General features: G+C 40.0%; 51 protein-coding genes and 1 pseudogene. 6 read left to right on the top strand and 46 right to left on the bottom strand.

Annotation, left to right across the window (positions count from 1 at the left end; all coding sequences use genetic code 11):
- Nucleotides 1-233: 233 nt before the first annotated feature.
- The 19 genes from HMPREF9425_RS01965 to HMPREF9425_RS01875 form a co-directional block, all read right to left on the bottom strand.
- The gene (locus HMPREF9425_RS01965; RefSeq protein ID WP_003094808.1) at nt 234-2339 is read right to left on the bottom strand and encodes an AAA family ATPase; all 2106 of its coding nucleotides are present in this window, start codon (nt 2337-2339) and stop codon (nt 234-236) included.
- Nucleotides 2340-3072: 733 nt separating this feature from the next.
- Nucleotides 3073-4164 (bottom strand): nucleotidyltransferase, encoded by a 1092-nt coding sequence (locus HMPREF9425_RS01960; RefSeq protein WP_003096290.1) that lies wholly within the window; start codon nt 4162-4164, stop codon nt 3073-3075.
- A 6-nt stretch (nt 4165-4170) separates the two neighbouring features.
- Nucleotides 4171-4911, bottom strand: coding sequence for a class I SAM-dependent DNA methyltransferase (locus tag HMPREF9425_RS01955; RefSeq protein ID WP_264472446.1), 741 nt, complete (start codon nt 4909-4911; stop codon nt 4171-4173).
- 323 nt (nt 4912-5234) lie between these two features.
- Nucleotides 5235-5585, bottom strand: coding sequence for a ribosome silencing factor (gene rsfS, locus HMPREF9425_RS01950; protein ID WP_003093907.1), 351 nt, complete (start codon nt 5583-5585; stop codon nt 5235-5237).
- Nucleotides 5586-5644: 59 nt separating this feature from the next.
- Complete coding sequence (locus tag HMPREF9425_RS01945; protein WP_003096285.1) at nt 5645-6100, bottom strand: cysteine hydrolase family protein; 456 nt, start codon at nt 6098-6100, stop codon at nt 5645-5647.
- A 3-nt stretch (nt 6101-6103) separates the two neighbouring features.
- Nucleotides 6104-6697 carry a bis(5'-nucleosyl)-tetraphosphatase (symmetrical) YqeK gene (yqeK, locus tag HMPREF9425_RS01940; RefSeq protein WP_003093370.1) on the bottom strand — a complete coding sequence of 198 codons (594 nt, stop codon included), beginning with the start codon at nt 6695-6697 and terminating at the stop codon, nt 6104-6106.
- Nucleotides 6694-7326 carry a nicotinate-nucleotide adenylyltransferase gene (locus HMPREF9425_RS01935; protein ID WP_003096283.1) on the bottom strand — a complete coding sequence of 211 codons (633 nt, stop codon included), beginning with the start codon at nt 7324-7326 and terminating at the stop codon, nt 6694-6696. The genes yqeK and HMPREF9425_RS01935 overlap by 4 nt, the downstream gene beginning before the upstream one ends.
- 71 nt (nt 7327-7397) lie before the next feature.
- A complete protein-coding gene (yhbY, locus tag HMPREF9425_RS01930) occupies nt 7398-7715 on the bottom strand; it encodes a ribosome assembly RNA-binding protein YhbY (RefSeq protein ID WP_002884193.1) in 318 nt (105 codons plus the stop codon).
- A gap of 29 nt (nt 7716-7744) precedes the next feature.
- On the bottom strand, nt 7745-8863 hold the full coding sequence (gene yqeH, locus HMPREF9425_RS01925; RefSeq protein ID WP_003096281.1) for a ribosome biogenesis GTPase YqeH: 1119 nt from the start codon (nt 8861-8863) through the stop codon (nt 7745-7747).
- Complete coding sequence (locus tag HMPREF9425_RS01920; RefSeq protein ID WP_003096279.1) at nt 8863-9390, bottom strand: YqeG family HAD IIIA-type phosphatase; 528 nt, start codon at nt 9388-9390, stop codon at nt 8863-8865. Before HMPREF9425_RS01920 ends, yqeH begins: the two co-directional genes overlap by 1 nt.
- A 137-nt stretch (nt 9391-9527) precedes the next feature.
- Entirely contained in the window at nt 9528-10445 is a 918-nt protein-coding gene (locus tag HMPREF9425_RS01915) for a DMT family transporter (protein ID WP_003096277.1), read from the bottom strand.
- Between the two features lie 75 nt (nt 10446-10520).
- Nucleotides 10521-10904 (bottom strand): hypothetical protein, encoded by a 384-nt coding sequence (locus tag HMPREF9425_RS01910; RefSeq protein WP_003096275.1) that lies wholly within the window; start codon nt 10902-10904, stop codon nt 10521-10523.
- Between the two features lie 89 nt (nt 10905-10993).
- A complete protein-coding gene (gene celB, locus HMPREF9425_RS01905; RefSeq protein WP_003096274.1) occupies nt 10994-12340 on the bottom strand; it encodes a PTS cellobiose transporter subunit IIC in 1347 nt (448 codons plus the stop codon).
- A gap of 58 nt (nt 12341-12398) precedes the next feature.
- On the bottom strand, nt 12399-12905 hold the full coding sequence (locus HMPREF9425_RS01900) for a hypothetical protein (RefSeq protein ID WP_003096271.1): 507 nt from the start codon (nt 12903-12905) through the stop codon (nt 12399-12401).
- A gap of 29 nt (nt 12906-12934) precedes the next feature.
- Nucleotides 12935-13249 (bottom strand): PTS cellobiose transporter subunit IIA, encoded by a 315-nt coding sequence (locus HMPREF9425_RS01895; protein WP_003096270.1) that lies wholly within the window; start codon nt 13247-13249, stop codon nt 12935-12937.
- Between the two features lie 9 nt (nt 13250-13258).
- Nucleotides 13259-15235, bottom strand: a complete 1977-nt coding sequence (locus HMPREF9425_RS01890; protein WP_003096267.1) for a BglG family transcription antiterminator — start codon at nt 15233-15235, stop codon at nt 13259-13261.
- Nucleotides 15236-15398: 163 nt separating this feature from the next.
- On the bottom strand, nt 15399-15713 hold the full coding sequence (locus HMPREF9425_RS01885; protein WP_003096262.1) for a PTS cellobiose transporter subunit IIB: 315 nt from the start codon (nt 15711-15713) through the stop codon (nt 15399-15401).
- 131 nt (nt 15714-15844) lie between these two features.
- The gene (locus HMPREF9425_RS01880; protein WP_003096261.1) at nt 15845-16084 is read right to left on the bottom strand and encodes a SemiSWEET transporter; all 240 of its coding nucleotides are present in this window, start codon (nt 16082-16084) and stop codon (nt 15845-15847) included.
- A 52-nt stretch (nt 16085-16136) separates the two neighbouring features.
- Nucleotides 16137-17573 (bottom strand): 6-phospho-beta-glucosidase, encoded by a 1437-nt coding sequence (locus HMPREF9425_RS01875; protein WP_037621322.1) that lies wholly within the window; start codon nt 17571-17573, stop codon nt 16137-16139.
- Between the two features lie 157 nt (nt 17574-17730).
- Between HMPREF9425_RS01875 and HMPREF9425_RS01870 the strand changes: the two genes are divergently transcribed.
- A complete protein-coding gene (locus tag HMPREF9425_RS01870; protein WP_003096255.1) occupies nt 17731-18096 on the top strand; it encodes a hypothetical protein in 366 nt (121 codons plus the stop codon).
- Nucleotides 18097-18202: 106 nt separating this feature from the next.
- On the opposite strand, the gene gatB is transcribed toward HMPREF9425_RS01870, so the two are convergent.
- From gatB to HMPREF9425_RS01825, 9 genes and pseudogenes are all read right to left on the bottom strand, one after another.
- Nucleotides 18203-19645 (bottom strand): Asp-tRNA(Asn)/Glu-tRNA(Gln) amidotransferase subunit GatB, encoded by a 1443-nt coding sequence (gatB, locus tag HMPREF9425_RS01865; protein WP_003093972.1) that lies wholly within the window; start codon nt 19643-19645, stop codon nt 18203-18205.
- Nucleotides 19645-21111 (bottom strand): Asp-tRNA(Asn)/Glu-tRNA(Gln) amidotransferase subunit GatA, encoded by a 1467-nt coding sequence (gene gatA, locus HMPREF9425_RS01860; protein WP_003094882.1) that lies wholly within the window; start codon nt 21109-21111, stop codon nt 19645-19647. Before gatA ends, gatB begins: the two co-directional genes overlap by 1 nt.
- Nucleotides 21111-21413 carry an Asp-tRNA(Asn)/Glu-tRNA(Gln) amidotransferase subunit GatC gene (gene gatC / locus HMPREF9425_RS01855; protein ID WP_002884769.1) on the bottom strand — a complete coding sequence of 101 codons (303 nt, stop codon included), beginning with the start codon at nt 21411-21413 and terminating at the stop codon, nt 21111-21113. The genes gatA and gatC overlap by 1 nt, the downstream gene beginning before the upstream one ends.
- 139 nt (nt 21414-21552) lie before the next feature.
- Nucleotides 21553-22050 (bottom strand): annotated as a pseudogene (locus HMPREF9425_RS10565) (glycosyltransferase); the annotation flags it as partial.
- A complete protein-coding gene (locus HMPREF9425_RS10165; RefSeq protein ID WP_003094814.1) occupies nt 22004-22270 on the bottom strand; it encodes a glycosyltransferase in 267 nt (88 codons plus the stop codon). The pseudogene HMPREF9425_RS10565 and the gene HMPREF9425_RS10165, both read right to left, overlap by 47 nt.
- A 359-nt stretch (nt 22271-22629) precedes the next feature.
- Complete coding sequence (locus HMPREF9425_RS01840; RefSeq protein WP_003093820.1) at nt 22630-24069, bottom strand: 6-phospho-beta-glucosidase; 1440 nt, start codon at nt 24067-24069, stop codon at nt 22630-22632.
- A 205-nt stretch (nt 24070-24274) separates the two neighbouring features.
- Nucleotides 24275-24826: a cysteine hydrolase family protein gene (locus tag HMPREF9425_RS01835; protein ID WP_003093202.1), complete on the bottom strand. Its 552-nt coding sequence runs from the start codon at nt 24824-24826 to the stop codon at nt 24275-24277.
- A gap of 61 nt (nt 24827-24887) precedes the next feature.
- Nucleotides 24888-25673 (bottom strand): GTP-sensing pleiotropic transcriptional regulator CodY, encoded by a 786-nt coding sequence (gene codY, locus HMPREF9425_RS01830; protein ID WP_003093975.1) that lies wholly within the window; start codon nt 25671-25673, stop codon nt 24888-24890.
- Nucleotides 25674-25931: 258 nt separating this feature from the next.
- The gene (locus HMPREF9425_RS01825; RefSeq protein WP_003096246.1) at nt 25932-27146 is read right to left on the bottom strand and encodes a pyridoxal phosphate-dependent aminotransferase; all 1215 of its coding nucleotides are present in this window, start codon (nt 27144-27146) and stop codon (nt 25932-25934) included.
- A 363-nt stretch (nt 27147-27509) separates the two neighbouring features.
- Between HMPREF9425_RS01825 and HMPREF9425_RS01820 the strand changes: the two genes are divergently transcribed.
- Nucleotides 27510-27962, top strand: a complete 453-nt coding sequence (locus HMPREF9425_RS01820; RefSeq protein WP_002891687.1) for a universal stress protein — start codon at nt 27510-27512, stop codon at nt 27960-27962.
- 77 nt (nt 27963-28039) lie between these two features.
- Here HMPREF9425_RS01820 and HMPREF9425_RS01815 read toward each other — a convergent pair whose 3' ends face one another.
- From HMPREF9425_RS01815 to HMPREF9425_RS01795, 5 genes are all read right to left on the bottom strand, one after another.
- Nucleotides 28040-28792, bottom strand: a complete 753-nt coding sequence (locus HMPREF9425_RS01815; protein ID WP_003096240.1) for a hypothetical protein — start codon at nt 28790-28792, stop codon at nt 28040-28042.
- 69 nt (nt 28793-28861) lie between these two features.
- Complete coding sequence (gene pflA / locus HMPREF9425_RS01810; protein WP_003094298.1) at nt 28862-29662, bottom strand: pyruvate formate-lyase-activating protein; 801 nt, start codon at nt 29660-29662, stop codon at nt 28862-28864.
- Nucleotides 29663-29849: 187 nt separating this feature from the next.
- Nucleotides 29850-30002 carry an LPXTG cell wall anchor domain-containing protein gene (locus tag HMPREF9425_RS01805; RefSeq protein WP_003096238.1) on the bottom strand — a complete coding sequence of 51 codons (153 nt, stop codon included), beginning with the start codon at nt 30000-30002 and terminating at the stop codon, nt 29850-29852.
- Entirely contained in the window at nt 29999-30313 is a 315-nt protein-coding gene (locus tag HMPREF9425_RS01800; RefSeq protein WP_003096236.1) for a hypothetical protein, read from the bottom strand. The genes HMPREF9425_RS01805 and HMPREF9425_RS01800 overlap by 4 nt, the downstream gene beginning before the upstream one ends.
- Nucleotides 30314-30699: 386 nt before the next feature.
- Nucleotides 30700-32031: a hemolysin family protein gene (locus HMPREF9425_RS01795; protein WP_003096232.1), complete on the bottom strand. Its 1332-nt coding sequence runs from the start codon at nt 32029-32031 to the stop codon at nt 30700-30702.
- A gap of 109 nt (nt 32032-32140) precedes the next feature.
- Between HMPREF9425_RS01795 and HMPREF9425_RS01790 the strand changes: the two genes are divergently transcribed.
- The 3 genes from HMPREF9425_RS01790 to HMPREF9425_RS10635 all read left to right on the top strand — a co-directional run bounded on the left by HMPREF9425_RS01790 (nt 32141) and on the right by HMPREF9425_RS10635 (nt 33649).
- Complete coding sequence (locus HMPREF9425_RS01790; protein ID WP_003096229.1) at nt 32141-32923, top strand: ABC transporter ATP-binding protein; 783 nt, start codon at nt 32141-32143, stop codon at nt 32921-32923.
- A gap of 404 nt (nt 32924-33327) precedes the next feature.
- Nucleotides 33328-33489, top strand: a complete 162-nt coding sequence (locus tag HMPREF9425_RS10640) for a hypothetical protein (protein ID WP_003093718.1) — start codon at nt 33328-33330, stop codon at nt 33487-33489.
- Between the two features lie 31 nt (nt 33490-33520).
- A complete protein-coding gene (locus HMPREF9425_RS10635) occupies nt 33521-33649 on the top strand; it encodes a hypothetical protein (RefSeq protein ID WP_003096225.1) in 129 nt (42 codons plus the stop codon).
- 48 nt (nt 33650-33697) lie between these two features.
- Here HMPREF9425_RS10635 and HMPREF9425_RS01780 read toward each other — a convergent pair whose 3' ends face one another.
- The 9 genes from HMPREF9425_RS01780 to HMPREF9425_RS01740 all read right to left on the bottom strand — a co-directional run bounded on the left by HMPREF9425_RS01780 (nt 33698) and on the right by HMPREF9425_RS01740 (nt 42808).
- Entirely contained in the window at nt 33698-35725 is a 2028-nt protein-coding gene (locus HMPREF9425_RS01780) for a cation:proton antiporter (protein ID WP_003096223.1), read from the bottom strand.
- Nucleotides 35726-35771: 46 nt separating this feature from the next.
- Nucleotides 35772-36014, bottom strand: a complete 243-nt coding sequence (locus tag HMPREF9425_RS01775) for a hypothetical protein (RefSeq protein ID WP_003094091.1) — start codon at nt 36012-36014, stop codon at nt 35772-35774.
- The gene (gene mnmM, locus HMPREF9425_RS01770; RefSeq protein ID WP_003096221.1) at nt 36011-36559 is read right to left on the bottom strand and encodes a tRNA 5-(aminomethyl)-2-thiouridylate-methyltransferase MnmM; all 549 of its coding nucleotides are present in this window, start codon (nt 36557-36559) and stop codon (nt 36011-36013) included. Before mnmM ends, HMPREF9425_RS01775 begins: the two co-directional genes overlap by 4 nt.
- Nucleotides 36556-37500, bottom strand: a complete 945-nt coding sequence (gene mnmL, locus HMPREF9425_RS01765; RefSeq protein WP_037621318.1) for a tRNA modification radical SAM protein MnmL/YtqA — start codon at nt 37498-37500, stop codon at nt 36556-36558. The genes mnmM and mnmL overlap by 4 nt, the downstream gene beginning before the upstream one ends.
- An 85-nt stretch (nt 37501-37585) precedes the next feature.
- Nucleotides 37586-38623, bottom strand: coding sequence for a SepM family pheromone-processing serine protease (locus tag HMPREF9425_RS01760; protein WP_050777741.1), 1038 nt, complete (start codon nt 38621-38623; stop codon nt 37586-37588).
- Nucleotides 38624-38639: 16 nt separating this feature from the next.
- Nucleotides 38640-39137, bottom strand: coding sequence for a pantetheine-phosphate adenylyltransferase (coaD, locus tag HMPREF9425_RS01755; RefSeq protein WP_003096216.1), 498 nt, complete (start codon nt 39135-39137; stop codon nt 38640-38642).
- A 32-nt stretch (nt 39138-39169) separates the two neighbouring features.
- On the bottom strand, nt 39170-39709 hold the full coding sequence (rsmD, locus tag HMPREF9425_RS01750) for a 16S rRNA (guanine(966)-N(2))-methyltransferase RsmD (protein WP_003093460.1): 540 nt from the start codon (nt 39707-39709) through the stop codon (nt 39170-39172).
- Nucleotides 39710-39889: 180 nt separating this feature from the next.
- Nucleotides 39890-41164: a 2-hydroxycarboxylate transporter family protein gene (locus HMPREF9425_RS01745; RefSeq protein ID WP_003096211.1), complete on the bottom strand. Its 1275-nt coding sequence runs from the start codon at nt 41162-41164 to the stop codon at nt 39890-39892.
- A gap of 21 nt (nt 41165-41185) precedes the next feature.
- On the bottom strand, nt 41186-42808 hold the full coding sequence (locus tag HMPREF9425_RS01740) for a malolactic enzyme (protein WP_003096209.1): 1623 nt from the start codon (nt 42806-42808) through the stop codon (nt 41186-41188).
- A 145-nt stretch (nt 42809-42953) separates the two neighbouring features.
- Between HMPREF9425_RS01740 and HMPREF9425_RS01735 the strand changes: the two genes are divergently transcribed.
- The gene (locus HMPREF9425_RS01735) at nt 42954-43835 is read left to right on the top strand and encodes a LysR family transcriptional regulator (protein ID WP_003096207.1); all 882 of its coding nucleotides are present in this window, start codon (nt 42954-42956) and stop codon (nt 43833-43835) included.
- Nucleotides 43836-43864: 29 nt separating this feature from the next.
- Here the strand turns inward: HMPREF9425_RS01735 and trxB are convergent, their stop codons facing one another.
- From trxB to HMPREF9425_RS01715, 4 genes are all read right to left on the bottom strand, one after another.
- Nucleotides 43865-44788: a thioredoxin-disulfide reductase gene (gene trxB / locus HMPREF9425_RS01730; protein WP_282645305.1), complete on the bottom strand. Its 924-nt coding sequence runs from the start codon at nt 44786-44788 to the stop codon at nt 43865-43867.
- 62 nt (nt 44789-44850) lie between these two features.
- Nucleotides 44851-45075 carry a DUF4059 family protein gene (locus tag HMPREF9425_RS01725; RefSeq protein WP_003093939.1) on the bottom strand — a complete coding sequence of 75 codons (225 nt, stop codon included), beginning with the start codon at nt 45073-45075 and terminating at the stop codon, nt 44851-44853.
- A gap of 214 nt (nt 45076-45289) precedes the next feature.
- Nucleotides 45290-46033, bottom strand: a complete 744-nt coding sequence (locus tag HMPREF9425_RS01720; RefSeq protein WP_003094710.1) for an amino acid ABC transporter ATP-binding protein — start codon at nt 46031-46033, stop codon at nt 45290-45292.
- The gene (locus HMPREF9425_RS01715; protein WP_172798560.1) at nt 46033-46779 is read right to left on the bottom strand and encodes an amino acid ABC transporter permease; all 747 of its coding nucleotides are present in this window, start codon (nt 46777-46779) and stop codon (nt 46033-46035) included. Before HMPREF9425_RS01715 ends, HMPREF9425_RS01720 begins: the two co-directional genes overlap by 1 nt.
- Nucleotides 46780-47041: the final 262 nt, after the last annotated feature.

Below are 47041 nucleotides of genomic sequence, written 5' to 3'. Positions count from 1 at the left end.
AAGATTATTATAATTTCATCTCATTTGAAAATTAAGAATAAACATGGAAATCACAGCTATACACAATACAAGACTTTCCGCTGTGCGAAAGGTGAGAGAAGCACTATTGCTTCTCTCACTCGGAAGTCGCTTCCGTCCACAGCACCCAAGGAAAGTCTTAAATAAAAAAGAAAAAAACAGAGATGTCTACTAACATCTCTGCTTCATAATAGGATTAGGAGGTTTTATGCTTCTTATTCAGCATCTTTTTCTTTGATAACCAAGACACCATCTTCCATATCAGCTTCTAGGTGTTTAGCATCAAGGTTATCCAAGTGGAAGTCTGTGACTTTGTCACGGATTTGTTGTTCAACCACACGACGGAGTGGACGAACCCCCATGACTTCATCGTAACCTTCTTCAGTCATGTATTCTTTAGCAGCTTCGCTAACTGCCAAGTCAATGTCTTTCTTAGAAAGCGTCTTGTTAACTTCAACCAACATAAGGTCTACAATCTTAGAAAGATCTTCTTTGCTCAAGTGTGAGAATTCGATGACAGCATTGAAGCGGTTAAGGAATTCTGGACGGAAGTAAGGTTTCAAACGATCCATGAGTTCTGGTTTATCAGCATCTTCTGTCAAGTTAGCTTCGTAACCAAATCCTGCGTTTGAAGTTGCGATAATCACAGTATTCTTGAAGTTTACAGTGTTACCTTGACCATCTGTCAAACGACCATCGTCCAAAACTTGGAGGAGAAGGGTGATGACTTGAGGGTCAGCCTTTTCAATTTCGTCGAGAAGGACGATTGAGTATGGGTTACGGCGAACACGTTCTGTCAAAGTATTGCTATTGTCATCATAACCAACATAACCAGCTGTTGTACCAATCAATTTAGAAACAGCTGTGCGGTCGCTGTATTCTGACATGTCCAAACGGATGATAGCATCTTTAGTTCCGAACATATCAAGAGCCAATTGTTTAGCCAACTCAGTTTTACCAACACCAGTAGGTCCTACAAAGAGGAAGCTACCGATTGGACGGTTACCTTCGTCAAATCCTGCACGGTTACGACGGATGGCACGTGCCACTGCTTCAACGGCTTTATCTTGACCGATAACCTTAGTTTGCAAACGGTGACCCATATCTTTCAAACGTTCGATATCAGTTGCACCCATTTGTGACACTGGAATACCAGTCATACGTTCTACAGATTCAGCCACATCGTTGACAGTTGCAGTGACTTTAAGGTCTTCTGTATGGTTGGCAATTTTCTTTTCAAGTTCTTCAATACGAACCTTAGCATTTAGAGCTGCTTCGTAGTCTTCTTTGGCAGCTGCAGCTTCTTGTTTAGCTTTTTCTTCTTCAATTTCATGTTCAACAGCATTCACATCAGTCACTGGGTGTTGAGCAGCCAAGTGAGCAGCTGTTACATCGACAAGGTCGATAGCCTTATCTGGTAAGCTACGTTGTGGAATATATTGTACAGAGAAATCTACTGCTGCTTTCAAAACATCATCTGGTAAGATAACATTGTGGTGTTTTTCATAAAGGTCACGGATACCTTGGAGAATCTTGAAGGTATCTTCAGCAGATGGAGCATTAACCTTAACTTCGTTGAAACGACGAGCTAGGGCAGCGTTCTTCAAGATAGTGTTACGGTATTCATCTTGAGTTGTTGCACCAATCACTGTCAATTCACCACGTGAAAGAGCAGGTTTCAAAATATCAGCCAGACCTTTAGATCCTTGACCATCGCCAGTGCTTCCAGCACCAAGAATTTGGTGGATTTCATCGAAGAATAGGATAATATTTCCAGCTTCTTTGACTTCATTTACCAAGTTTTGAATGTTTTCTTCAAAACTACCACGGTATTGAGTACCAGCTTCAAGTCCAGAAATATCAATTGAGATGATTTCTTTGTTCTTGATAGCAGCTGGGACATCACCATTGACGATGGCTTGAGCCAAACCTTCAACTACGGCTGTTTTACCAACCCCAGCGTCCCCGACAAGGACTGGGTTATTTTTTGTACGACGAGCCAAGATTTCGCAAGCTTCTTGGATTTCTTTGTTACGTCCAATAACTGGATCCAATTTACCTTCACGAGCTTCTTCAGTCAAGTTACGACCAAGTTTAGCAAGAATACCATCTTGTTTAGGTCCTTTACCTTGTTGTTGAGTTGGGTTGACTGCTTCACCTTCATTACCAGGCAATTGACCTGTTTGGCGGTAAATAGCAAATTCTTCAGGTGTCACTTCACGACCGTTAATCATGTAGCGACGGTTTTCTGAACGGTAACCACCCATGTTACCCATCAATTGATTGAAAAGATCGTCCATATTGTTAAAGTTGTTGTTCATATAATTACCTCGTTTTGTGTTATCTTGTGAAATTTCTTAAACGTTATTTTTATGTTAATGTATTTTCTGACTTTTACTGACCAAAACCCTAAAAATTTTTAGTAGCTTCAACTACTCTTCTAATAATTTCAGGTTTTGCTCTTGGTAGGAGACTGAGAACTTTCACAGTCTTAAATAAATTATCATTTAGCATAAGAGCCACCTTCTTTCTGTGAATCTCTCAATATAGCTAACTTCCAAGCCTCTTTCAAAACTATGAATAGCTTTTTCAGAAAGAAACTTATACATTAAGGAATCCTTTTTCCTTATAGCTTTATCATATACCTTTCATTTAATCAGGTCAAGAATTTAGTTTTGACTTTTACTGACCTTTTAGATGAAAATTTTTGCAGACTAGCTGCAATCCTTTTTATTGGTATATGGGCTATTGACACAGCCTTCATAAGGATTTCATTTCCTTATGCTTATATTCTACAACATTGGTCAGTAATAGTCAATAGTTTTGTTTGACTTTTTTTGACCTTTGTCATATTTTTGTGCAGCCAAACCAAAATAACTTTATAACCAGTATTTAGGCAAGCACTGCAAGATTTATAAGGAAGCTAAATCCTTATGACACTATCATACACTATTAGTCAGCAAAGGTCAAAGGTTTTGTTTGATCTTTTTTGACCTTTTGGAAAATAATTTACGGAAAGTAAAAAAGCCTACCAGAGGTAGACCTTCTATAAAACTATTTTACTCTAATCGGTACGCGTCCGAAGTTTTGTTCGGAAAGCTCGGGGTTACCTAATTGGTAAACATTATCTGCTTGCTGTGTAAGCAGATCCCAAGGCTCCCTTCCAATACGAGCCACTATATCAACAGACTTTTTCACAGATTTGAGATGAGACTGTCCTTTTTGAGAAAATCCAAGCACATGAACAGCCTGGGGCAAAGGATTATCCACAGCTTCGACCAGGATATAGGTCAAAATACGACGTACTCGTGCTTTTGTATAGCGTTTGGTTGCTACCTTATCCACCAGTTCCTCCACAGAAGACACCTCGCGGATAACAGCTTTTAAACGACTAGCAATCTCTTCGTTAACTTGAAAAATAGTGGTCAAATCAGGGTTTGTAAGAATCTGATAACTCAACAATTGGAAATAATTATCCCAAGAGACCTGTGGAGAAGTCTGAAAAAGCTTGCTATTGGGCATGAACTTATCCACAAAATCGCTATCTTGCTTGTGGAGACGTAGACTCGTCGCTGAGGCGAAAGATACTTCCTTGTCTGAGGAATGATAACCGGCTCCTTGTCTCTGGATAGGATTCAACTTAATGCCCTTACCAGCACAAGCTTTGGCATAGGCTAGCCCTAGGATATGGTTGGGTGTATTGCCAGTGAAATCCACACCAGCAAACTTTTCCCACATTTTTTGTGTCTTTTGTGGATAAGATAAGTCACTCGGTAAATTTTCTACAAAAGCTTCCATATCCTCTGACTTTTCAGCATAGACATCTGCTATTGCCTGGTAATCTAGGACTTCTTCCGTTCCAAAAGTAAGGCTATCAATTCCCAGTCGGGACAAGATATCGACGGCTCCAGCAGCAAAATAATCGGCAGACTGGACTGCCGTCAAGAAAGGCAACTCAACCACGAGATCTGCCCCATTTTCCAAAGCCATCTGAGCTCTAGTCCACTTATCCACAATAGCTGGCTCACCTCGCTGAACAAAGTTCCCAGACATGGCAACGATTTTTACGCCTTCAGCCTGATCCAAGAGATACTTGTGACCGTTATGAAAAGGATTGAACTCAGCAATAATACCTGTAACTGTCATAGGCTCTTACTTTTGGGCCACAAAGAACCAACGGGCACTAGTTTCTGTCGGTTCCTTATCCTCAAAATCGGCGTAAAGTTTGAAGGATTTGAAGCCAGCCTGCTCCAACAAGATATCATAAGTCAAAACCTCATAGGTGCGTTCCTCATGCACCTCATCATGACGGCTAAAGCTTCCATCTTCCTCTTGGACAAAGAAAGTTAATTCATGGACAATAGAATGCGGAGCCGCATCCTCATAGGTATCCCAGAGCATAGCAAAGTCTTCTGCATTTTCATGGTAGGAATAGCCAGGGAAAACCTCATCCGTCTGATAGGTTGAGTGTACATCAAAGATAAAGACGCCATCTTCATTCAGTGCATTATAAACCTCCTTGAAGACGTCCCCAACCTCTACTTCATCCTGCATATAGCAGATAGAATCTGAGTAGCAAGTCACAAAATCATATTTGCCCGCTTGCGATAAATCCAACATGTTGCCTTCGATAAAATCGATTTTCTGCTTGGCGGAAGACGCACGCTTCTGAGCAACCTTCAACATGTCAGCACTCAAATCAAGTCCAGTAACATCAAAACCGACTTGGGAAAAACGTACAGATTGAATACCAGTCCCACAAGCTAATTCAAGCAATTTCTTTTTATCCTTAGTCTTTGGCAGATGACGGAGGGAAAAATCCGTCCACAAATCGTAAAGGCTGTCATCCATAACAGCGTCGTAGACCGCCGCAAAAGTTTCATAAGTAGCCATAATGATGATACCAAGTCCGTCCGTAATCAAAATGAAAATTAGGAGCTTGGACTTGGAGGAATCTCCAAGACAAAGCTGTCTATTTTCCGACGATTACAGGACGGGTTCAAATCCTTTCTAAGATACAAAGAGCGTCAAAAGCACAGAGAAAATAGGAAACTTTCTGCCGTATCGTTAGATACAAAGAAAGTTTATCTTTTTCTCACAGCTTTTAGTTCGTGTTCAGCTTCAACATTAACCAAACTCGACGCTCTCACCTTTCTAACAATTTTCTTCTAAAATAAGCAAATAAAACCCAGTTGACTACAACTGAGTTCATTATCTTATGCCAAATAGGCTGACACATCCATCATCGGTGCTTCATGCCAGAGTTTTTCAAGGTTATAGTGAGCACGTTCGTCTTCTGTAAAGATGTGAACAACAACGTCGTTCAGGTCCAAAAGAATCCAACCACCCTTGTTGTCACCTTCCATGTGACTAGCATCAAGGCCAGCTTCTTTAACTTTCTCACGGATGTTGTCGGCAATAGCTTCCAACTGACGGCTATTCATTGCACTCAAAATAACAAAGTAATCTGTTAGGCTAGTAAGACCATACAAATCTAGGGCAACAATGTCTTCAGCTCGCTTTTCATCAGCAGCTTTGACAACCAATTCAAGTAATTCTTCTTTCATTTAATCCTCTTTCATTAAAAAATCGTTTTGTAATCTAAGACATCTGCAAAACGTTCATCTCAAATGTTCTCGTAAAAATCATTAATTGTTTCTGCTGGAATGTCGTCTCCATCAAAGGTTGTAACAGTACCTTCGGGAACGACTAGCTTGTAGCCATGTTCGAAAGCAACTTTAACGGATGTATCAACACAATACTCCGTCTGCATACCGCATAAGACTAGTTTCTCAATTCCTTGTTGATCCAAGTATTCCTTTAATCCAGTCTCTTTAAAAATGCTATTGTATCGCTTCTGAAAAACCTTTTCATCAGACTGTCTCTTTAATAGTGGCGATAATTTCCAATCTTCCGAGGTTAGAGCTTCTTCCGTTTCAATATGCTGAATATAGATAATTTCAATCTGCTGTTTTCTAGCCTGATCTTGTAAATAAGAGATTTTCTCTAACAGCTTTTGTGTTTCAAAACCTGTTTCTACTAAGATATTTTGTACATCAATAATAATAAAAGCTGTTTTCACTTACTAATCCTCTTTCAAGCAATGCACAAAAGCATTATAGGTTTCAAGAGTTTGGGGATAAATCGGCAAGGCCTGGTGGGCCAAGTGTTCTACCGTATGGACTGTTTCAAAAGCAACTGCCTTATCCAAGGATTGCTCTGCTACTTGTCTAGCTTCCTCTACCAAAGGGAAATTACGGTTATGCTCAATATAATCAGCCACATAGACAATCTTATCTAGGGTTGACATTTCATGGCTTCCGACAGTATGAATCTCAATACTGCGTAGAATATCAGAATCAGTCAATCCCAAATCTTCTTGGATTTTGTAAATCCCAACCATGCCATGCCAGACATTGTTCCCCCATTTTTTCAATTCAGGATCAAGCTTATATTTATCAATAAGCTCCAAGAATTCCTGATCTGGAAGTTCCTTGGCATAATCATGAAGGAGGCCAGCCAAGCCAGCTTTCTCAGTATCATATTCGTACTTTTCAGCAAGAGTAATAGCAGCTCTCTCAACACCCAGAACATGATTGAAGCGTTTAGGACTCATGACCGCTCGAACTTTTTCAAGGAGTTCTTCACGAGAATAGTCTAAATATTTTTCATAGGTCATTTATAGAGCCCCGCTTTCTTGATGTAGGCAAGTACAGACTGTGGCACCATAAAGTTAGGTGTGCGATCCTTCTTAATGTAGGCTCTGACTGCACTCGAACTAATATCCATAAGGGGCACATCAACCCAAATAACTGGATAAGAGGTTCCAGCCTTATACTTAGGACGCTGAACACCCACAAATTGGACCATCTCGATAAGTTCGTCAATGCGATGCCATGTAGGCAGATAGTCGACCATATCAGCACCAATAATGAAGTAATAATCCGTATCAGGATTGGCCTCTGTCAAGAGTTTCATGGTGTCATAGGTATAGCTGATTCCCTTGCGCTCAAACTCGATGGTTTCAATATCCAAACCTTCGATGCCGTTAATAGCCAACATGAGCATATTTAGGCGATGCTGTTCATCAATAGTCTCTTTTTTATCGACATGAGGCGGCTCAAACTCAGGCATAAGAAGAACTTCATCAAGGCCTAACTGCTGACGTACCTGGTCCGCAACAACCAAGTGAGCATTGTGAACAGGGTTGAAATTTCCACCCAAAATTCCCACCTGCTTACGGCCAGTATCTTTGATTTCTTCTTCTAGTTGAACCTTTGTAAATGGGGTTACGAGATCCAGTGCCATTTACGCCTCCTCTTACTCAAACATCATCTAAATAACTGTTCTTTTGCCTTTAAGGTTTCAAAAGTCATCAACTATTTTTGGATGGCTTTAACCTTTGGTGATAACTTACGATTTTCTTTTTTAGCTGATTCTTTGTAAAGAATCAAGATACGTCCAATCTTTAGAACTGTATCACAGCCGATTTCTTCTTCCAAAATTTCAGCAACTTCATGGATATCTTCCATGGTATTTTGGAGTAGGGTTACTTTGATCAATTCACGGGCATCGAGAGCATTACGAACGCTCGTTTTGATGTGGTCGTTCAGACCGTTTTTTCCGATTTGTACAATAGGTTTGAGAGTGTGTGCTTCCGATTTGAGGAAAGCACGTTGTTTTGATGTTAGTGACATGTTTATTCCTTATAATTACTTTATTAAGTTTAAATAATCGCTTTTCGTACGACGACGCCAACACCTTCTGGTGCCCAGGCGGCAACGATGGTTGGTTGGTCAGCTTTTCCTTGAACACGAATCCAGCCTAATCCTGAGAAGACAATGTCTGTCTTATCTTTGATAGTAAATTCGTGACGAACAAGTTTTGGAAAATCAGCTAGATCCTTTGGTCCAGGAGGCATGAGAAGACTTCCAACATGCTTATCATAGAAGGCATCTGCTCCTTCAAGTTTAGTACGATGAAGCTTCAAGTTATTATCAAAGAAGGCTGTAAAACCTTGTTTATCACCATCAATAAAGTCAAAGCGTCCTAGTCCACCTAGGAATAGGGTTTGGCTTGCATTTAACTGATAAGTCTTCGGCTTAATTTCCTTCTTAGGACTAACGTACTTGAGGTCCTTGGCTGACAGATAGTGTGCCATCTGGTGGCGATGAATAATTCCTGGAGTATCAAAAATATAAGTACCATCATCCAGCGGAATCTCAATCTTATCAAGGGTCGTTCCTGGGAAACGAGAGGTAGTGATAATATCTTTATCACCTGTAATTTCCTTGATAATCGCATTGATTAAGGTTGATTTACCAACATTCGTCACACCGACAACATAAACATCACGACCCTTACGGAGTTTTTCAATACGCTGAATCAACTCTTTAATGGCGTGGTGATTTTGGGCAGACGTCAACATGACATCCACGGGACGCATGCCTTCTTCGTGGGCACGTTCTGTCAACCATTGGGTTACCTTACCATCTTTAACGGATTTAGGTAGGATATCCTTTTTATTTCCGACCAAGAGCACATCATTCCCAGAAACAAAGCGTGATAAGCCTGGTATGATTGATCCATTAAAATCAAAAATATCAACGACATTAACAACGAGGGCATCACTGTCTCCAACTTCATGAAGCAATTTTAAAAATTCATCATCTGTGATGTGGACATCCACAATCTCATTGTAATGACGAAGACGAAAACAGCGTTGGCAATATAACTCACCTGTTTCTTCGGCCTTTTTAATAGAGCTAGCAGGTGTGAAACCTGCTTTTTCTTTATCTTCTGTTTGAATTTGGGCTCCACACCCAATACAAAATAATTCTTCCATTAAATTCCTTTGTTAAAGGTCATTGGACCATATGCTTTTTCAATTTTTTTCCACATGCGACGTTCACGCCAACGGTTTAATTTGGTTACCCAAGCATCTGATTTCACCAAAGGCTTAACCAAAATCGAGCGAATGCCAGCTCGGTGGCTAGCTCTGATATCAGTCATGAGCTGATCTCCCACCATAACAACCTCGTCTCGATTAAAGTGGTAACGCTCAATCGCTTCATTAATGCCTTTAGTGAAAGGCTTCATGGCACGACTCACGAAATCCACATGGAAATTGGCAACCGCACGTTCAACACGTTCATGTTTGTTGTTAGAGACCACAACCACCGGAATGTCAGCCTCTGTCATTTCATCTAACCAAGCACGTAGCTCAGGAGTCCCATCAGGGTTGTTCCAAGCAATCAAGGTATTATCCAAATCGACCAAGACAGCACGAATACCGTGTTCACGTAGCTGGTCAGGTTTCAAATCATAAACAGCCTCCACCATAAAATGGGGCCTGTAATCGTCTATACTCATTTTCTCTCCAAAATGTTAGTTTACCTCTTATTCTACCATATTTTTAAGGTTTATGTGTGGGACTTAAGTCCTATTTTTTAAGAACATCAATGACACGACGGTATAGAAAAAGAGCCACAATCACTCAGGCTCCATTCTTATCTTTGAATTTTTTCTTGTTTTTTAAGGGTAACTAAATTCTTAAGCGATATGATGATAACAGCAAGAACAATTAAAAACATTCCAACCACATCAATGGCAAAGAAGCGGTCCCCCATAATTAATACGGTCAAAATGACCGACGCTATAGGTTCTACCGAAGCCAAGAGACTTCCTTTGACAGCTCCAACCATGGTTGTCCCCTTAAGGAAAACGGTGTAAGCAAAGACTGTCCCAATGAAGATCAAACCAAAAAGCGCTAAGAGATTTCCCCCAGTCAAAGAAAGCTTATACTTCCAAGCTTGGATAACAATCGGAAAGATTAAACCACCAATCAACAGACCTAAACCAATGACAATCAAACTTCCCCATTTTTCAATAGCCTTAGCAGGCAGTAAGATATAAATTGCATAGGTCACCGCCGAAAAGAGACCCCAGAACAAGCCCAGAGGTGTAATCGCCAGCTCCCTTATCTGACCATGCGTTGCGATGGTAAAGGTTCCCACAATAGCCAGGATAATCGCTACTAGCTCTGCTGCTGTTGGAAACCTACGATATTTTGCACATACAAAAGCCAGGATGATAACTGGGGTGACATACTGCAAGACCGTCGCTGTCCCAGCATTAGTGTATTGAATAGCACTAAGATAGGCGTACTGATTTAGTACCAGACCAAAGAGAGCAAATAAGGCGATACTTACTAAGGTTTTTCTATCTTTAATAGCTTGTACTAATTTGTCTCGCTGCCTAAAAAAGACCGAAGCCGTTAGTAAAATACCGGACAGAAGCAAACGTAAACTCGTCAAAAGATTGACATTAACACCATGAGCCATTAGGTATTGACCAGAAACTCCTGAAAATCCCCAGGCAATTCCTGCTGCCAATACCATCAAGCTCCCTTTTAGTTGTTTAGACATGTGTTTTCCTCGATTATGATAATGATTAATTATTATATCACAGAGTGGATAAGGTAAGCGGTTACCCCATAAAACTTAAACTGTTTTTCTTGAGGAATTTTCAAGCGACCAACCGACAATCCAGCCAAAGACTGAAAGATAATTTTCAAGTACTCCAATAGCATTGACTGAGTGATGATGTTGAAGATAGCTAAGGAAATGATTAGTCCCAATCACAAGGCCTCCAATAATCAAAGCTATCAGCACAGCTCTCAGATAAAACCAATCGTATTTGAGATTCACAGCAAGAAGGATGATTAGAACTGCCACATTCCAGATACCAATCTCCCTCTGCCAACCAACTGAAATGCCGTACCCCAAGTGACTTCCCATATAAGTTGGGAAGAACAGCTGAAAAATAATAGCACCAGTCATGTCCAGGATGACGAGGATAAATAGGACTCTTAAGAATTTGTTCATGGGGGGTGCTCCTACTTAATAGATGTTTTATTGAATACCATTAGTATAAGAAAAAAGACCTTAACAAAGTTAAGATCTTTAATCATAAATTAAGCTTCTTGTTCCTCTTTCAACAATTTCTTATCGTAAACACGAATGAATGGGAAGTAAACAAGGAAGGCAGCAACTGCACAGACAAGAGCAACTAAGACAGCACGGAGATCTGCTGTTCCTAAGAAGGCTCCGATTCCCACTGGGGTTGGCCATGGAACTTGTGCAATAACAGGATTAATCAAATGCAATGCATTAACAAAGTAGTAAATAGTAGCTGTAACCATTGGAGCTAAGATAAATGGAATCGCTAATGCTGGATTATAGATAATTGGCAACCCAAAAATCAAAGGTTCGTTAATGTTGAACAATGCTGGAACAACTGAGGCACGTCCAATCGCTTTAAGTTGCTCTGACTTGGCAGCAAAAGCAATGTAGAGACACAGACCAAGAGTTGCACCTGATCCACCAGCGATAACAAACATGTTAGAGAACTCACCAGCTACAGCATAGTGTCCTCCAGCAGCATTTTCTGCCAAGTTAGCAAGTGCGATAGGGCTAACGAAAGCAAAGATAATGTTAGCACCATGAATTCCTACAATCCAGAGGAGTTGAGTTAAAAGATAAATAATCATTAATCCAATCCATGAGTTAGTTAGGTTACCAACAAACCCAAATGGAATAGCAATAACTTTAAAGATGTCAGTTCCCAACGCCACGAGTGTACCGTTAATAAAGATAACTACAAATGCAACGACGAATCCTGGAATCAAGGCTGTGAATCCGCGAGAAACCCCTTCTGGAACAGCTTCAGGCATTTTAATAACCCAATTACGTTTTACACATGTACGATAAATAAGAACTGTCACAATAGCCATGATAATAGCTGTGAAAATACCAGTAGTACCAAAACGAGTAACGCCATTGCCCATTGCCCAACCATCAACAACGACTGCACCTTCTTTAAGGCTACCTACAGCTTTCATCATTCCACCGTCAAAAATGATTTGTGGAACTGTCATAATGAACGCCATGAGCGCAAGAAGAGCACCGTTAAGAGGATTCATATTTAGTTCTTCTTCTTCTGCATAGATTTTAGTTAACTCATAAGCAAGTGAGAGAACAAAGTAAAGAGAGAGGGAACCCATAGTAGCATAGTTAGCAACCATGTATAGAGAAGTAAACTTATCAAATGAAGCTGAGAAAATATCAGCTACAATTGGCCAGAATGAGAAAGCTTGTGGCAGAATACTAAATACCAAGAACATTGACCCAACAATAGTAAATGGTACAGCTGCCATACCTGCTGCCGTGATTGCACGTACAACTTTAAACTGGGCAAGTTTTCCCATTGGTCCCATGACATGATTTTCAAGGAAACCAAATAATCCGTTTTGTTGATCCATAATCGGACCTCCTTAATAATAATTATATATATTTCAATAGCAATCCTTTTAAAAGATGTTATAAGGTTATAGAACTCTTTTCTAACTGGATAAAGCGTTGATAAGCCTTATCTTTACGTTCATATATTTCTTGAATTCTTTTAAGATTTAGCAAGCAAAGGCCTAAACCTAGTAAAAGAATAACAAAAACGAAGAAACGTGCAGCTTGATTATTTTCAAAAATTGGGAAAAGAGTTGTAAACAGACTTGTCCAAGTTAGAACAAGTAGTCCCACCTGAATAACAGCTTGCGAGCGAACAAACATCTGAGTCACTTTCAAACGTTCATCACGCTTGCCATACAATCGAAACTGCTCAACAGTAGCCAAAATCGCTAATATAATTAACGTAATAGGGAGAACAATAACAAAAGAAGGACGAATAAATTGATTCAAGAGCCAATAAATATTACCAAAAAAGAAGAGTGCTATTGTATAACGTAGAAGAAGATAGCGATTAAAGAAAGTATTTTTTAACGCTGTCTCCCGACGTTGACGCTCGATTTCTAGTTGTTCTTTTTTTGTCATTGTCTTCCTCCTTGTTTAACTATATCTATTTAGCCAACCTTTCTATGAAGAACTAGCATTTCCTTTGCTACTTCCAATAGAGTCATTGTGGTCATTAAATGATCTTGAGCATGCACCATGATAATTTCAATCTTAATTTCTACACCACTTGCATAGTCTTGTAAAAGTTTTGTTTGTGCATGGTGCGCTTCTAAAATTTCTTCATTTGAATGATCTAACTTAGCTTCTGCTTCGTCAAAGCGACCTTCTCGCATATCGGCAAACGCTTCATGAATTTCCGTTCTAGCAGTACCTGAATGAAGAATGATTTCAAAGGCTGCAACCTGTAGTTCTTCTTGATTCATATGAACCTCCTATGTTATTTTTTCAAATATCTTAATAAAATCTTCAAATTTCTTGCAATTAATTAATTGCTCTTGTAAATCTTCATTTTCTGTTAAGGAAACTATTTTCTTCGTCACATCCTTCAATCCATCATTTCCATATAATGATGGTGATAAAAGAAAAACAAGTTGAATATGTGAGCTTTGACTATCCCAAGATACAGGTTCTTGACAGATAGCAACTGAGATCTTCACTTCTTTTCCCAAAGGCCTAATTGGGTGAGGAACTGCAATTTTTTCGGAAAAGACGACTGAGCTTAATTCCTCACGCTGTTTTATTTCATAAAGTAGAGACTGTTCGAAGTCCACTGATTCATCGACAGATAGAGACTCAGCCATTTCTTCCAATAGTCGTGTTTTATCGCCTTTCGTCCACACAAAGAAAGTATCTCGGCTAAAGTATTGTTTACAATTATCGTCTTCAATAGGGGATACTTCTGAACGTTTCCTATTTCTCGAGACTTGCATCTGATTCATAGCATTACGAATCTGAGATATTTCGTCAGATTTAAGAAAGACACTCACTGTAAAAACGGGCATCTGAAAGTAAAGGTTCGATAAATCAACAGCCGATACAATAAAATCAATACCGTCTATTTTTTCTTGGTTCAACTCATAGTAACCTATGACATCAACCACCTCTATACGATTCCCAAGCTCAGATTCAAGACGATTTTTAAGCATTTGAGCAGCCCCAAATCCTGTCGCACAAATCGCCAATACTGAAAATTTATGGTTTTCTTTTCGACGTTCGATAGCAGCCAAGAAATGAAGACAGACATAAACTATTTCATCGTCAGATATAGTAGCCTGTGAAAAAGCTTCCATATTTGCAAGAATTTCCTTGGTCATGAAGAATACATCGCTATAATTTTGTTTAACCTCATCTACCAATGGATTACTAAGATTAATATGACTGGCTAAGCGTACCTGTAAGGTCATCAAATGGGTTATAAGACTCTCAACAAGTTGAAAATCTGAGGAAAAGTGGTATATATCGTCTAACCCTAAGGTTTCAAAACGTTGGACCAACGAGTCTCTCAGTGCTTCTTTAGAAAACTCTGTTTGGTTGTTTTGGGGTAACTGACTTTTAGCTAACAGATGTAGGGTAATATAATCGATTTCTTGAACTGGAAATTCTTGATTGGTTACCTCACTAACTCTTGAAATAATCCTCTTAGCAACCCGACGTTCGATGTCGTTATCTGCCATCTGACAATCTAAGTTCCTAATTTCAAAACCAGACTTGATACGGCCTATTGCTAAAGCTATATGAACAACTAAATTTTGTAAAACAAAATCCGATAACTTTAGATTGGCTTCCTGACATTCTTCTAAAACAATCTTTGCCAATTCCTCTAATGGAAGATTTTGGTCAAAAAAATTTGACTTCACATATGAGTGCAATACTTTAAAAAACTGGTTCTCCAAGAAATAACTCATAATGAAGCGACGTTTGTCTAGTTCTTCACCAGAAACGTAGACACCTTTATTCGCTCTACTTTCTATAGTTAGGTTATACTCAGCTAGCATCTGGCGTATCTTTTTAAAATCATTAGACAAGGTTGAGCGACTAACATATAGCTCCTCAACTAAATCATCAAAATGAACTGGAACCTGTTCAAACAAGAGCTTATTTAAAATGAAAGCTAGCCGATCATCACTTTGGGACATGGAAGATTCTGTATTATAATCATCTCCTAATTCATAAATCAGACGAAAAGTTTGGCAAGCTTCTTGGCTTTCAAAAAACAGTCTATAACCTTGTCCTTGTTTTGATACTAAGCTAACACCTTGAAGGTTTAAGGTTTGATCAATTGATTTTAAGTGATTACGTACAGTCCTATCCGAGCAGGACAAGTATTCAGCAAGCTCTTTACTCGTAACATAACGTTCCCTATGCTTTATCAAGAATTGAAGGATGCTTTTTTCCCTAGTTTTTGACAATCTTATATCCTCCTAAAAATGATATATTCACCTTCTATTATAGGATATTTTCACACCTTTACTTCTTTTTATCGAGCATAAGTTAGATTATGAACCATTTATAATCTAGTCAACAGATAATATTAACTAATATCTATTTTTTACACTATTTCTTTAACGAAGATTAGATGTTTTCTACAATTAAATTAGCCATTTTTTCAATTCCCATTGGAATTGGAATGTAAGCTTGTGGTGGAATTTGAACAACTGGTTTTCCGACTTTGGCACCTGCCTCTTCAAACTGTTTAAAATACATTTTTGTTTGAGGACTTACAAGGTATAAATCAAATTCTGATGCTGCAATAGCTTTTCCACCTTCAGTAGCACTAATAGCATCAACCTCAATATCCTGACCTTTCCCTTTTAGAAATTCAGTTGTTTTCTTTGCCATTAGTGATGAAGACATTCCTGCTGCACAAATAATCAATGCTTTTGCCATAAGATTTTCTCCTTTAATCTAATCCCATCAAATTGATACTTGATTGGGCTATTTCTTATTTACACCTTAATTATAGAGTATAGCGCTTACAATTACCATTGCTGATTTTTCCTCAACGATACGGAAAATAATTATTTGTACTTCAATTTATAAATCAAAATAATACCAGATAGTAAAAACGAAACACTATTAGCCAAAATCAAAGGTAAGTCACCAATATGAAATCCATGAGCAAGCCACAAAGCAATACCAATAACCTGCATAACATACATCCCTAAGGCAATTGATTCAGTATCTTTTGTTTTTACCACACGCACAACTTGCGGCAAAAAGGCAAATGTTGTTAAAATTGCTGCAATGCTACCAATCATATCTATTCTCCTATTTAGTAAAGAAGCTGGGCATCTTCCCAGCTTCTTAATACTATTCTACTGTTGCACCATTGGATGCAATAACTTCTTTATACCAATTAAATGATTTTTTCGGTGAGCGTTCATAACTTCCCTGTCCATAATCATCTTTATCCACATAGATAAATCCATAACGTTTCCTCATCTCACCGGTACCAGCTGAAACTAGGTCTATACATCCCCAAGGAGTATATCCCATTAAGTCAACACCATCTTCTACTACGGCTTTTTTCATTTCACGAATATGTGCACCTAGGTAATCAATTCGATAATCATCATGAACCATGCCATCTGCTTCAACTTGGTCTATAGCACCAAAACCATTTTCAACAATAAATAATGGCAAATGATAGTGATCAGTAAACCAGTTTAATGCATAACGTAAGCCCTCGGGGTCAATTTGCCACTCCCACTCAGATGCCTGAACATAATTATTTTTAACCAAATCTTCTGTTTCAAGATAATCAAAATAAGGATTATTCTCACGATGAGAATCGATAGCGAAAGACATATAGTAACTAAATCCAATATAGTCTACTGTTCCTCCAAGTAAATCCTCTTTATCTTGATCTGTAAAATCAACTGAGATTCCTTTACGTTCCCAATACTTGAGAATGTGTTCAGGATATTTACCCAAAACATGTACATCAGTAAAGTAATAACGTTTTTGCATAGCCTTCATAGCCATTAAAATATCTTTAGGATTACAAGTTGCAGGATAAATAGGACACATCGCAATCATACAACCAATTTGAAAATCTGGATTGATTTCATGACCAATTTTTACTGCTCGAGCAGAAGCCACTAACTCATAGTGTGCTGCTTGATACATAATAGCTTCTCGGTCGTCACCTTCCTCATATACAATACCAGAGTTCGTAAATGGTGCAAAATCTTCCTGGTAATTGGCCTGATTGTTGATTTCATTAAAGGTCATCCAGTATTTAACTTTATCTTTATAACGTTTGAATACGACTTCCGCAAAGTGAACAAAGAAATCAATCAATTTTCGATTTTTCCACCCACCGTATTCTGTAACCAAATGATAAGGCATCTCAAAATGAGATAACGTAATTACAGGTTCAATTCCATACTTCAAGCACTCATCAAAAAGATCATCATAAAATTGCAAACCTTCTTCATTGGGCTCTAACTCATCACCTTTTGGGAAAATACGTGTCCAGGCAATCGATGTTCGGAAGCACTTAAATCCCATTTCAGCAAAAAGTGCAATATCTCCTTTATAACGATGGTAAAAATCTATAGCCTCATGGTTTGGATAATATTTACCTTCCAAAACGCCCGGGGTAATTTCACGGGCAACTCCATGACGACCAGCAGTCATCACATCAGCAACACTGATTCCTTTACCACCTTCTTGCCATCCACCTTCAAGTTGATGAGCAGCAACAGCACCGCCCCACAAAAATCCATCTTTAAAAGTAGTCATCGTTTTTCCTCCTGACTTTGATACTTCTATTATAAACTCCATAAGCATCAATGAAAACGCATTCTTTTTCCATAATACTACGGAAAGCAATAGGTCATCTTTTGATTGAAAACGTTTTATATAAAGAGTATAATATCTCTCATAAGGAGGCAATAATATGAATTTCATACAGTTTTTAATTGCTTTTGCAGGACTTGTTGTTGGAGTTAGCGCTGTTGCTATACTCTTCTGGTACTTAAGTAAGACTTTGAAGAAAAACGTCATTGTACGTAATAGTAATACCTTTACTATTGTTCATCTTAAAGAGCTAGATCAATACCCTGACTTACTTATGAATACTGATTTTAAGAAAATGGGAGACTGGACTGTCCATGATAACGGACATGAATTCCGAGGAACTGCCAATGTCTCCAAAGAAAAACTTCGCCAATGGATTATTGATGAATATCATTTAAAAGCTCATCAAGTTATTGTCACTGTTCCTGAAGAAATGAAGGTTGCTTCAGCTCTTCCTCATTTCTAAAGTCACTTAGCCTTTTTCAAAAACTCCTACGAACTCCACTCGTTAGGAGTTTTTGTATACCCTAATAATAGATAAAAAACCAACCTCTCGGCTGGTTCTTTATCTATTACTCTTCTTTCAACTTCGCCAATTCTTGAGCAAGTAACTTGAGGGCTACTTGTGGGTTAGCTTGGCCTTTGGTTGCTTTCATGAGGAAACCTGTGAAGGCCTTATCAGCGTTACGTTTACCTGACTTGAAGTCGGCTACGGCTGCTTCATTATCTGCAAAGACTTGGTGGATGATTGGGATCAAGACTTCAGGGTCTGAAATCTGTACCAATCCAGCTTTTTCGACGTATTCACGCGCACCTCCACCGTTTTTCGCCAAGTGAACGAATACTTTCTTGGCAATCTTAGATGAAATCGTTCCATCTTCGATGATGGCAATCATTTCTACCAAGTTTTCTGGTGTCAACTTGATTTCTTCAAGCGTTTTACCTTCTGCGTTCAAGAATTGTGCGACTTCACCTTGGAGCCAGTTAGACACTTGCTTGGCATCTCCGCCAAGGGCTACGGCTGCTTCGAAGAAGTCAGATGTGACCTTAGTAGCTGTCAATTGGTTGGCATCATAGTCAGACAAGCCAAGCTCTGCCACATAGCGAGCACGACGGTCTTTTGGAAACTCTGGCAACTCAGTACGCATTTCCTCAATCCAGTCATCTGAGATTTCAAACAATGGAAGGTCTGGTTCTGGGAAGTAACGGTAATCCGCTGCCCCTTCTTTGACACGCATAAGGATGGTACTCTTGTTAGCTTCATCGTAACGACGTGTTTCTTGACGAATGACACCACCTGAACGCAAGATTTTCGCTTGGCGTTGCACTTCGTATTCAAGACCTTTACGGACGTTTGAGAAAGAGTTCAAGTTTTTCAACTCAGTCTTGGTACCAAATTCCTCTTGGCCGTATGGGCGAAGGGAAATGTTGGCATCCACACGCATAGATCCTTCTTCCATCTTGACGTCTGAAATACCAATATATTGGATGACTTCTTTGAGGGCTGTCAAATAGGCGTAGGCTTCTTCTGGAGAACGCATATCTGCTTCAGAGACAATCTCGATCAATGGCACCCCTTGACGGTTAAGATCTACATAAGAGAAACCGTCTGTTCCGTGGGTGTTCTTACCGGCATCTTCTTCCAAATGGGCACGTTCAATCCCGATTTTCTTAGTTGAGCCGTCTTCCAATTGCACTTCAATCCAACCGTTGTAACCGATTGGCTCGTCAAATTGCGAAATTTGGTAGGCCTTTGGATTATCAGGGTAGAAATAGTTCTTACGGTCAAAGTGCATGTGCTGGTGGATATCCATATTCAGCGCCAAAGCAGCCTTGATACCAGCATCCACAACACCCTTATTCAAGACAGGAAGCACCCCTGGGAAAGACCAGTCAATCACATTAGTGTTGGCATTTTGCTCGTTCCCAAAGTGAGCAGAGGTTGGTGAGAAAATTTTTGAGTTTGTATTCAATTCAACGTGGACTTCAAGTCCGATGACTGTTTCAAAGTTCATTAATTGTCACCTCCGAAAATTAGGGGTTGTTGCTTGTGGTAATCCGTTGTTGCTTCAAAGGCAGCTGCAGCTTGGTAAATGGTTTCTTCAGAATACTTAGGACCAATCAACTGCAAACCAACTGGAAGACCTTGAGCAAAACCTGCAGGAATCGAAATTCCTGGAAGACCTGCCAAGTTGACTGGGATAGTCAAGAGGTCAGCCAAGTACATGGCAACCGGATCATGGTTGAGCGAATCCAAATCAAAAGCCACGCTTGGAGCTGTAGGACCAAGGATGAGGTCGTAATCCGCAAAGACTTTTTCAAAGTCTTGGATAATGAGGGTACGAACTTGTCCTGCTTTCTTGTAGTAAGCATCGTAGTAACCAGATGACAAACTAAAGGTCCCAAGCATGATACGGCGTTTGACCTCATTGCCAAAGCCTTGACTACGAGTGTTCACGTAGATATCATCCAAGTTTTTAGCATCTTCTGCACGGAAACCATAGCGAATACCGTCGAAACGTTGCAAGTTTGAAGACGCTTCTGAAGAAGCGATGATATAGTAAACGGCAACACCGTATTTAGAGTGTGGCAAGCTGACTTCTTCAACAGTTGCTCCCAATTTTTCAAAATGTTTCGCCGCATTAAGGATAGTTTCTTTGACTTCTGGATCAATCCCTTCACCGAGGTATTCCTTCGGAAGGGCAATCTTCATGCCTTTAATGTCCTGACCAATCTTAGAAGTAAAGTCTGCTACACGAACAGGCGCTGAAGTTGAATCCTTGGCATCTTCACTGGCAATGACATTGAGCAATTGTGCATTTTCCTTAACCGTTGGTGAGAAAGTACCAATTTGGTCAAGTGAGCTACCAAAGGCAATGAGACCAAAACGTGAAACCGTTCCATAAGTTGGTTTGAGACCAACAATCCCGTTAAAAGCAGCCGGTTGACGGATGGAACCACCTGTATCTGAACCAAGGGACAAACGGACTTGCCCTGAAGCTACAGAAGCTGCTGAACCACTAGAAGATCCACCAGGCACCTTGCTGTGGTCCCATGCATTTTTAGTCGCTCCATAGTAAGATGTTTCACCAGATCCACCCATGGCAAATTCATCCATGTTGGTCTTCCCGATGACAATCATATCTTTGGCTTTTGCATTGGCAACAGCTGTCGCATCAAAGATTGGCTCGTAGTTATAGAGCATTTTTGAAGCCGCAGTTGTCAAAATGCCATCTGTTGAGATATTGTCTTTGACAGCGAGTGGAATCCCTGACAGAAGGTTATCTGCATCGATCCCTTTTTCATCAATAGCCTTAGCTTGCGCAAGAGCAGTTTCTTCGGCCACCGTTACAAAGGCATTGACTGCTTCTTCACGCTCCTTGATATCATCAAGCGTCGCTTGTGTCAATTCAGTTGCCGAAATTTCCTTAGAGACAAGGAGGTCGTGCAACTCTTCAATGGTTTTATTGTTGAATGACATTAGGCATCTCCTCCATCTTCTAGGATAGCTGGTACCTTAATGTAATAGTTATCTTTTTCAGGTACATTTTTAAACAAGCGGTCACGGTCTGTCCCTTTTTCAGCAACATCCGGACGCAATACGGTCTTGCGATCAGCCATGGTCGTTGTTGGGGCAACACCTGTTGTGTCCACTTCTTCCAACAATTCCACCATGTCGACAATTTTAGACAAGGTTGTCGCAAACTCAGCTGTCTCTTCTGGAGAGAATTTCAATTTTGAAAGATTGGCAACGTGGGTTACCTCTTCTTGCGTAATTTTCATCTTGCTTCCTTTCGTGAAATGATGATTTTTCAATACCTTCTATTTTATCATAATTTAGCCTATTTTGCTTGGAGGATAAAAAAACTGTAGTAACTTTTTTATCACTACAGTTTACAGAGATAGAGCTTTTTCAAAACACCTATCGTATGGCTATCAAGAGCTTTCTCCAAGCCTCTAGGATTTCTGGTTTCAAATACTGTTTTGCCAGGTCGTATGAGATTTGATGTATAGACTCAAGATCACTCTCTAAGGCAAATACAATTTTGTCCGCCATCTGAGAAACAAGTAGGTCTTCATCCATAGTCTCGCTATAAGGAACCAGATAGCCATTCTCACCATCTTTGATGAAGGTTGGATTACCGTAACGGGCATCAAAACCAACCAGGGCTAAACCTGCTCCTACCGCTTCCATCAGAGTCAAACCAAAGGTCTCCCACTGAGAGGTAGTGACATAAAGTTAATACTGTGGGTAGACGTCACGCAAATCCGCATGTCCTCTAAGTTGAATGTAATCATTTGCCCCAAGAGTATTAATCAGATCTTGTAGATTCTCTTGCTCCCCACCTTTACCGTAGATGTCAAAGCGAAGATTAGGTTCTTTTTGATGGGCAAGGGCAACGGCTCTTATAGCTAAATCCGCCCAGATTCACTCCAAAAAGTGGTGACAAATCCTGCGTAAAAATCATATCACAATCCAAATAGAGAACACGATCTTCTTGAACAAACTCAGGAATCGCATAACGGAAAAAAGTCGCATAATGAATATGCGCACTTGGAAGCGAAAAATGTTTAAAGCTTTCTGCAGACACACGACAATTAAGAATTTCAGAATCAATAGCCTCTAAACGACGATTCATCAGCGTAAACCATTCTGTTGGTAAATTCTCATTTAGCACATAAATTTTCCACTACCCTTGGTGTACACACAAAGATTTAAGAGCTACCTCTAATTTTTCCATACAGGATAGCTCAGATACAAATACAACTGATTTTTTACCCATGTTTTCTCCCTCTCAAACTCTAATAAAAATATCATTTTTTAGAAAACATTACAATCTCTATTCCTTACAAAAAAGCCAACCCTAAGGCTGACTTTAAATGGAGATCAATTTTCTCTTAGTGCTCGTTAATTGCATAAAATAGGATTCAGACTAACATATGGCTTAAAAAACCAAACACCTCTCAACTCATAGTGTCATGGGTCGAGACTCATACCCTATTCTACAGAGGCACCGTTACTTGCGATAACTTCTTTGTACCAGTTAAATGATTTCTTCTTAGAGCGTTTAAGGCTACCATTACCATCGTTGTCACGGTCCACATAGATGAAGCCATAACGTTTCTTCATTTCACCAGTTCCGGCAGAAACAAGGTCGATACAACCCCAAGTTGTGTAGCCCCAAAGCTCTACACCATCTTCATTGATTGCATCACGCATGGCCTTGATGTGGGCTGCCAAGTAGTCGATACGATAATCGTCTTCAACATAACCATTTTCATCTGGTGTATCCACAGCACCAAGCCCATTTTCAACGATAAACATCGGTTTTTGGTAACGATCCCAAATAGCATTGAGGGTAATACGAAGGCCTAGTGGGTCAATTTGCCAGCCCCACTCTGAAGCTTCCAAATAGGGATTTTTAATAGAGGCAAAGATATTTCCAGCAGTCTTTTCATTAACTTCTGGATCACCTGAAGCCACACGACTTGCATAATAAGAGAAGGAAATAAAATCAACAGTATGCTCTTTAAGAAGGGCCAAATCTTCTTCCGTCATCTCAAGCTCAATGCCATCACGTTCCCACTGTTTCTTAGCATAATTTGGATACTCTCCACGAGCTTGAACATCAGTAAAGAAATAGCTACTACGGTCTTCTTGCATGGCTGCCCAGTAGTCACGTGGATGGGCTGTATTTGGATAATATTGACCTGCTGCCAACATACAACCGACCTTATTTTCAGGGTCAATCTCATGGGCCAACTTCGTCGCCATAGCTGAAGCTACCAACTCATGGTGAGCTGCTTGGTATTTAACCTGCTCCTCATTCTCACCCTCTTCAAAGCAGAGTCCTGCTCCCATAAATGGTGCATGGAGAATCATATTGATTTCATTGAAAGTGAGCCAGTACTTAACCAAACCTTTATAACGTGTGAAAAGGGTACGGCAAAGATTTTCATAGAAGCCAAGCATCTTACGATTACGCCATCCTCCATACTCGGTAATCAAGTGCATTGGACAATCAAAGTGTGTGATGGTCACCAAGGGTTCAATGCCATGTTTATGACATTCCTTGAAGAGGTCCTCGTAAAAGGCAAGCCCAGCTTCATTTGGCTCAGCCTCATCACCCTTAGGAAAAATACGTGACCAAGCAATAGAAAGTCTATAAGTCTTAAAACCCATTTCACCAAAGAGAGCAATATCTTCCTTGTAACGGTGGTACATATCGATGCTTTCCTTAGCTGGATAAAAATAACCATCCTCAAAATTAAACATCTTGCGACGTCCAGTAATAATGGAAAGGCGATCCTCACCAATCGGCACCACATCAACATTGGCTAAACCACGCCCATCAGCATCATAGGCACCTTCACATTGGTTGGCTGCTGTCGCACCACCCCACAAAAAAACGTTAGGAAAAGTTAATTTTTTAGTCATTATTCTACCTCCTATATATTTCGACTTAATAATAGTATACAATAGCATGTAACCGTTTTCTTATGGTAAACTACGGAAAACTGATACTATCCTATGATTTTAGACAAAGAATTGAGAGTAGGACTTACTCCTACATTTGATACGAACTGAATTTCAATCCTCTTACCATTATTACAATTATCAAAAAAAGAGTAAGAACCAACTCTTACTCTACAATTGTTGCTCCAAGAACATTTTTTAAATGCCCAATAGCAAAGTCATGTGCTTCAGGTGTCAAGGAGGCTGTTGCACTCTCTACCACCTCGATATCATAGCCCAAATTATAAGCATCAATAGCCGTATGTAACACACAAATATCCGTTAAAACTCCCGTCAAAACAACTGTCGTCACACGACGCTCACGCAAACGAATATCCAAATCTGTTCCTGAAAAAGCCGAATAGTGACGTTTGTCCATCCAAAAGACACGATTGTCATCCTTGATGGCATCATATACACCAGCTAACTTACCATAAAGTTCTCGTCCGTCTGTCCCTGCAATATTGTGAGGCGGAAAGAGTTTAGTCTCAGGATGGAAAGTATCCCCCTCATCATGTCGGTCCATGGCAACAAAGATATAATCTCCATTGTCATAAGCTTCTTGCGTTACCTGAGCAATACGATCTTCAATGGCTTGGGCAGGCTTACCAGCCGTCAACTTCCCATCATCTGCCACAAAATCATAAGAGTAATCAATTGAAATCAATGCCTTGGTCATAAAACCTTCTCCTTTTAAAAAAGTGCGGCGACCTCAGCCTACCTCACTTCTATTCAATGTTTTATTCGTATTCTTTCAATTTGTCGTAGATACCTTCGTTAAGGACTTTAAGATAAGTTCCTTTCATACCAAGCGAACGACTTTCAATAATACCAGCTGATTCTAATTTACGAAGAGCATTAACAATAACAGAACGAGTGATTCCGATACGGTCCGCGATAACAGAGGCTGTCAAACGACCTTCTAAACCGTCCAACTCATTCAAAATAGCTGAAACTGCCTTGATTTCTGAGTAAGACAAGGTGTTAATAGCCATATTAATAGCTGTTTGTTTACGAATCGTTTCTTCCAAGTTTTCTGTTTGAAGATTCAACAATTGCAAACCAACTACTGTAGATGCAATCTCAACCAAGATAAGGTCGTCGTCCACAAAATCATGGTCGTTACGCCAAATAATGAAAGAACCAAGACGCATACCACCACCATAGATTGGTGCAATTGTCGTTAAACCGTCTGGAAAATCATCTTTTGATTCCACTGGGAAGATGGTCAAGTCACTGTCAATACCGATATTTTCTTGAGTATCATAAACACGGCTAATACCACGTGTGTATTCCTCTGGAAGTTGTTTCGCTTCAAAAAACTCTTCCACACGGTCAGTATTGGTTTTGTATTTCATAGCAAAACCAAGGAGAGCACCACCACCATTTACGATAGCAGCATTACAATCAATAATATCTGCCAACTGAGCAGCCATGTTGTTGTATGGAAGATCTCCTTCCAAGCTATCTACTGAGCGTTGCAAGATAGAAGTAATTTTACGTGTTTTAGCCAGCAAATTTGCCATTTTTATTGTCTTCACTTTCTATTTATAATCTTAATAATCTCAGGTCCTGTACCAAGCATATCCGTTAAGACCCGCTAGCCCTATCATTATAGCATACCTGACCTAAAAATTGCAAACAATTGTCTGAAAATTATTTATTATTCTACTATTCATTATATTATGTCTTTTTCAAGGAAAACGTTCGGATTTTAGGTAAAAACGACTCCTTTTTAAGCAAGATAAAAAACGGACAAGCCTTTTTGTCCAGTTTTCACGAATTTAGCGCTTGTAATATGACAAAACACGTTCGATTTTATTTCCAAGATCAGCCAATTCTTCCACACGAGGAAGGTAGACAATACGGAAGTGGTCCGGTTCATTCCAGTTAAAGCCTTTTCCTGGAACCAAGAGGACTTTTTCCTTCTTCAAGAGACGAAGACAGAACTCTTCATCATCGTCAATATCATACATGTTACGGTCAATCTTAGGGAAAATGTAAAGACCTGCATCTGGCTTAACAGCTGTAAGTCCTGGAATATCATTTACTGTGTTTGTAATAAACTCACGTTGTTCATAAATACGACCACCAGGAATCAGGAGCTCATCAACAGATTGGTAACCACCAAGCGAAGTCTGAATTACGTGTTGAGAGAGCACATTAGAACAAAGGCGCATATTAGACAACATATTAAGCCCTTCAATATAGCCCCGAACATTCTTCTTAGGCCCAGAAAGAACCATCCAACCCACACGGAAACCACAAATACGGTGAGATTTAGAAAGACCATTCATAGATACACAGAAAACGTCTGGTGCAAGACTTGCAATAGCAATGTGCTTCTTACCATCCATAACCAAGCGGTCATAAATCTCATCCGCAAAGATAATCAAGTCATTTTGGCGTGCAATATCAACAATCTGTTCAAGAACATCTTTAGGGTAAAGAGCACCTGTAGGGTTATTCGGATTGATGATAACAATAGCCTTAGTATTTGATGTAATCTTTGATTTGATATCATCAATGTCTGGATACCAGTTAGATTTTTCATCACAGACATAGTGCACAGCGTTACCGCCAGCTAGACTGACACAGGCAGTCCAAAGAGGATAGTCTGGCATTGGGACCAAAACCTCATCTCCATCATCAAGCAAGGCCTGCATAGACATGGAAATCATTTCTGAAACACCATTACCAATATAAATATCATCAATATCTACATTTGGGAATCCCTTTAGCTGGCAATACTGCATAATCGCCTTACGAGCTGAGAAAATCCCTTTACTATCCGAATACCCTTCACTGTTACGAACATTCATAATTAAATCACGAATGACTTCATCTGGTGCTGTAAAACCAAATTCCGCAGGATTTCCTGTATTAAGACGGAGAATTTTTTCACCGTTGGCAATCATACGGTTGGCCTCATCCAAAACTGGACCACGAATATCATAGGCAACGTGTTCCAACTTTGATGATTTATCAAATGTTTTCATAAGTTAATCCTTTCAAAAGATACTAAAGCAGATACATCTAGTAGAAAATAAAAAAATTCAACACCTGATGGAGATTTCCACTTTTATTGACACCAACTTTAGGCTCGGCCATTTCATTTGGTATCATTTCTGAAGACTTGTCTTCCTCTTTTTTAATTATCATGTTTCTTACGAAGCTAATAACAGATTGTATTATACCTCTTTTTCAAGCAATCTTCAATTTTTAGATAATACTGAAATCTTCACATTACCAAGAGCATCCTAAAGTAAGCAGTCAAAAAAAGATTTCAGAAAATCTATAACAACGCTTTCATTTTTTAGATTAAAGGAGTATAATAAAGCTAAAGATAGGAGGTAGAGCTTATGTCTCAACAATATGAACGTATTATGGTAGCTATCGACGGTTCTTACGAATCAGAACTGGCCTTTATTAAAGGTGTGCACGTTGCAAAACGTAATAATGCTCAGTTACTATTGGTACACGTTATCGATACACGCGCCCTTCAAAGCGTTGCGACTTTCGACTCTTATATCTATGAAAAACTAGAAGACGAAGCTAAAGCTGTATTGGCTGACTTTGAACGTCAAGCCAGAGAAGCTGGTTTAACCAAGATTCGCAAAGTTATTGAGTTCGGTAATCCTAAAAGCCTTTTGGCTGTTGATATCCCTGATAAGGAAAATGTTGACCTTATTATGGTTGGTGCCACTGGTCTCAATACTTTTGAACGCTTGCTTATTGGTTCATCTTCTGAATACATTCTCCGTCACGCAAAAGTTGACTTGCTCATTGTTCGTGACTCTGAAAAAACACTTTAGTCACCTCTCACAAGCACCTCTGGTGCTTTTCTCATATAAAAAAGAACCGAGATTTTAACTCTCAGTTCTTTTTTGTTCTATTTTTCAGACTTTGCTGCTTCAGACATCACTGCTGACTCTGAAGTTGACTGACTTTCTATGGCCAAGTCTTCACTAGCAGACTGACTTGAGGCACCTGCTTGCTCCAAAGCAAGGCTAGTTGAAAGACTCTCACGCTCCGCTTCCTGACTAAGGCTAGCTTCAACAATCATGAGTTCCTTTTGACGTTCTGTTTCACGAAGATATTCACGTTCTTCAAGTTCTTCCTGACGACGTCTTTCTTGCTCACGTCTTTGAGCTTTCTGACGTTCACGCTTAGCATGGCGTTTTTGCGTCTCATCAATCAAGACCTTAGTGTTGTCTTTAATATGCATCCACTTAATAAGACGAACCAAGAGTCTCCATAGGAAAACAATAATCGATTCTGCAAAAAGAAGAATCTCAACCAGAATAACACCTAGCAAGCTCCAAGCCATGAAGAGTGTAATCAATAATTGCGTGAAAATCTTCTTCAAGTCACCCAAATGATTGTTGTGAATATTAAGAGTCTCAAGGAAAAGATCTAAAATTCCTTGCAAGAGGTGTGATTTAACCGATTTATCTCCCTCTAAGCTCAAGTCCGTTTGAACTTCTGCCGGAGTAACAACGGTCAAGTCACCATCTTGGTAGACGTCAATACGGTCTCCTAATTTTATATCAAAATCAAAAAGCGTGCGATCTATTTTCTTAAGTCGCCCGTCAGGATGACTGAGATAAACAAAGTCATCATCAAATTTTAAAATACGAAACATAATTTACCTGCTATTTATTGCTCCCTAAATAATAGCAAAGTTAAAAAGCCCTTGTCAAGAGCTTCTTTTTCAATCCAAGGTTTTGACACCGATACGATTTTTATACTCTTGATACGTTTCAGTGTGCATGAGAGCTTTGGCATTTTTAACCCGATCTGCAGTTGGTGGTTTAACCCCTTCCAAAGGATATGGAATACCGAGCTCACGCCATTTGAACTCACCCATTGTATGATAGGGAAGAATTTCAAATTTATCGACATTTTTCAAGGTCTTTACAAACTCACCAAGCTTAACCAAGTGTTCGTCAAAGTCTGTCAAACCAGGTACCAAGACATGGCGAATCCAGACTGGAACTTGTTTATCAGACAGATATTGAGCAAATTCCAAAATATTCTTATTAGGTTGACGAGTCACAAACTTGTGTTGTTCGGGATCAATCTCTTTGATGTCAAGTAGGACCAAGTCTGTCACAGCCAAAAGTTTGTCAACAACTTCATGATACTCAGGAGTATTACGGTAAACAAACCCACAAGTATCAAGCGTACAATGAATTCCTAGCTTCTTAGCCTCTGTAAAGAGGGCAGTGACAAAATCAATCTGAAGCATGGCCTCACCACCTGATACAGTGATACCACCATGCTCACCCCAGAAATGACGGAAACGAAGAGCCTCATCTAAGACATCTTCAACTGTACGTTCAACAGCCTTATTTGACTCCATAGCCCAAGTATCTGGGTTATGACAATATTGGCAACGCATCTTACAGCCTTGCATGAAAACAATAAAACGGATACCAGGACCATCTACAGATCCAAAACTTTCGGTTGAATGAACAAGTCCAGTCACCTGACTGTAATCAATTTCTGCCATGGCAGCCTCCTTGAAAACGCTTTTTACATGATTTTATTATACCTCTTTTATCGGAAACATGCTCCATATCTGCCTGAATTCAAGCAAAGGTTATACTATAATACATCTGAAATTACAATATAACTATACTATACCAGAAGAAAAAGTAAAAAGCTGGAAGAATCCAGTTTTTTTATTATCTATACGATTAGGCACGTTTCTTAAATCCCAATAGAACTGCAAGAGTAAGGAAGAATGTTCCTACAAATGTCAAGATTGCAGTTGATGCTTCACCAGTCTTGGGAAGAGTGACTTCTTTACCTTTGGCATCTTTACCAGTCAATGTACCGTCAGCATTCACTTTGAATCCTGCACCTCAGGAGCAACAAGACTTGTTGTTCCGTCATTATTGGCAACAACAAGTTGACTATTTTGTGTAGAAACGATTGTTTGACCAGCTGCTGTGATAACTGGTGCTGCTGGTGTCACAGTAACAACAGGTTGACCATTAACGTTGACTGAAGGAACTTCAGGTGATTGAGGGGCCTCACTTGTATTTGTATCTGTATCAGTTTTTGGCTGCGTAAGAACAGTATCATTTGTCGCAATGCCGTCATCTGCAAAAGAAGTTACTGGTAGAAAAGCTACTAGAATAAGGGTGAGTAAAAGCAAGCTACTATGTATAGGAATATAGAGATTTTTTAGAAGCTATTAAGATTTTCCTTTTTCATTTATCAGTTAATTTATATTCTGTCATAAAAAGAAATAGAGAAGCGTTTTAATCAAAATCTTATTTATTTTTATGCTTAATCTACCATCATTTCAAAACCTGTTTAAATTACTTCAAAAAATAAGGTCGTAGGCCAATAATAACTAGATATTTTATTGAAATAAAAAAGCATAGCGATTTTCATCCATTTTCTAATCTAATTATATCTATTAAAAATACTCATCGAAAAGATAATAAAAAGCGCTTCCTATTCAAAGGAAAGAAGGCGCTCAATTATCATTATCTTACTTTTTAGCTCTAGTCTTTTCTAATCTAAAGCTGGTGAATTCTATTCTCCTGCCTCTTCTGGAGCTGCTGTGATGATTACCTTAAGTTTAGTTACGCGACCATCCTTAACCTTATCGTTAATAAATTCAAGATGTTTGTCCCTGTTGATAACTTCATAATGTTCCTTGACTTCTTGAGTGGGAATTGCTCCTACACCAGTCAAATAATAGCCTGCGATAGTATCAACATCATCACTTTCAAGCTCTGTATCAAAGTGTTCATTGAAGTCATTAAGAGTCATAGCCCCCTCAACAATATAGGTATTCTCTCCTATTTCACGAACTTCCACACTGGCTTTATCTGTTTCGTCATCAATTTCACCGACGATTTCTTCCAAAAGATCCTCGAAGGTCACAAGACCAGCCACACCACCATATTCATCAAGCAAGATGGCCATTTGATTATTGGTATTACGAAAGGCTGCCAAGAGGTCATTAACGAAGATTGTTTCTGGAACAAAGAGGGGCTCATTCATGATACGGCGAAGCTTAACATTCTCAAAACCGAGCTCATAACCTGCTTGAAGGAGATTTTTGGTATGGATTACACCGATAATCTTATCCTTGTCATCTTCGTAAACAGGAATACGAGAGAAGCTTTCCTTGAGAATAGCTTGGATATTTTCTTGAGTATTGTCTTCAATATCAATCATGAAGGCGTCTGTACGAGGGACCATAACCTCACGCGCCATCAATTCATCAAGAGAGAATACCCCTTGGAGCATTTCAATTTCTTCAGCCTCAAGTGTATCCTCACTCTTGGTCAACATGTACTCAATCTCATCACGTGTCATCTGCTCATCTGCATCATCAAAGGTCATAGGTGTCAAACGAGACAAAAGATTGGTTGACGCCGAAAGAATCCAAACAAAGGGACTAACAATCTTACCAGTAACAATAATGACAGGCGCTGAGTAGATGGCTAGATTTTCTTTAAGATTCATGGCAATACGCTTAGGATAAAGCTCACCAAAAACGATAGAAATGTAAGTCAAGATCACCAAAGATACCACGCTACCTGCTGTTTTAGCCCAGGCTACGTGGCCAAACCAGGTCGCTATGACTGCTCCTAGCGAAGCAGAGAGACTGGCCCCTTGCAAAAGACTGATAAAAGTAATACCAACCTGAATAGTCGATAAGAAGTTATTGGGATTTTCAAGAACCTTGAGCAGGCGAATAAATTTCTTATCACCTTCTTCAGCCTTTTGTTCCACACGTGAACGGTTTAGTGATACTAAAGCCATCTCAGACGCTGAGAAAAAGGCCGTAAGCAAGGTTAAAATTAGTAATAAAATAAATTGAAATAATAAGGACTGACCACTAGAGTCTTCCATTTTATCTTCTCCTCTAAAAAAATTCTGACTTCCATTATATCACAATTTCCCAATATAGGTTCCTATTTTATGCTATAATTAGAGTAATTTATCATCGAAGGAGAGACTTATGTCACTTATACGCTTAGAAAATGTCAGCTTGGCTCGCCAAGGAAAAACACTCTTGTCCGAACTTAACTGGACAGTTGAAAAAGGCCAGACCTGGGCTATCCTTGGACTTAATGGTGCAGGGAAATCAACACTTCTACGCTTATTGACAGCTGAATTCTTTCCTTCTGAAGGTCATGCTGAAATACTTGGCTATGCCTTTGGTAACGGGGACATCACGGGTCTTCGCAAACATATCGGTATTGTCAGTTCCTTCATCACTGAGCGTCTGCCTAAGCATATGACCGCTGAAAAAATCGTCCTTACTGGTAAATACAAGAGCTCAATCCTCTACAAGGCATATGGGGATAAGGAGTTGCAAGAAGCTAAGGACATGCTGACCTCACTTGGTGCTGGGGATTTGATAGGTCGTAAATACCATAGCCTCTCTCAAGGAGAAAAACAAATTTGTTTGATTGCTCGCAGTCTCATGGAAGATCCTGACATCATTATCCTTGATGAAGCGACTGTTGGCTTGGACCTATTTGCTCGTGAAAAGCTCTTGCGTCAGATTGATCGTATCACCTCGCTTCCTCATGCTCCGCTGGTTCTTTACGTCACTCATCACGCTGAGGAAATTACCGAAAACATGGACCATATTCTCCTACTCCGTCAAGGAAAAATCGTAGCACAAGGACCCAAAAATGATGTCATCACACCAGAAGTTTTAGCTGACTTCTACCAAAACCCTGTTCAAATTATTCCAATTGATGACCATCGTTTTTACATTAACCCACTTCTCTAAAAACCGATCAATATTAGCTTGATTTAGGGCTAATTTACGAACAACATTAAAGAAACAAGTCCCTTAGACTATAAGTCTGGGGGATTTGTTCTTTCATCATTACTTCTCTTTTATTTGAGATACACCATACAAAATTAAAGCTAGAAGGACAAGGTGTTCTATAGACATTCTTGAATAAAATAAATAGTGCAGCGACTATATATAAGTGGCTTTTGTCAGAGATTTTACTGTGTGAGGAAATCTTTTGACTTTTACCAATTCAATAACAAAACAGTTCTTTTTTTGACCGAATAGATTCTAAGATTAACCACATAGACATATGATATTGTCCGAGAGCTACCCTTTCGATACATTAGTAAGTGTTAAAACAACAGATCTTCAGATATAGAAAGAGAGGTAGAAACATGACTAAAGTAACAGTTTTTGGATTAATCGGTACAGCAGTAACAGTTATCATTTACAGTATTCCCGGCCTCCCAAAAATAGAGAGTTCCCTTGGGCCACTCTTTCCAGTTGCCTTATTGATCTTCTTTACAATTGAGAATCTCATGAAAAAAAGATTATAAATCTAGCCTCATTAGTATCTTGACTGGGCTGATGATTGCTAATGCAATCTATGACCTACTCCCTATTCCTACCGAAACTCTGATTGTTGCCGGTATCCTAGTAGGCCTAGGATTGGGCTGTCTCTTTCCTAACCACGATAATGAGAAAAACAAACATTAAAAGAAGCCAAATTAATAACTTGGCTTCTTTTTTACTCTAAATTCTTTCTTAAGCTCCCCTTCGGGCCAGATTAATCATATCATAGGTCAAAGTATTGCTTGTTTCTTTGAGAGAATAGTCCTCCAAAGTATTGACTTCCTTACGAAGCTGTTTGGCATAACGACTAGAAATAAGCTCAGCCTGTTCATATTCGTTGATAACCTTACGTTCCAAATAATAGCCTCGCAACATTTCATCAACATTGTCTGGATTTAAGTGGGTGATAACCCTCTCGACAAAGGCTCCTGATTGGATAATTTCAGCCTCTCGAAGTCGACTGCGTTTCAAATAAGACAAAAGATCTGAATGATAGACACCTTCCAGGTTGCTCAAGGCTTCCAAAACCTGCTCAGTATTTGTTAAATAAAGCTCAGTCATATGGTCACGATTTTCCTCCGTCAATCGAGGACCTCGCCTATTCTCCTCTTGTTCAATTCGAAACTTGAAGGTAAGAGCTAAGTGCAAAATTCTACGAAGGCCACGAACGAAAACAGCAAAGGCATAAGAGAGACTAGAAACAAAACCTCGGTTAATACGACGCTCTAAGCCCTTGATATAACGTTGGTAGAGATTGTATTCGAGTTCTGAAATCTTACCCTTCTTGTAGGCATATTCCAGACCCTCACTCTCAATTTCCATAATCATGACTCGGATATTGGCCAACTCTTTTTTGACATCATTTGATTCCTGCTCCAAGATTAAATCTTCCAAGCGTTGATTGTAGTTGTCAATAGTAGCATAGACAGATCCTTGATTAGTTGACTGTTTTAGATCTTTTTCCAACTCACCGACCACATCATTAAGAATAGCAATCTGCATATAATGGTTGGTCGTATGCGCTGGTCCAGTGGCTAGCTTAGGTAGGACTAAAATACCTATCAAGAAGCTCAGTAGCGTAACACCCGCTACCGTAAAGAGTAAGAGACTGTGTTCTAGCGCAGTCATATTGGCAATCGGAAGCAAAAGGATTGTTGCAATCGAAACCGTTCCTTTTACGCCAGAAAAAGTCAAAAGCGTAGCACCCTTCCATATTTTTTTCAATGACCGTTTGGTCCGCCAAGCTCTTTGGGCAAACACTGCGCTAATCATGACAAATCGAATTCCAAACATGATCGCTGTTAACAAGACAATGGCAAGAAACATCCAAAGCGTATCGCAAGTACTGATAGACAGTACTGGGGTTGCTAAGGTTGGCAGTTCCGTCCCCAGAAGGAAAAAGACCATACCATTAAGCATGAAGGTAATGGTTCCCCAAATCGTATGGGAAACACTATCCAGTTTGGCATCAAAAACGGTGATTTTTTTGAAACGGCTAGCAAGCGAAATCCCTGCTACGACAACAGCAATAATTCCAGAAGCATGAATTTCCTCGGCTACAAAATAAGAGGAGATCGGTAGTACCAGCTCTAGTAAGAGAGCACCTGTGACATCTGCAGCATCCATATTATCCAAAATGGTCAAAAAGAGGCGATTAAATAGGGCTGTAATCAAGCCAACCAAAAAACCACCAAGCACAGAGATAACCAAATTCCAGCTCGCATCCAGGAGGGAGAAGGCACCCGTTGTCAAAGCGGTCACTGCCACCTGAAAGGCGACCAAGCCAGAGGCATCATTCAGCAAACCCTCTCCCTGCAGAATATAACTAATCCACTTTGGAAAACTGAAACGTTTAGAAATAGCGGAATAGGCAACCAAATCCGTTGGACCAAGAGCGGCACCGATTGCTAGACAGGCAGACAAGGGCACCGAAGCAGGCAAGACGGCCTTAGCAAGATAGCCGATTCCCAGTGTAGACACGAAGATGACTGGAAAGATCAAAAATAGAATGAGTTTCCAGTTACGGAGAATACTGGTAATGTCACTCTCTTCGCCCTCACGAAAAAGCAAGGGAGCAATAATAAACGCTAGAAAAAGTTCCGTTTCAAGCTCAAAAACTTCCCCCTTAAGAAGAAAACCAATACCAACCCCAAAAATAATTTGAATCAAAGGTAGGGGAAGACGTGGAAAGACACGATTGATAACGTTCGATAAAATCAAGCTAAAAAAAGAACAAGCAAAGCTAATGATAAATGCATAGTTCCTCCTAACCTTCCTTATGACAACAGTTTGAGAATAGTTCTTTTTGCTTGCGAATTTTTTTATCAATGGCAGTCACGTCTTCTTTTGCTAAAAGTTTATGGCAACGTTCGACCTCAAGACTAGCTAACTTTTTCTTAATTTTAGCCGTTTTACGATTATCAACCTTTTTCAAAGTATCTTCGGCACTTTGCTTATCTATATATTTGACCTGCATATCTGCAAGCTTTTCTTTAATATCTGTAATCATTGTAATTTCTCCAACATCACCAAAAATGGTGGGGTATTAATTTGATTAAGGGGTTGGTAAAGCATGGCTGTAAAATCACGCTGGTCCAAACCGATAACGTACTCGAGCACAGCATCCTTCTCCATATCGCCGCCATCATGACCATAGTAAATCATAATAGCTAAACGACCACCCACCTCTAGACGATCAAGAATCTTCTCAATGGCCTCAAGAGTCGTGTGGGGTTTGGTAATAACACTCTTATCTGCAGATGGCAGGTAGCCCAGATTGAAAATAGCTGCACGAATAGGTTCCGTGACATAACGGTCCAGATTTTCATGGCCATCTAAAATGAGTTGCGCATTTTCAATTTCCAAGTCCGACAAGCGTTGACGAGTCTTTTCGAGCGCCTGCTCCTGCACGTCAAAGGCATAAATCTTCTTGGCAAGGCCAGCCAGAAAGGCTGTATCATTACCGTTTCCCATGGTTGCATCAACAGCTATACTCTCATCGTCCAGTACTTCTGCTAAAAAGTCATGAGATAGATGAATGGGTCGTTTAATCATGTTTTTTCCTCCTTCTTACTAACGACTTTACACCCTTGCCATGAGTCACGACGTTCCATCTCTTTGTCAATGGCATTAAGGACTTCCCACTTATTGAGACTCCACATAGGACCAATCAACATATCTCGCGGCGCATCACCAGTGATTCGATGAATAACGATATCCTCAGGGATGATTTCCAACTGGTCACAGATGATGGACACATACTCTTCCTGACTCAGTAATTTAAGACGTCCCTCGTGGTAGTCCCTTTGCATACGCGTATTGGTCATCAAGTGGAGGAGGTGGAGTTTAATTCCCTGAATGTCATTATCCGTCACACAACGGCGAACATTTTCCACCATCATCTCGTGGCTTTCCCCTGGCAGCCCATTAATCAGATGCGATACAATCTCAGCCTTTGGCGCACGCTCACGCACGCGCTTAACCGTCTCCACATAGAGATCATAACTGTGTGCTCGGTTAATAAACTCCGACGTCTCTTCATAAGTCGTTTGCAAGCCAAGTTCAACGGTCACATGCATACGTTCAGTGAGTTCTGCCAGATAATCAACCACATCGTCTGGCAAACAGTCTGGACGGGTACCTATATTGATTCCAACAACACCAGGCTCATTGATAGCCTGTTCGTAGCGTTCCTTGATAACCTCAAGCGGCGCGTGGGTATTGGTAAAATTTTGAAAATAAACCAGATATTTCTGAACTTCTGGCCACTTGCGGTGCATGAAGTCAATCTCATGGTAAAACTGCTCACGAATCGGTGCCTCAGGAGCTACAATAGCGTCACCAGACCCCGATACTGTGCAAAAGGTACAGCCACCGTGAGCAACTGTTCCATCACGGTTGGGACAATCAAAGCCCGCATCTATAGGAAGTTTGAAAATCTTTTCGCCAAAAATTTCACGATAGTAATCATTGACTGTTCTATAACGTTTTTTCATAAAGACTATTATAACACTTTGCCCTAAAAAAGAGAGTAAGACTAGGACAAAAATCATGGATTTCTGCCTGTCCCACTCTCGCTTCTTATTTAGTTTTTTTCAAATAATCAATGGCTTCTTGAGCTGTTTTAATAGGGACGATTTTCATCTTGGTCCCCAGTTTCTTGGCAGCTTCCTTGGCCTCTTGATAATTAGTCTTGGCATCCGGATCAACCTTTTTCATTTCCTTAGTTACTGGATTATTTGGTACAAAGAAAATATCTGCGCCGCTATCAGCCGCTGATTTCACCTTAAGGTAGGCTCCACCGATATCACCGACAGAACCATCTTTTTCAATAGTGCCTGTCCCAGCAATCTTACGACCAGCCTTGAGGTCTTGACCAGACACCTGATCGTAAATAGCTAAGGTAAACATAAGACCAGCGCTCGGTCCGCCAACACCATCTAGTTTAAACTTAACATTCTCAGGACTCTTGACCTCAGTATGGTCCGTTAGGCCGATACCAATACCATTTTTGCCATTGGCGATCTTAATAATCTTACCAGTAGCAGTCTTTTCTTTGTCATCTGTCGTATAAGTGACCTTGACCTTTGAACCTAGCTTAAGCCCTTGAACGTATTTAATCAAGTCAGTAGAATTATCAAAGGTCTTGCCATTAACAGCCGTCACCGTATCAGCGATATTGAGGACACTCTTGAAGCTAGAATCATCAGCAACCTGAAGCACATAGACACCCATATACTCCAAACTAGCCTCCTTACCAGCCAGTGTCAAGCCCTGATAAATCGCTTGGTTTTGAGAAGTCTCCATGTAAAATTGGTTAATACGCATGAAATCTTCATCAGAGTAATTTCCGGTTGCTTCTTTAGCTGTTTGAAGCTTTGCAAAATCATTAAGCTGAGCATAGAGCATCAAGGCCAAAGTCGCCTTGGTTTGGGCCACCGCCACAAAATTGTAGGATCCTTTTGAATCATCAGCTTTCTTATCTACAGTCAAGACTTCCTTAGTATCAAAAGCACCACCCGGAAGCTCAACATAATAATTATTTAGCGGGAAAAAGAGGGCAAAAAGGAGGAAAAGTACCGTAAGAATACTTAATAACCACCACTTAATACGCCACATTTTCTCTAATAGTAATTTAGATTTTGTCTTGTTTGCCACGCTTGGCCTCCACTTCCTTAACAACTGCTTGCGGAACATAAGAGCTAATGTTCCCCTCAAAATAAATCAACTCACGTACACGACTGGAAGACACTGGTGTCACCTCATGACTAGCAATCAAATAAACCGTTTCTAATTCAGGCGCTAAACCTTTATTGAAATAGTCCATATTGGCCTCATAGTCAAAATCTGTCGCATTGCGAAGGCCTCGAACCAAATAAGTCACCCCAAGATCTTTGGCGACATCTACAGCCAGACTATCGTGAGCCGTTATAACCTTGACATTGGGAAGATCTGCTACAACCTCTTCCAAGATACGCTTGCGAGTCGCAACATCCCAGAAGCCCTGCTTATTTTTATTATAAAAAAGGCCTATATAGAGCTCATCAAAGAACTTGCTGGCTCTGGCAATGATATCCATATGCCCATTGGTAATCGGATCAAAAGACCCCGTAAACATAGCAATCTTTGTCATAGCATTCCTTTCTACAACTTCCCTATCTAAGGCTAACGTACGTAAACGGTCACCTTACTGATACCATATGTTTTCTGCTTCCAAATCCCAAAGTTTGAAATTTCTTCAGGCAAGTCCACTGCCTTATCCGTCTCGCAAACCAACATAACTTCTTCAGCCAAGAGCCCTTGCTCCTCTAACTGAGTAATATTGGCCACAATCTGCTCTTTGGCATAAGGCGGATCTAAAAGCACCAAGTCAAATTGACCTGTCAATTGGGTCAGTGCACGCGCTGCATCCATCTTCAAAAGCTGGAACTGCTTCTCACTCTTGGTTATTTTGATATTTTCCTGAATAATGGCTTGTGCCCGACGGTCTTTCTCCACGAGGACAGCAGACGACATGCCACGACTAATAGCCTCAATGGCCAGACTACCACTCCCAGAAAAAAGATCCAAAACACGTCCTCCATCAAAGAAAGGACCAATCATATTGAAAATGGCACCCTTGACCTTGTCCGTTGTTGGACGAGTCGTTTTGCCTTCTAACGTTTTAAGCGGACGTCCGCCAAAATCACCTGCTACAACACGCAAGTCGGTCACCTCGTTTCATTATTTTATTGAAAAAAGAAACCCTAGTTTTTATCAATGTACCTATTATAGCAAAAACCAATTGTATAGTATATTGAGCACATATAATCTGTATTGATTACACCAAAAAAAGAGGACATAACAGTCCTCAAAGTGTTTCTCACACAAATAGTATTTTCTTAACTAATTCAACATAGATGCTAATAGGCCACCTAGAATTAAAATAATAGCTCCACTTAAACGATTTGCCATTTGAGCAAAAGCAATCATTTCCATACGATCTGATGCAGAAAGTACAGCAATATTACCCGTACCACCCATAGAGTTATTAATCATACCGGCACCAATTGCCGTTTCAACTGGGAATAAACCTACAAACTCACCAATAATAGCAGCAGCAAGTCCCATTGCAACAACTGATGTCAAACTTAGAATAATAAATTGAACATTCATCGCTTTTGCTAATGTTGCCAAATCAATCAAAGAAAGGCCAATACCTGCAAGTACTGCATGGGTCAGATTTGACATGATGACTTGGTTAAACATTACAACACAATTTTCCAAAGTTTTTGGTACCACATCCAAGGCTTTCAAGATAAACACAATGATAATCATGAAGGCATAGCTGTGAATTTTTGGAACAAAGGCATTGCAAATCACACCAAGCAAAAAGATTGTAAAAGCAAACATCATTCCAACCCCAATATCAGTCGGATTCAAATTTAGTTTTTCCTTTTTCAACTCATCCTTATTAACAGGAATCAAGACACCATGTCCATTTGACTTACTATTAACAAAAACTTTTGAAATAAGAACAGCACCGATAATAGCCAGAATATTTCCTAAAGTAGTCGCAGGTGCTAATTGAGAGAAGATAGTCGCTTGATCACCATGTAAGTTAGAGGCATAAATTTTAGAAAGTGGCAAAATACCCGCTCCCATTCCTCCAACCATTTGAGGGAAGGAAACATAAAGGATAGAGTGCCCGAACCCTTGACCAAGAAGCATCCCCACAAGACCAACGCTAAAGGCACCAATAACCATGGTAACAAGAGACACGGGGATAAAGCGTGCAGAGGCTTTCACCAAAATCTTACGATTCATACCAAGGATAGCACCACAAATCAAGGCTGCAATATAAAAATCAAGAAAGCCAAAGGAATCTCCCAAAAATCCTTTTGTTGCTACAATAATATCTTTTGGAATGATATGAAATGTAGCAAGAAGAGTTGCACCAAGCAGAGTAAATACTGAACCACCACCTAGGTAAGAGTTCATAATTGGCAGTTTCTCACCAATAAAGTAGAGAACATGCCCCATGACGACCAAAAGGAGGGTCAGTCCAAGCATATTGAGTGGGAGTTTCCCCATAGCAATCGTCACCGCGAGAACGAAGACGATGAATGCATATAGAGGAAGACTGACACCGGAAATTTTGATTTCATTCAATTTTTTCATGGTTGTTCAGTCAGCTCCTTATTAGTATTTAGGATACCATTTAAGGTCACGTACAGCTTTGGCCATATCTGTTTCTTCAGCTTGAGCAAGCCCTTGTTCTTGAGCTTTCTTGGCAACAGCTTCTGCTACCTTGATAGACACGTCAGCTACATATTGGAATGGTGGGAGGACTGGCGCACCTGGTTGACCTGGATTGACGATACCTGACAATGAGTGAGCTGCTGCCCCAATCATTTCATCTGTCAACAATTTAGCTTCAGATGCCAACATACCGAGACCAAGACCTGGGTAGATCAAAGCGTTATTGGCTTGACCGATTTCGTAGTCCACACCTTTATAGCTAATGGTTCCTGAAGGTACACCGGTAGCTACAAAGGCTTTCCCGTCTGACCATTCAATGACTTGTTGGGCTGTTGCTTCCAATTTCTTGGTTGGGTTAGAAATTGGGAAGATAACAGGGCGTTCAGTGTTTTCACACATTGCTTCAACCACTTCTTTAGTGAAGGCACCTGGGTTTGTAGAAGTTCCGACCAAGATGGTTGGTTTTACTGTTTTGATCACTTCAAGAAGACTGGTCATATCGCCTTTGCCTTCGAAGTCAGAACGTTTTTTAGCAAATGGTTTTTGAGCTGGTGTCAAATCTTCCATATCATCAAACAAAAGGCCTTGTTTATCGATCATGAAGAAACGTTTGTAGGCTTCTTCTGGAGAAAGGCCTTCCGCAACCATTTCAGCGTGAACACGATCTGCGATACCAGCACCAGCAGAACCACCACCATAGCAAAGGTAAACTTGGTCTGTCAATTTTTCACCAGTGATATCCATAGCTCCAAAGATACCACCCAAGACAACGATACCAGTACCTTGAATATCATCGTTGAAAGTTGGAATTTCTTTCTTGTAACGGTTCAAGATATCAGCTGCATTTGAACGACCGAAGTCTTCCCAGTGAAGGTACAATTTAGGGAAAAGTTTTCCAGCTGTTTGAACAAATTGATCGATAAAGGCATCGTATTTTTCACCACGAACACGTTCATGACGGTTTCCAAGATACATTGGATTGTTCAACAATTCTTCACGGTTGGTACCAGCATCGATGACAAGAGGCATAACGCAAGCTGGATCAATTCCGGCTGCAGCAGTGTAGACCATGAGTTTTCCGACAGAAATGTCAACACCTTGGACACCCCAGTCACCAATACCGAGAATTCCTTCTGCGTCAGTTGCAACGATCAAGCGGATATCGCGATCGCCAGCCGCATTTTTCAAGGTTTCTTCGATATTTTCTGGGTGGTTAATATCAAGGTAAGCCGCATATTGTGGATCTACAAAGAGTTCAGAATATTGTTCAATGGTGTCCGCGATCACTGGATCATAGACGATTGGGTTGAACTCAACGATGTGTTGGTTAAAGAGGTAGTAGAAAAGAGTACGGTTTGTATTGAAAATCTCCATCAAGAAAAGACGCTTTTCAAGGTCAGATGGTTTGCGCAAGAAATGTTGGTAAGCTTGTTCAGCCTGTTCTTCGATAGTTTGAACATATGGAGGAAGAAGACCAATTAGGCCAAGTTCTTTACGTTCTTCCATTGTGAAAGCAGTTCCTTTATTAAGGAATGGATTGTTTAAAATTTCATGTGATTTCATTGCGAAATACTCCTCATAAATAATTTAGTGACTAATCTATTCAACTGTCGCTAGACATTATATTCCTCAAAAAATCTTATAGTCAACAAGCTCTGTTATCATAAAAATTATTTATAACAAATAGGGTTTATGATAAAATAAAAAAATGAATATCCGAGATTTAGAATATTTTTATCATCTTTACAGACTCCATTCCTTCACCGCAGCCTCTAAACATTGTCGGGTCAGCCAACCTACTGTTAGCTACGCCATCAAGCGTTTAGAAGATCATTTTGCTTGTCACCTTTTTGTTAAGGACCCATCTCATCGTAATGTTGCCTTTACACACCAAGGCGATATTGTAGCTAAACATGCTGAAGCCATCCTAACTGAGCTATCCGTACTCTCCAAAGAAATCCATCGCTCTATTCATGCAAAAGCAAAAATTGGGTTTCCTCCAATTATCAGAGCCAGAGTTCTTGCGCAACTGCTCGAAAAAAATCAAGATTTATCAATCTTATCCGAAATGGAATTTAGTACAGAAGGTTCTTTAGAATTGCTACAGCAATTAATCTCTGGAGACTTAGATTTCAGTTTAGTAGCTAGCCTTCATCCCCTAGAGCATCCTAAATTAACAACTCACGAACTCTATAAATCACCGTTTTATATTCTAGTCTCTGAAAGCCATAAATTTGCGGATAAAGAAGTCATCTGTTTCAAGGATGTTCTTGAAGAACGCTTTATTCTACTCAACGAGGGACATGTGCATATGGAAGCCTTCAATATACTGAATGAAGGTTATCAAAATCAGGCCGTTTCCTTCTTAGAATTAAGTGATCTGCCTACAATCGGTCAGTTAGTTGAAAAAAATCTCGGCATCAGTCTCATCACTGATGTCACACAATTTGAATCCATGGATAAATTGGTTAAAATTCCTTTAGAGGACGACGAGCAACTCGATTTTCATGTAAGCTACGCCTACCTAAAAGGAACACCCCTATCAAATGAAGTTGAAACGTTCAAAACTCTCCTAGACAAAATAACATAAAAAAGCCACCCCTTAGGGTGGTTTTTTTGTTATTTATCTTCTAAAGCAGTCACGTAGTTGTAAGCTTCGATGCCAGCTGTGGCACCATCACCTACGGCTGTTGTGATTTGGCGAAGGTCTTTCTGACGGATATCTCCAATGGCAAAGATACCTGGAATACGTGTCGCCATCTTATCATCTGTAATTACCCAACCGTCCTGGTCAGTGATGTCGAGACCAGTCAAGTAATCTGAAACAGGATCAAGTCCCACATAAACGAAGACACCGCCAAATTCGTGGTTAGTCACCTCACCAGTTTTGACATTCTTAATATCAACACTGCGAACCTTGATATCATCACCCTTGATTTCTTCAACGACTGAATCCCAGATAAACTTGACCTTTTCATTGGTGAAGGCACGGTCTTGAAGGACCTTTTGGGCACGCAATTCGTCACGACGGTGAACAATGGTCACGCTGTTGGCAAAGCGTGTCAAATAAATTCCTTCTTCAACAGCAGAGTCTCCACCACCAACAACCAAGAGGTCCTGATTACGGAAGAATGCACCATCACACACCGCACAGTAAGATACCCCACGGCTGTTGTACTCTTCTTCACCAGCAACACCAATGTGGCGGTGTTTAGCACCAGTCGCAATGATAACTGTCTTGGTTTGGTACTCCTCGTCACCAGTTTTGACAACTTTATAATCACCCTTATCTTCGATACCAGACACGATACCATAAAGGTTTTCAACGCCCAATTTTTCCAAGGGTTCAAACATCTTCATGGACAATTCTGGACCAGAAATACTTTCAAAACCAGGATAATTCTCAATATCAGATGTGTTATTCATCTGTCCACCAGGAGCACCTTGCTCCAAAGTTGCCACTTTAAGGTTGGCACGGGCTGCATAAAGTGCTGCCGTCATCCCCGCAGGACCAGCTCCAATAACAATTGTATCGTACATGATTAACTCCTTATATGATTTTCTTGTAGAGATATCTTACACCTAATTTGCCAACAAAGCTAGAATTATGCATTCAGTACGATAAGAATCGCCATAAAAGCAAATGCCAATACTGGAATCGAAACCATCGACATCATAATAGCATCATAGAGGGCACCTTGACGCTCCTTAACTGTTTTGTCTGCACGACGTAGGGCACGCCATCCAAGCCAAAGGGCGCCAAGCACCAAGCAAACAAAGAAAGCAATCACAAGGCCTAAGAGATAAAATTTAAAAATATTTAATAACATAAATCATCCTAAAGTAAAAAATAGAAAAGGCTGAGACAATATTCTCCAACCTCTGAATCCGAATAGTAATAACTGTGCGGTGTAGTATCTGATTGGACTCCTTAGTCGCCTTTGAAGTACTCAAAAGTTCCTAATCATCCTTGTGGGACTCTGACTATAAACTAGAAATGTAGTCCTATCCCATCACCTTTTCTATTGTAACAAAAATCCCATCTTAAAGGTATTGTTTTGAATAAGAAGCGAAAAATTCTTTTGTTCGCTCTTCTTTTGGATGGTTCAAGATTTCATCGGGTGTTCCTTGTTCAAGGATATGACCTTTTTCAAGGAAAAGCACCTTATCAGCCACTTGATAAACAAAGTTCATGTCGTGACTGACCAAAATCATGGTTTGACCTGACTTAGCCGCATCAGCGATTGATTTTTCAACCTCACCAACCAACTCAGGGTCAAGAGCAGATGTTGGTTCGTCAAGCAAGAGCACATCAGGCTTCATGGCAAGGGCACGGGCCAAGGCCACACGTTGCTTTTGACCACCTGACAAGTGACGTGGGTAGTGATTTTCTCGATTAGAAAGTCCAACCTTAGCGAGTTCTTCTTTCGCAATCTTAGTAGCTTCTTCGTCAGAAAGTTTCTTAACAATCTTAAGACCTTCCTTAACATTATCCAAGGCTGTACGACGTTCAAAGAGGTTAAACTGTTGGAATACCATGGCCAACTTACGACGAAGGGTAAGGATTTGCTCTTTGGTAATTGTTTCGAAATCCACCTTAAAATCATCAATGATAATTGTACCAGAATCAGGTTGTTCCAAATAGTTTAAGCTACGAAGGATTGTTGACTTCCCTGCACCAGAGGCACCAACCAGAGCGACAACTTCACCTTTTTCAATGTCAATATCAATGCCATCGAGAACCTTTTGTCCTGAAAATTCCTTGGTCAAATTTTTGATACTAATCATTAGCGGTCACCTCCAATGCCAGAAATGTCAGTTGCTTCAGGAACCTTAATAGCCATATGATTTTCAACTGAACGACCAATGTTTTCAATCAAGATTGAGATTACCCAGTATACAAGAGCTACTGAGATATAACGTTCAAAGTAACGATAGTCAGCACCACCTAGGATCTGAGCCTGTGCATACATTTCGACGATACCAGCACTGAAGGCAAGTGATGTTCCCTTAGTCAAACCAATCAAACTGTTAATTAAACTTGGTGTCGCAATAACAGCCGCATTTGGAATAATGACACGACGGTAAACCTGTGCTGATGTCATCCCAAGAGAACGGGCAGCTTCGATTTCCCCAGCATCAACAGCCTGAATTGCCGCACGAATAGTTTCACTCATGTATGCCGCTTCGTTAAAGGCAAAGGCTGTAATAGCGAAGATAGCTGGTGGAATCTCATTAATATTCCAATCTAATCCGAATTCGCCATTCAAGTAACGAAGGAAGAGTGGGATACCATAGTAGGTTAACATGAGTTGTACAAGAATTGGTGTCCCGCGCAAGAAACTCACAAAAACAGCTTGGATCGGATAAAGGATACGTACTCGATTGATCTTAACAACCGCAAAAACAAGGGCTAAAATCAAACCTAAGAAAGCACCTGCAATGGTCAAACCTAATGTTAAAGGTAAGTGTTCTACAATCTTAGGAACCGCATCAAAGACAGCCTTCCATGAGAAGAGCTTACCAGCTGGCATCCAAGATGAAATCCATTTGAAGACAATTGTAACCAATTGCAAAATATAGCTCCAAAGAATCTCCACTAACCATGATACGGGAATAGCCAAAGCAACAACCACTGCCAAACCAATTAAACCAATGATAACTTGGAGATACCAAGGTGACCGATTAAATGCTTCGATACTCTTTTTCACAATGTTGCCCTTTCTTTCTAAAAAAGTCGGTTAGCCTAGTGCTAACCGTCTTAATATCTTATCATAAATTTTATAATATTCATTT

It is taken from the genome of Streptococcus vestibularis ATCC 49124 (genome assembly GCF_000188295.1).
GTDB lineage: Bacteria > Bacillota > Bacilli > Lactobacillales > Streptococcaceae > Streptococcus > Streptococcus vestibularis.
The sequence above is the reverse complement of the archived record's forward strand: the minus strand, read 5'-3'. Positions and strand labels throughout refer to the sequence as shown.

Excerpts from the sequence above, each read along its gene's own strand:
- HMPREF9425_RS10635 (WP_003096225.1), top strand. The coding sequence starts at position 33,521 with ATGATTGCTAATGCAATCTATGACCTACTCCCTATTCCTACCGAAACT.
- HMPREF9425_RS01955 (WP_264472446.1), bottom strand. The coding sequence starts at position 4,911 with ATGGCTACTTATGAAACTTTTGCGGCGGTCTACGACGCTGTTATGGAT.
- HMPREF9425_RS01920 (WP_003096279.1), bottom strand. The coding sequence starts at position 9,390 with ATGAGTATAGACGATTACAGGCCCCATTTTATGGTGGAGGCTGTTTAT.
- HMPREF9425_RS01870 (WP_003096255.1), top strand. The coding sequence starts at position 17,731 with ATGAATTTCATACAGTTTTTAATTGCTTTTGCAGGACTTGTTGTTGGA.
- HMPREF9425_RS01965 (WP_003094808.1), bottom strand. The coding sequence starts at position 2,339 with ATGAACAACAACTTTAACAATATGGACGATCTTTTCAATCAATTGATG.
- HMPREF9425_RS01885 (WP_003096262.1), bottom strand. The coding sequence starts at position 15,713 with ATGGCAAAAGCATTGATTATTTGTGCAGCAGGAATGTCTTCATCACTA.
- HMPREF9425_RS01880 (WP_003096261.1), bottom strand. The coding sequence starts at position 16,084 with ATGATTGGTAGCATTGCAGCAATTTTAACAACATTTGCCTTTTTGCCG.
- HMPREF9425_RS01900 (WP_003096271.1), bottom strand. The coding sequence starts at position 12,905 with ATGACAAAAAAAGAACAACTAGAAATCGAGCGTCAACGTCGGGAGACA.
- HMPREF9425_RS01960 (WP_003096290.1), bottom strand. The coding sequence starts at position 4,164 with ATGACAGTTACAGGTATTATTGCTGAGTTCAATCCTTTTCATAACGGT.
- HMPREF9425_RS01740 (WP_003096209.1), bottom strand. The coding sequence starts at position 42,808 with ATGAAATCACATGAAATTTTAAACAATCCATTCCTTAATAAAGGAACT.
- HMPREF9425_RS10640 (WP_003093718.1), top strand. The coding sequence starts at position 33,328 with ATGACTAAAGTAACAGTTTTTGGATTAATCGGTACAGCAGTAACAGTT.
- HMPREF9425_RS01760 (WP_050777741.1), bottom strand. The coding sequence starts at position 38,623 with ATGTGGCGTATTAAGTGGTGGTTATTAAGTATTCTTACGGTACTTTTC.
- HMPREF9425_RS01725 (WP_003093939.1), bottom strand. The coding sequence starts at position 45,075 with ATGTTATTAAATATTTTTAAATTTTATCTCTTAGGCCTTGTGATTGCT.
- HMPREF9425_RS01790 (WP_003096229.1), top strand. The coding sequence starts at position 32,141 with ATGTCACTTATACGCTTAGAAAATGTCAGCTTGGCTCGCCAAGGAAAA.
- HMPREF9425_RS01840 (WP_003093820.1), bottom strand. The coding sequence starts at position 24,069 with ATGACTAAAAAATTAACTTTTCCTAACGTTTTTTTGTGGGGTGGTGCG.
- HMPREF9425_RS01815 (WP_003096240.1), bottom strand. The coding sequence starts at position 28,792 with ATGTTTCGTATTTTAAAATTTGATGATGACTTTGTTTATCTCAGTCAT.
- HMPREF9425_RS01835 (WP_003093202.1), bottom strand. The coding sequence starts at position 24,826 with ATGACCAAGGCATTGATTTCAATTGATTACTCTTATGATTTTGTGGCA.
- HMPREF9425_RS01715 (WP_172798560.1), bottom strand. The coding sequence starts at position 46,779 with ATGCCAGCTGGTAAGCTCTTCTCATGGAAGGCTGTCTTTGATGCGGTT.
- mnmL (WP_037621318.1), bottom strand. The coding sequence starts at position 37,500 with ATGAAAAAACGTTATAGAACAGTCAATGATTACTATCGTGAAATTTTT.
- mnmM (WP_003096221.1), bottom strand. The coding sequence starts at position 36,559 with ATGATTAAACGACCCATTCATCTATCTCATGACTTTTTAGCAGAAGTA.
- codY (WP_003093975.1), bottom strand. The coding sequence starts at position 25,673 with ATGGCAAATTTGCTGGCTAAAACACGTAAAATTACTTCTATCTTGCAA.
- gatA (WP_003094882.1), bottom strand. The coding sequence starts at position 21,111 with ATGTCATTCAACAATAAAACCATTGAAGAGTTGCACGACCTCCTTGTC.
- HMPREF9425_RS01720 (WP_003094710.1), bottom strand. The coding sequence starts at position 46,033 with ATGATTAGTATCAAAAATTTGACCAAGGAATTTTCAGGACAAAAGGTT.
- celB (WP_003096274.1), bottom strand. The coding sequence starts at position 12,340 with ATGGATCAACAAAACGGATTATTTGGTTTCCTTGAAAATCATGTCATG.
- yqeH (WP_003096281.1), bottom strand. The coding sequence starts at position 8,863 with ATGGAAGAATTATTTTGTATTGGGTGTGGAGCCCAAATTCAAACAGAA.
- HMPREF9425_RS10165 (WP_003094814.1), bottom strand. The coding sequence starts at position 22,270 with ATGAATCGTCGTTTAGAGGCTATTGATTCTGAAATTCTTAATTGTCGT.
- HMPREF9425_RS01745 (WP_003096211.1), bottom strand. The coding sequence starts at position 41,164 with ATGAAAAAATTGAATGAAATCAAAATTTCCGGTGTCAGTCTTCCTCTA.
- HMPREF9425_RS01820 (WP_002891687.1), top strand. The coding sequence starts at position 27,510 with ATGTCTCAACAATATGAACGTATTATGGTAGCTATCGACGGTTCTTAC.
- HMPREF9425_RS01825 (WP_003096246.1), bottom strand. The coding sequence starts at position 27,146 with ATGAAAACATTTGATAAATCATCAAAGTTGGAACACGTTGCCTATGAT.
- gatC (WP_002884769.1), bottom strand. The coding sequence starts at position 21,413 with ATGAAAATTACGCAAGAAGAGGTAACCCACGTTGCCAATCTTTCAAAA.
- HMPREF9425_RS01735 (WP_003096207.1), top strand. The coding sequence starts at position 42,954 with ATGAATATCCGAGATTTAGAATATTTTTATCATCTTTACAGACTCCAT.
- HMPREF9425_RS01795 (WP_003096232.1), bottom strand. The coding sequence starts at position 32,031 with ATGGAAGACTCTAGTGGTCAGTCCTTATTATTTCAATTTATTTTATTA.
- HMPREF9425_RS01915 (WP_003096277.1), bottom strand. The coding sequence starts at position 10,445 with ATGTCTAAACAACTAAAAGGGAGCTTGATGGTATTGGCAGCAGGAATT.
- HMPREF9425_RS01775 (WP_003094091.1), bottom strand. The coding sequence starts at position 36,014 with ATGATTACAGATATTAAAGAAAAGCTTGCAGATATGCAGGTCAAATAT.
- yhbY (WP_002884193.1), bottom strand. The coding sequence starts at position 7,715 with ATGTCACTAACATCAAAACAACGTGCTTTCCTCAAATCGGAAGCACAC.
- HMPREF9425_RS01875 (WP_037621322.1), bottom strand. The coding sequence starts at position 17,573 with ATGACTACTTTTAAAGATGGATTTTTGTGGGGCGGTGCTGTTGCTGCT.
- rsfS (WP_003093907.1), bottom strand. The coding sequence starts at position 5,585 with ATGAAAGAAGAATTACTTGAATTGGTTGTCAAAGCTGCTGATGAAAAG.
- yqeK (WP_003093370.1), bottom strand. The coding sequence starts at position 6,697 with ATGACCTATGAAAAATATTTAGACTATTCTCGTGAAGAACTCCTTGAA.
- HMPREF9425_RS01910 (WP_003096275.1), bottom strand. The coding sequence starts at position 10,904 with ATGAACAAATTCTTAAGAGTCCTATTTATCCTCGTCATCCTGGACATG.
- coaD (WP_003096216.1), bottom strand. The coding sequence starts at position 39,137 with ATGACAAAGATTGCTATGTTTACGGGGTCTTTTGATCCGATTACCAAT.
- HMPREF9425_RS01935 (WP_003096283.1), bottom strand. The coding sequence starts at position 7,326 with ATGGCACTGGATCTCGTAACCCCATTTACAAAGGTTCAACTAGAAGAA.
- gatB (WP_003093972.1), bottom strand. The coding sequence starts at position 19,645 with ATGAACTTTGAAACAGTCATCGGACTTGAAGTCCACGTTGAATTGAAT.
- pflA (WP_003094298.1), bottom strand. The coding sequence starts at position 29,662 with ATGGCAGAAATTGATTACAGTCAGGTGACTGGACTTGTTCATTCAACC.
- HMPREF9425_RS01895 (WP_003096270.1), bottom strand. The coding sequence starts at position 13,249 with ATGAATCAAGAAGAACTACAGGTTGCAGCCTTTGAAATCATTCTTCAT.